The organism is Pseudomonas sp. MWU12-3088 (assembly GCF_023242405.1).
Classification (GTDB): Bacteria; Pseudomonadota; Gammaproteobacteria; order Pseudomonadales; family Pseudomonadaceae; genus Aquipseudomonas; species Aquipseudomonas kribbensis.
In genome coordinates this window covers 54305-111802 of sequence record NZ_JALJEA010000001.1, presented here as the reverse complement: position 1 = coordinate 111802, position 57498 = coordinate 54305, and the positions used below count along the sequence as shown (strand labels likewise).

Genomic DNA, 57498 nt, shown 5'->3' with positions numbered 1-57498 from the left:
ACAGAGGCACGCTCATCAGCGCCTTGGAAAGGGTGGTGGCAACGTAGAGTCCGATCACGGTGGTCGCAGCGCCAAACAGAATCACACCTATCTTTTCGTACTTGTCCTCAAGATTGCTCAGCATCACCCGAACACAGCGAACCGTTGAAAGCGTGCACTCCCGAATGATCGACAGGACAAGCGCTGGAAGCTTCACCAACATCGAAATCAAGATCTGAGGAATTGAACTCAATACCCCAGCGATACCACCTTCGATACCCGCCTCTTTGGCACGCTGCATGATCTGACGCTCCTCGAATCGAGCATTCAGCTTATTCGCCAATGCCATTCTTCGCTCGTCGAGCGAAGCCATGATTCCCTTCTTATCGGTGATCAGGCTGCTCTGGGTGATGTCTTTAATCTCATCAATGAAAATATCCACTGTTTCAGCAACAATCAGACCGACGACTTGCTGAGCGGCCATTCGCGCACCCGCGCTTGCCACGCTCAGCCCTATTTCCTTCATGGCCTCGCGGCGAAGCGCTGCGAGTTCCTCTTGCGCCTGTTCATACTTGGCCAAGGCTTCTTTCTCGCTAATCCAAACTTCTTTCTTATCAACCCCGACAATGAACATGATGCGATCCGGATCATCCGGGTCACGCGCACCTCGATTCTTGATGTACTGGACCAGATCCATATCACTTTTCGAGCGATTCAGCGATTGATCGGCGAATATCAGGTTCTCACTGAAATTCATCGCCTCAATAATTTCCCCGTCGTCAGTCGCCAGACGCAGGATCATGTCCTGATAAATTTCTTTCTTTGGAATGATGTGTTCGATGTCTGTCGAAAACGGATCCAGGGTTTTTCCCTGTGCAGGGTCATAGCCGTTTTCGAGTCTGTTGGCCTCCACTGCACCCGGCACCCCAGCAAATTTCTTGAGCCTCTCCTGGGCGTCGTAACGCTCATCCGCCAACTTCGAGAAATTCTTGTTTCCATGAAGCCAGTTGTTATCAGCAAACTCACCGTAACTCTGAGACAAGTTTGCGTACTTCAACTCATTTGACCTGTCCAGTCCCGCTACCACCGGTGCCAGGCAAAATGCGGAGACAGCTCTTCGCAGGGCTTCCTGTTTGATTTGCTCGAATATGTGATCAACATCCTTTGGCCTTACTGGCAGTTTGTCCTTGATCTCGGCTACGACTCGATCGGTATCCTTGTCGATTTCCATCGTCTTTGAAAAATAGGCGGAGACTTTTTCAGAGCTGAAACTGGCGTATGATTTCGCGCGATCGCTGGAACTGGAGTAAGCCGAGCTGACACTGACGCTTACTTTCTCATAAGCCACTTTCGTACCATCGCCGAGCGCAATTGCCTTTTCTTTGGCCACCGTCACTACGGTGCTGTTCGCGGTACTTTCGGCGACATCAGTGAGCGTGCTTCTGGTTGCTGCGTACATATCAACAGCACTGTCGGAGACCCTTTGCGAGTACTCGATACTTTTATCCTTTGCATCGCTCAGCACATCCTTGCTACTTGCCACCGCATCCGAAACCAAATTGCTCAACGAATCGAATTTTCCCTTAAAAAAGCTCACGTCCTGCTCCTGTGCCGCGTTCGAGTTGATACAGTATGCCATCAAATTAATATCATTCCAGCGACCCTGCTGGATCCCCCCACCTGAAACCGCTACCGTTCCCCCATCCAGAACAGGGAACCCACGCGCCATGTCCATTGCCGACAACCTCCTCGCTTTCACCTTTGCCGCGACGCTGCTGACGCTGACACCCGGCCTCGACACCGCGCTGGTCCTGCGAACGGCCACCGTCGAAGGCAAGCAACAGGCCTTGCGCGCCGCGTTGGGCATCAACGCCGGTTGCCTGTTGTGGGGCGCGGCGGTGGCGTTCGGGCTCGGGGCGTTGATTGCGCTGTCGGAGCTGGCCTACAACCTGCTGAAGTACTGCGGCGCGGCTTATCTGGCGTGGCTCGGGTTGAACATGCTGCTGCGCCCTCGCCGCTCGCTGGCGTCCGCTGAAGCCAACGGCAAGCCTGGAGGCAACTGGTTCTTGAAGGGCATGCTGGGCAACGTGCTCAATCCCAAGGTGGGGATTTTCTACGTGTCGTTCCTGCCGCAATTCATTCCGCAAGGGCAGCCATTGGTGCCGTGGACGTTCGGGCTGGTGAGCATTCATGTGGTACTGGGATTGATCTGGTCGCTGGTGCTGATCGGCGCGACGCAGCCGCTGTCCGGATTTCTGCGCCGGGAGAAGGTGATTCGCTGGATGGATCGCACCACCGGGGTGATTTTCGTGCTGTTTGCCGCGCGGCTGGCCTTCAGCAAGCGGTGAGCCGCACAACGCCTTCTATCGACGCGTGCAGTTTCATGGATTCAAGCGCTTGCCCTATACATATGGATATCCGTATATTCGAAACCCCATATGTATCCAGGGCACCTTCATGCTCACCCCCGCCACCGTTTTCAAATGCCTCGCCGACGAAACCCGCGCCCGGGCCACGCTGCTGATCACCCGAGAAGGCGAGTTGTGCGTCTGCGAGCTGGTCTGCGCACTCGACGACAGCCAGCCGAAGATCTCCCGTCATCTGGCACAACTGCGCACCTGCGGCCTGCTGCTGGATCGTCGTCAGGGCCAGTGGGTGTATTACCGACTGAATCCGCAGTTACCGGAATGGGTAAGCGAGATATTGCAGACCACCCTCGCCGCCAACACCGCATGGCTGAATGAAAACAGCGCGCGACTCGCCGCCATGGGTGACCGCCCGCTCAATTCATCCGCCTGTTGCTGAGGAATGATCATGCGCGTTCTATTCATGTGCACCGCCAACAGCTGCCGCAGCATCCTGTCCGAAGCGATGTTCAATCACCTGGCGCCGCAAGGTTTCGAGGCAGTCAGCGCCGGCAGTTTCCCCAAGGGCCGGGTGCTGCCGCGCAGCCTGACCACGTTGCAGGAGGCCGGCATTTCCATCGCAGGGTTGAGCAGCAAGGGCAACGATGCCTTCGAAGACAATCCGCCGGACATTGTCATCACCGTGTGCGACAAGGCCGCCGGCGAAGCTTGCCCGGTGTACTTCGGCCCGGCCCTGAAAGCCCATTGGGGACTGGAGGATCCGTCGGAAGTGCATGGCGATGAGACCGCTATCAACGCAGCCTTCCACGCCACCCTCGCCCGGATCGAAACCCGCTGCCGGGCCTTCCTCGCCCTGCCCTTCGCCGAACTCGAGCGCGCCGCCCTCAAGCGCGAACTCGACCGCATCAGCCTGCTGTGACCGGAGTCGTCATGACCGACCTGCCCAATCTCGATCCATCACTGATTCACAACACCGACCGCAACGATGGCGCGCACAAGCCCCGCATCCTGTTGCTCTACGGCTCGACCCGCCCACGCTCCTTCAGCCGCTTGCTGGTGGAAGAAGCCGCCCGGCTGCTGGAGCACTTCGGCGCCGAAACGCGGATCTTCAATCCATCGGGCCTGCCGCTGCCGGACGATGCGCCCGGCGATCATCCGAAAGTCCAGGAGTTGCTTGCGCTGATGCAATGGTCCGAAGGCCAGGTCTGGTGCTCGCCCGAACGTCACGGCGCGATGTCGGCGGTGTTCAAGGCGCAGATCGACTGGGTGCCACTGGCGCTTGGCGCAGTGCGTCCGACCCAGGGCAAGACACTGGCGGTGATGCAGGTCTGCGGCGGTTCGCAATCGTTCAACGTCGTCAATCAACTGCGGGTGCTGGGACGCTGGATGCGCATGTTCACCATCCCCAATCAATCGTCGGTGCCCAAGGCGTACCTGGAGTTTGACGAAGGCAACCGCATGAAACCTTCGGCGCTGTACGACCGGGTGGTCGACGTGATGGAAGAACTGGTGAAATTCACGTTGTTGCTGCGCGACCGCCCGGATCTGGTGGACCGCTACTCGGAGCGCAAGGAATCAGCGGAAGAACTGATGCAGCGAGTCAATCAGCGCTCGATCTGAAAACCCGAATAAAAGCCGGCGCGATGATTCGCGCCGGCTTTTTTACGTCACACGCTTACTTACTGATTGAAACCAGCGTCGCTTTGCTGCCCTCCATCCGGAACGAAAACTTCACCCGGTCGCCCACCGCCAACCCGGCCAGTTGTTCCTGAGTCGCGGCGAAGCCCATGGTCATCGGCGGCCACTGCAATGACGCTACAGCGCCATGTGCGATGGTCACGGTGTGCTTCACGGCATCAATGGCCTTGATCGTGCCCTCGGCATTCGCGGCAGGTTTCTGTTGCAAATCGGCCTGCATCTGCATGCCCTGCATGTCGTCCATCTTCATGCCGGGCATGTCTTCTGCCTGCACAGTAAAAGCGAACGCAACCAGCGTGCCGGCAACAGAGATCGGGATCAGTTTCATGAGGTTTTTCCTTCAGTTTGGAGGGTTTCAACGGACAAGTGACGACGGCGCATCAGTCGATACGCCGCCGGGATGACGAACAGGGATAACAAGGGCGCCGTGACCATGCCGCCGACCATGGGCGCGGCGATACGGCTCATGACTTCGCTGCCGGTGCCGCTGCCCAGCAGGATCGGCAACAGGCCGGCGATAATCACGGCCACGGTCATGGCTTTGGGGCGTACGCGCTGCACGGCGCCTTCACGAATCGCCGCGACCAGCCCGCGCTCGGTGCGGTCGCCGCCGTCTTCGCGCTCGGCCCAGGCGTTTTTCAGGTAGAGCAGCATGATCACGCCGAACTCGGCGGAAACCCCGGCCAGTGCAATGAACCCGACGCCGGTGGCCACCGACAGGTTGTAGCCCAGCAGGTAGAGAAACCACGCACCGCCACTCAGGGCGAACGGCAACGTGGCCATGATCAGCAGCGCTTCGTCGAAACGGGCGAAGGTCAGGTAGAGCAGCACGAAGATGATCAGCAGCGTGGCTGGCACCACGAGTTTCAGGCGAGCGTTGGCCCGTTCGAGAAACTCGAATTGCCCCGAGTAACTCAGGCTCATGCCCGGCTGCAATTTCACCTGTTCGCTGACCGCGCGGCGCAAATCAGCCACGACTGAAGCGATGTCCCGCCCGCGCACATCGATGTACACCCAGCCGGACGGTCGGGCATTTTCGCTCTTGAGCATCGGCGGGCCGTCCGTGACCCGGATTTTCGCCAGCATGCCGAGGGTGACCTGACTGCCCGAAGGCGTGTAGATCGGCAGTTGCTCCAGGGCACCGGGTGAATCGCGCCACTCTCGCGGGTAACGGATGTTGATCGGGAACCGTGCCAGCCCCTCGATGGTTTCTCCGACGGTTTCGCCGCCGATGGCCCCCGCGACGATGGACTGCACATCACTGATGTTCAGCCCGTAGCGGCCGGCGGCATTGCGATCGATATCGACGTCGATGTAGCGGCCACCGGTGAGTCGCTCGGCCAGCGCCGAACTGACTCCGGGCACGTCTTTGGCCACACGCTCGACGGCCTGGGTCACCGCATCGATCTGGGCCAGATCGTTGCCGGCGACCTTCACGCCGATGGGACTTTTGATCCCGGTGGCGAGCATGTCGATGCGGTTGCGGATCGGCGGAATCCAGATGTTGGTCAGGCCCGGCACCTTCACCACGCGATCCAGTTCTTCCACGAGTTTTTCCGGGGTCATGCCCGGGCGCCATTGTTCGTGGGGCTTGAACTGGATGGTGGTTTCGAACATCTCCAGCGGCGCCGGGTCAGTGGCGGTTTCGGCACGGCCGGCCTTGCCGAACACATGCTCGACCTCGGGCACGGTCTTGATCAGCCGATCCGTCTGCTGCAGCAATTGCGCGGCTTTTTGCGCTGACAAACCCGGCAAGGCCGACGGCATGTACAGCAGATCGCCCTCATCCAGCGGCGGCAGAAACTCACCACCGAGCCGCGAAACCGGCCACGCCGCACTGACGAACACCAGCAGCGCCACCAGCAGGGTGAACTTCGGTCGGCGCAACACCGCATCCAGCGCGGGCTGGTAGATCCGGATCAGCCAACGGTTGAGCGGATTGTGGCGTTCATCCGGGATACGCCCGCGAATCCAGTAACCCATCAGCACCGGCACCAGCGTCACCGACAACCCCGCTGCCGCCGCCATGGCGTAGGTCTTGGTAAACGCCAACGGGCCGAACAGTCGTCCTTCCTGAGCCTGCAAGGTAAACACCGGAATGAACGACAGCGTGATGATCAACAGGCAGAAAAACAGCGCCGGCCCGACCTCCGCCGCCGCGTCGGTCATCACCTGCCAGTGACGTTCGCCCTTGAGTTCCTGCCCCGGATTGGCGGCGTGCCACGCCTCGATTTTCTTGTGCGCGTTCTCGATCATCACCACGGCCGCATCGACCATCGCTCCGATGGCAATGGCAATCCCGCCCAGCGACATGATGTTGGCGTTCAGCCCCTGATGACGCATGACGATGAACGCAATCAGCACACCCACCGGCAACGAGATGATCGCCACCAGCGACGAGCGCAAGTGCCAGAGAAAGATCCCGCACACCAGCGCCACAACGATGAACTCCTCGAGCAGTTTGTGGCTGAGGTTGTCCACGGCGCGGTCGATGAGTTTGCTGCGATCGTAGGTGGTGACGATCTCCACGCCGGGCGGCAGGCTGCTTTTCATGTCCTCGAGTTTGGCCTTGACCGCCGCGATGGTCTCCCGGGCGTTCTTGCCACTGCGCAGGACCACCACGCCGCCGACGGTCTCGCCCTGGCCGTCCAGTTCGGTGATGCCCCGGCGCATGTCCGGTCCGGTCTGGATCGTTGCGACATCGCCGAGCGTTACCGGCACCCCGCCAGCACCGAGTTTGAGCGGGATCGCGCGGAAGTCATCGAGGGTTTTCAGGTAGCCGGACGCGCGCACAATGAACTCGGTTTCGGCCATTTCCAGCACCGCACCGCCGGTTTCCTGATTGGCCTTGCCGATGGCTTCACGCACTTGCGCCAGGGTGATGCCGAGACTGGCCAGTTTTACCGGATCGGGCTGCACCTGATACTGCTTGACCATACCGCCGAGGGTGGCGACTTCGGCGACGTTGGGCAGGGTCTTGAGCTCGAACTTGAGGAACCAGTCCTGCAACGCGCGCAACTGCGCCAGATCGTGCTGGCCGCTGCGATCCACCAGCGCGTACTGATAGATCCAGCCAACCCCGGTGGCATCCGGGCCCAATGCCGGTTTGGCACTGGCCGGCAGACGACTCTGGATCTGGCTCAGGTACTCCAGCACCCGCGAGCGCGCCCAATACTGATCGGTGCCGTCCTCGAACAGCACGTACACAAAGCTGTCACCGAAAAACGAATAGCCGCGCACGGTTTTCGCACCCGGCACCGAGAGCATGGTGGTGGTCAGCGGATAGGTCACCTGGTTCTCGACGATCTGCGGCGCCTGTCCGGGGTACGGCGTGCGGATGATCACCTGCACATCGGACAAGTCCGGCAGTGCATCGATCGGCGTGCTCTGCACCGACCACACACCCCAACCGGTGACGAACAGCGTCGCCAGCAACACCAGAAAGCGGTTGGCCACGGACCAGCGAATCAGCGCGGCGATCATGGCTGGCTCCCCGAGGCTTGGTCGTCCGTCTCAAGTGGCGCAGCGACGATGCCCTTCAGACTGGCCTCGGAATCGAGCAGGAACTGGCCGGAAGTCACGACCTTCTGCCCTTCTTCCAGGCCTTGGAGGATCACCGTTTTGCCGTCGCTCTCCTCGCCGAGCCGCACCTCCACCGGGCGATAGTGCCCCGCGTCCTCGGCCAGCATGACCAAGGCCCGCTTGCCGGTGCGGATCACCGCTTCGCTCGGCACCCACAGGCTGTCCTGCCCGGTCGAGCGGTTCAGCCGGACCTGAGCGGTCATCCCCGGACGCAAGCGACCCTCGGTGTTGGCCAGTTCGACCCGCACGCGCAGGGTGCGACTGTCCGGGTTGGTGTCCGGCAGGATTGCGCTGACCTTGCCGTTGAACACGGAGCCGGGAAACGCCGGCAGCCGTGCTTCGATGGATTGCCCTTCGGTGATGGAACCGGTCTGTGCCTCCGGCACCGCCACGGCGAGCCAGACACTGCCCAACCCGTTGACCCGCGCCAGCGTCTCGCCGCTCGCCACGGTCATACCGGTGCGCACGTTGAGTTCCTGTACCACGCCGCCCACCGGGCTGGTGACGGTGAGGTTCGGCTGAACCTTGCCGCTGCGTTCCACCTGGGCAATCAGGCTCGATGGCATGCCGGTCAGTTGCAAACGCTGGCGCGCCGCTGCGATCAGTTCGCGGTCACCGCTACGCTTGAGGGCCAGAAATTCGGTCTGCGCTGCCGCCCACTCGGGTACGAGAATGTCCGCCAACGGCGCCCCCGCCGCCAGTACGTCCCCCGGTGCCCGGGCGTAGACCCGTTCGACAAAACCGCTGGTGCGGGTCTGGATCACCGCCACATCGCGCTCGTTGAAGGCCAGCACACCGGTCACGTCGAGGCTGGAGGAAAACCGTCCGCGCGCAACCGTTGCCGTGCGCAAGCCCAGATTCTGGGTCAGGCCCGGGTCGATACTGACCGTCGCATTGCCTGCGCCTTCGCTGGCGTATCGCGGCACCAGTTGCATGTCCATGAAGGGCGACTTGCCCGGCTTGTCGAACTTCTGTTGCGGGTACATCGGGTCGTACCAGTACAGGGCCTTGGGTTCGGCACCCTGCTCCGCTGCCGCACCGGTTGCGCCAGGCATGCGCTGATAAGCCACGCCGTAGCCCGCAGCGACACCCACTGCAAGGGCGAGGCCGGCCAGCCAGAAGCTGTTGTGTTTTGGTAGGTTCACAGGCTGCTCTCCCCGTAAGCGAAATGCAGACGCGCAGCAGTCAGTGCGCGCTGTTCTTCCACGTCGATCTGTTTGAGGCGTGCCTCGATGAGTTCACGGCGGGCGCTGACCACCGCGTTCAGATCGCCCTTGCCGGCGCGGTAGCTGGCAAGGCTCAGCTCGACCTTCTCTTTGGCCAGCGGCACCAGGCTTTGCTGGTTGCGCAGCACCGCCCGGTCGAGGCGCGCGTAGTCGGCCAGCTCGTTTTCCAGTTGTTCGGTGTGCTCCCGGGACAGGGCTTCGCGTTCCGCTTCGATCTGGCTGAGTTCGGCCTGGCGGGCGGCGATCTTCGGGTTCTGCCGCGATTCGGGAAACAGCGGCAGATCCCAGGAAAACTGCACGCTGACCATGTCGCCGAATTCGCGGCCACGGTGCTGATAATCCACTTCCCAGCTCCAGTCGGACTTTTTCTCGGACACGGCTTCCTGCACCTTCGCCTGCGCTTCGCGGGCCATGGGCGCAAACGCGGCCAGTTCGGGATGGTGTTGCAGTTGATGATTGAAGGTGGCGGGCTCGACCGACCATTGCGGCAGGTTGCCTTCGGGCTTGTCGTTGGCGGCGGTGCCGATCCAGCGTTTGAGCGCCGCCCGGGCTTGGGTGCGTTCCAGCGTCAGGTTGTCTTCTTGCTCCGCCAGTCGGGCGGCTTCCTGTTTCGGCGTCACGGCGTCGGCAGGTTGCGCCCGGCCACCGGCAATCTGCGCCCGCACGGTATCGCTCAGCAGGCGGTTTTCCTTGTAGAAGTCTTGAAGCAGCGCCTGTTTGCGCTCCACCGAATAGCTGCCGATCCACGCCAGCGCGGTGGCCTGACGGACTTTCAGACGTTCGACGCGACGTTCCGCCGCCGCGCGCTCGACGCCAGCCTCGGCGACTTCGATGCGCGCCTTGCGCTTGTCGCCATTGGGCATCTCCTGGCGCCAGCCGACCATTTGCATGGTCATGAAGTCCTTGTCGAGGCTGTAGCGGTCCGGCCCGCCCACGGGATAGTTCTGCACGCCCAGCACCAGTTTCGGATCGGGCAACTCCCCCGCCGGGATGGCGGCGCTGCTGGCGGCCTGAATTTTTGCATCTTGAGCGTTCAGCGACGGTGCGTTGGTTTCCGCCAGCCGCAACGCTTCATCGAGTGTCAGCGCGGCGGCGAAACCCGGCCACGCGAGCACGCTTGCCGCGAGGCCGGCCGCGAAGGGCCAACCTGTGCACTTGAATGTCATGTTTACGATTCCTGTGATCGTCCGCTGTGCGCGGCGTAAAACGCGCGCACAGCCAATCCACTCCGCCGGGGCGGAATGAGTTTTCAAGGGAGACAGGAATCAGACGCGGGGCGGTCGCCAGACCCCGGACGGGGTCGCTACGGGCAGGGAATCACTGAAGAAAGAATGCGTCACGGGGCTGAACACGGTGACAGGCGGCTTGAGGATCGCCACTTGCAGCAGGCCGCCGGTCTTGCACTCCTGGCCCGGCTTGCAAGGCGCGCCGTGATCGCTGGGGCTTTTCATGTCCTTGCAGCAATCCATGCCCATGCCATCCATCATCGCCATGCCCATGGCTTGCATCGGGCAGGGTTCTGTCGGTGCCTGCACGCCCGCCATCCCGCTGAGGGGAAGCGCCAGGCTGATCAGGAAGACGAGACAAAACCGCAGGTAGCGTTTCATGGCCGGAAGTCTAGTTGCGAGAAACGGGATTCACAATCGGATGCCGGCGATATCAGCGGATAAGCATTAAGCCAGGATTAGCAACGGAAAATCATGCAGCGCTCGAACGATCACCTAACCTCATTGATTGTGTGTTCAACCGGAATCGCCAGTCCCATGCGCAACGCATTGAAGTCATTGATGTTCGTCGCCCTGATCCTGCTCGGTCCGGGGTTGGCCATAGTGTCGGCGGCCGATTTACCGGGAGCGGCCGAAACCGGTGCGCCCCTCCCCGGCGTCACCCAAAATGATCTGCAAGCCCTGCAACAACGCCTCGATGGCCTCAAGCAGCAGATCTCGTCCGCCAACAATTACAACCAGCTCGAAGGCCCGCAGGATCGGGTGCAGACGTTCATTCTCGACATTGATCGGCTGTCGGCTTCGCTGTTGCCGCAGCAGGCACAACTGACCGTACAACTGGGCGTACTGGGCGCGGCACCGACGGAAACGGTGGCCGCCGAACAGGCCGATATCGCCGCACAACGAGCGGCGCTGATCGAGCAGAAGAACAAGGTCGATACCGCGCTGAAGAATCTGGCCACGCTCAAGCAGAACGCCACCGATCTGATCACCCAGATCGCCGGCATTCGCCGCACGTTGCTGGAAAGCGAACTCACCCTGCGTACCGACAGCGTGCTCAGCCCTGATTTCTGGTCGCCGATGATCGATCCCGATCCTGCCGATCGCCAACGCCTGCAGATGTTCGTCGACCAGATCAAGGAAACCGGCACCGAGGCCTGGCAACCGGCGCAACGGTTCTACACCAGCGTGCTGGTGGTGTTGTCTTTCATGGTCTGGACCCTGGGCCGACGTCTCGCCGACCGTTGGCTGGCATGGGTGTGTATCCATCGCATGCCCGAAGGCCGCTTGCGCCGCAGCTCGCTGGCTTTCGCCTCGGCGCTGGCGACACTGGCGACCACCGCGATAGCCCTGGAACTGCTGTATTACGCCTGCACCCGGCATGTGCCGCTGCCGCCGATGCTGGCGACGTTCTCCGACGAATTCCAGAAAGTCGTGTACGCCTGCGTGATGATCACCAGCCTGAGCCGCGCCTTGCTGTCCACCGAGCACCCATCGTGGCGGTTGCCGGCGATTGCCGAACCGGTGGCCCTGACGCTCAAGCCTTTCGCCAGGATCCTTGCCGCGACGCTGCTGGTGCTGGTCACGGCAGTGCAGGTCGGCAATTCGTCCGGCATGAGCAGCCAGATCGTGATCACCGGCCGCGGCGTCATCGCGCTGGTGGTATTGGCCATCGTCACCGTGCTGCTGATGCGCGTCGGCAAGGTGCGCAAGGCGCTGGCGGCGGCCGGAGATGCGCAGGTGACGGGCAACACCCTGGCCGGGGTGATTTACACCGTGACCACGCTGGCGATGGTCATTTCCCTCGGTGCGTTGCTGACAGGCTACGTATCGCTGGCGCGGTTCATCACTTATGAACTGGTGTGGGCGTTTATCGTGCTGTCCGGTTTCTATCTGCTGATGCAGTTGCTCAAGGACAGCTGCGAATACGTCTTCTCGCCCCGCCATTCCAGCGGCAAGGCCTTGAAACAACTGCTGGGCGTCGGCGACCGGCGCCTCGAACAGGCCTCGACCCTGCTGGCCGGCGTGGGTCGGGCGGCGTTGCTGCTGCTGGCAGTGATCACGCTGTTCGTGGGCGGCATCGGCACCACGCTGGGTCAATTGGCCAACAGCATCGGCACCATTCTCGGCGGTGCCGGCCTGCGCAAACTGAACATCGTTCCCGGGCATTTGCTCAACGCCATACTCGCCCTGCTGATCGGTATTTACCTGATCCGTGCTCTGCGCCGCTGGCTCGACAACGAGTTCCTGCCCAAGACCGACATGGACCCCGGCATGTGCGCCTCCCTCAGCACGCTGTTTTCCAACATCGGCTACGCGGTAGTGATTCTGCTGACGCTGTCGTCGCTGGGCGTGCAGTGGACCAACCTGGCGTGGATCGTCAGTGCGCTGTCGGTGGGGATCGGTTTCGGCCTGCAGGAAATCGTGAAGAACTTCGTCTCGGGGCTGATCCTGCTCACCGAACGCCCGGTCAAAGTGGGCGACCTCATCAGCATCAGCGGCGTCGAGGGTGACATCCGCCGGATCAACGTGCGCGCCACCGAGATCCAGCTCAGCGACCGCTCCATCGTGATCGTGCCCAACTCGCAATTGATCTCGCAGAACCTGCGCAACGTCACCCTCGGCGGCAGCGCCCAAGGCGTGGCGACGCTGGAGCTGATGTTCCCGCTGGACATCGACCCCGAACAGGTCAAAGGCCTGCTGCTCGACACCTACAAAGAGCACGAAACCATCCTCGGCAAACCGGCGCCGTTCGTGCGATTCAGCAAACTGTCACCCGATGGCATCACGCTGACCGTGACCGGTTACGTCGACAGCCCGAGGATTGTCGGCAAGACCAAGAGTGATCTGTTGTTCGAGATACTCAAGCGGCTGGGGGCGGCGGGGATTGAGTTGGCGAAGCCACCGCAGCCGGGCAGTTGACGCCCGTCAGCCCAATGGCCCGATACCATCTATAGTCACTTCGTTCACCTCATGGGGATTCGTCAGAAGTTTGCTGTTGGCCGTGTTCGATCAGAACTCCAGTTCCCCTGACAACCCAAGTGAAAATGGAGAAAGTCATGGCCTTGGTCGATCCGCGGAACAACGAATACGACGTGAATAAACTTGGCACTGCCAGCATCGTCGGGCACGTGAACACTGACAGCGCCCGAATCTGGATTCGCGTCTATATGGCGGGAGAATGGACGCTGGTCTGGTCCGAAAAGGCGTTGGTCGGAGACCTGTTCACGCTAGATGGCAAAACCATTGAGCTGTTTCTAAAAGGTCAGGGATGCGACCCCAAAAACATACTGTCGTACAAGTTCAGTGAAGACTCGGACCTGACCAATACTTTCGACATTGCCAATCTGAAGCCGAACACCACCTACTACTATTACTTGATGAGTCAGAAGCCAACGTCCAAAAGTATGTGGCGCAGAACAGAAATCGGATATCAAAAGGTCTACTCCTTTACCACCATGGCGCAATCCATGCCCGACTTCAGCTTCGGATTCTATAGCTGCCATGACCCGTTCAACGCCAATAACAGCAATGGTGCTTGGCCCTTGTTTCTCAGCAGAGCCAACAACGCGAAAATCAGATTCGTCATTGGCGGTGGCGATCAGGTCTATGTGGACTGCCAGGAAAACAAATACTTTCCGGACATCTGGGAATGGCTGCAGAACAACAAGGACGATCTGATCGCGGCTTTTACAAAAGACGGAAAACTGCTCACTGCGGGCCTTGATGCTTACCTTCTGAGCCTCTACCGCTGGTATTACCGTGTGTACTGGAATTTCCCTCAGATGCAGGAGATCTTTTCGAAAACGCCTCAATACATGATTTGGGATGACCATGAAATCATGGATGGCTGGGGATCGCGAACCAACAAGGAGCGTCTGGAAATTCTTTCAAGGTACTTCAAGAAAGACGACCCCGACATTGACCAGCAACTTATAGACTCGATGTGGAATGCAGCAAGAACAGCCTATTTTGAATATGGCCACAGTCACAACCCTCCCACAAACATTGTAAGGTCGTTATTGAAAACACCCGAAAAATGCATCTGGGACTATAACTTCATAAAGGGGACAACCCCATTCTACGTGCTCGACCTGCGCGGGCATCATGATGTTGAAAGAGCCCAGAACAGACTGCTTGGAGATGATCAGGTTGCACGCTTTCTAGGCTGGCTGGATACGCCGCCCGTCAAAAAATCAAAAATCGTGTTTGTGGTGAGTTCCGTTCCAGTCGTTCACTGGCGATCCATCGTATTGACGGCGGGGTCCTTGATTAACAGCCTCAAGGACGACTTCATGGATGAATGGGATCATCCCTCCAACCATGTTGAAAGAAACCTTCTGCTGGAAAAAATATTTGCCGCCTTCGATGCTGAAGGCCGAACGTTGGTGTTCTTGAGCGGCGATGTTCATTGTGCTGCCGCCTTCAGGTTGCAACACAAAATCTATCGCCAGGCCAACGTTTACCAGATCACCTCGAGTGCCATTTCGCGAATGCCCGCCGGGCAGGCTGTCTCTGCCGGAATAGCCAAATCCGGTACGCTCAGTGGTAATGACAATGTCCAGTTCGAGCACCTGTTCAGCCATTCGGAAGACAAGAATTTCGCGATTTTCCATGTGAAGAACAGTGATTCGATCACCGTCGATCTTTGCTGGCCGGGCGGCACCGAAGGCGAAGCCGTCATCAAGACCCTCGAGTTGGAATAGCGCGCACAAAAGCACTAAAGGAAGCACTAACACACAAAAGGGGACAGATTTATTTTCTGAAAATAGATATGTCCCCTTTTGTGCTGAGGCTATAGGATATTTTCCAGGAGATGGCATTCCTCCTCAAACCGCCTTCGTGCTGATGATGCCTACGTGAACCCTGGACAGGGTGCGTAGGTGTGTCTGCTCCCCTGTCCCCCCACTCCAGGACAGGATCATGATTCCCGATATTCAATCCGCTGTATTTTGCTATTCCCCACCGCAACCTGTTTGGCCGCAACAGCCTGAAGAGGTGGGCCCGACATGCTGAAATCACTGCTGGTCATTGCCGTGGGTGCTTCACTGGGCGCCTGGTTGCGTTGGCTTCTGGGCATGAAGCTCAACGCGCTGTTTCCTGCGATTCCTCCGGGCACCGTGGTCGCCAATATGGTTGGCGGCTACATCATCGGCCTGGCCATCGCATTCCTTGCCGCCTCCCCTTCGCTGAGCCCCGAGTGGCGGCTGCTGATCATCACCGGCTTCTGCGGTGGCCTGACGACTTTTTCTACATTCTCGGCCGAAACCGTTGCCCTGATTCAGGAAGGCAGGTTGCTCTGGGCACTCGGCTCGATTTCGGTACACGTCGTCGGCTCGCTCGCAATGACTGCGGCGGGGCTGTTGTCCTATCAATTGATTGGCACGCGTTAAGGAGACCGAAATGAAAGGTTTTCTGGTGATTTTCTTCACTCAACAAAACCGCCGCCATCAAGGAAAGATACTCGGTGACTGGCTTGTTGATCTGGCAAAGGAAATGGGCCTGCGCGGCGCGACCCTTTCCACCGGCATCGAGGGTTTTGGCCATACGGGCCGGCTGCATTCCTCGCATTTTTTCGAGTTGGCGGATCAGCCGACCGAGATTCGCATGGCGATTACCGAGGAAGAGACCGAACGACTGTTCAAACGGCTGGAGGAGGAAGACATCTCGGTGTTTTACATAAAGACGCCGATTGAAATGGGCTTTGTCGGTAAAAAGGCCGGCAGCCCTCCGCCATAGTGACGGCTTGCAGACAAAACCAAAACGATGCGGGTTATGGAACCTGCATCACTCTTCAGTGGAAAGACTCGGCTCCTGGCTGGTTTCAACTGCCATCTTCAAGCGATCCGCCTTGCTGATGTACTTGGGCTTGTTGCTTTTCGGCGCCAGTTTGGCGTTGGCCTTTCTGGATTTTTCCTTGAAGAGTTGTTGCAGTTTCTTTTGGCGATTCATGGTGTCTTGCCCTGCTTGAAAGTTGTTGAATGATATCAGCCGTGAGTCAGGTTCAAGCGAGCACTTCGGTGATCCACTGCACCTGCCTCGCCAGATCCTGCACTTTCTCTTCACACACTGTATGCCGCACACGCCCGAACTGGTTCAGGGTCTGTTGTTTGAGCCGCAACCGGTGCTGCCACTTGCTGACAAACGCCGGGCTACGCGCCTGCAATTGCAGCGGCCCGAAGTACAGTTCTTCGGCGGTGTACGTCACCGGGCCGTCGCGTTCGGCGACGATGATTTCGTAGTCGAAGCGATTTTCCCGCAAGACTTCTTCGCAGAGGATCCGGTAGCCGTTGTCCATCAGCCATTGGCGCAGCGGTTGCTCGCCGCCGTTGGGTTGCAGGATCAGGCGTTCGCGGCCGCTCAGGCGCGACTTGCCGGCTTCGAGGATGTCGCGGATAGTCTCGCCGCCCATACCGCACATCGTAATCGCGTCGATCCCGTCGGCCGGTTCCACGGCCATCAAGCCATTGGCCAGACGCACGGTGATCTGCTGCTGCAGATCGTTCTCGCGCACAGCGCGCTCGGCCGAGCGAAACGGCGTCAACGCCATCTCCCCCGCCACCGCAGCCTCGATTGCACCACGGCGCATCAACGCCACCGGCAGGTAGCCGTGATCCGAGCCGATATCGGCCAGGCGCGCACCGGCGGGTACGTGCGCAGCGACACGCTCCAGGCGCATGGACAATGTCTGTTCGTTCAACCGCAACCCCTTTTACGTCGAGCGTCCGGCACCACTGGCCGGATCGGGGCGCGATTCTGGAGGGCAACGTCGTGTATTTCAAATTTAAATGACCAAGCGCGACGATCACACCAACACCGTCAACCACGCCGACAGTAACAACAAAAACGCCAGCCCGGCATTCATGCGCCTGAATGCCCTTGGCGATCCAAAGAACCGTGCACTACCCACGCCCAGCGCCGCCCACGCCGTCATGCACGGCAGGCAGACCAGCAGAAACACAAAGGCCAGCAACAGCATCCGCATCTGTTCATCGCCGTTTCCGCCAAACACGCTCACCACCGCCACCGCCATCATCCACACTTTGGGATTGATCAGTTGCAGGCCGGCGGCGCCATAAACGCCGATCCCTTCTTCACCCGCCGTTGCCGGGTCAAGGGACGGCGGCGTGCTGCGAAAGATCTGCCACGCCAGCCAGCTCAGCCACAGCACCCCGGCCCAGGCCATCGCCTGCTGCACCCGGGGATAGCGCAGCAGCGTTTCACCCACGCCGAGCCCGACCACCAGCACCACCAGTGCCGCCGACACGCAGGCGCCGAAGATGATCGGCAACGTAGCCACCATCCCGCGCCGTGAACTGTGACTCATCACCAGAATATTGGTCGGCCCCGGGGTGATCGAGGCGACGAAGGAAAACAGCAGAAAGGGCAACAACGATTCCATGGCATGGACTCCGGATCAGAACAGAGAGCCATGGTCGCGGTTGTGTGCAGTTCAGTCTGGAAGGTTTGAGCAGTCATTGCGGGAGTCTGCGGCGCGAAAAAGCCCCTAATCCAACAGCTCGCGCCTGAGCAGGAGAAACTCCTCCGCCAATCTCTCTGCGATCTCTTCCGCACGCCCGGTGCTGTCTACATATAACAAAACCGGATATTCGGGAAATTCCTCTTCCACCACTTCGCCGTCGAAAGGGTCAATATTGTTTTTCAGCGTGAGGTGCTCTGACTCTCTATTACCAAAGAAATAATACTCACCGCCGTGATAGGTGCTTTCGCGTCTATCAAGGGAAAGGTTGAGACTTTCCTCAACTTTCAACCTGGCTGCTGAAACACTCAGGTTTTTGACACCGTACAAATCGTAAGCAGCCATTAATACACCTTTGTAAACAGGATGATTCTCAGACGCTCTCACAACTAATATCGAATCCACTTTCCCGTAGATATCAATTTCGGATTATCAGGATCAACCAGATTAAGCCATTCCGGATCATGCCCCAATGTACCTACCAAAACACCTAACGCGTTCGGGTTCTCGGGCGTCGCCGTGTGGTGCACTATTCCAATATAGCTTCCTATGCCTTGAGTGCTTTCCAGTTGAAAACGTAAAGAGCCGTCAGCGTTGTAGATCGCCGCGTTATTGGGGCAGTTAAAGAACCAGGGAAATTCAGGTGTACTGAATTTTGAAGGCTTCTCATTAAAAACCACCAAGACCCCGGTTCTGTCTTCAAGAATATAGGCGGCCTCATGGACTGGAAGGCGTACTTCAACGCCATTTTCAAGAACCAGATATTGCTCAAAACCTACAACTACGTGCTCTAGCGCATAGAGCAAATTTCTTTTTGTATCTTCGAAGCTGGTAGAGGTCCCGTCCCAGCGGCGAAAACTCTCAAAGAGCAGGCCATCATCGAATTCACACATCGTTCTGATTTCACTGATCAACTGACTCACTGCAACAACCTCACTGCCCCCCTATGAACCTCATACGACTTTGAAAGGGTTCGGGGCGTTTTATCCATGGAACTCCCTGATGTCCGTCACCAGGCAAGCGAGCTTCGCTCATAGCTTCCCACAAATCGCCCACGGTTCCCTCACGAATTCCCACGTTGTGCAAGCCTCAGTCTGGGAGGTTTGAGCAGCGCTTGCGGTAGTCCGCCGGCGTGAGGTGATAGGCGCGGCGAAACCAGCGGCCGAGATGGCTTTGATCGGCAAACCCCAGTGCACTGGCGACGTCCGCGGGCGTTTCGCCTCGTGCCAGCAATTGCCGGGCCCGAGCCAGCCGCAACTGGATCAAGTAACCGTGGGGCGCCAGCCCGAAGGCCGACTTAAAGGCCCGGGTCAGACGAAAGCGATCCACCCCGCAGGCCCGGGCCAGATCATCCAGCCCGATGTCTTCGAAGGCATGGGCATGCAGATAATCCCGCGCCACCTGCGCCACGCGCGGCAAGCGTGGATCGAACGCCTGACGCTTGCGCCAGTCGAGGTGGGACGTCAAAGCCCCCAGCAAGTGGTCGACCGCGCTCTGCCGGACGATACGCAAGTCGCCGTGATGCAGGGCCTGAAAGGCTTGATTGATGGAAGTGGCCAGTCGCGGGTCCTGGCTCAGGGTGTCGGCGAATCCGAGCTGACTGTTGTCCGGCGCCTGCTCGAACAGCGCCAGCAACTCGCGCTCCAGCCAATGCGGATCGAGATAGAGCATAGAGTAGGTAAAGCCTTCCTCGGTGGGCGCGTGCCCGTCGTGGATTTCCCCCGGCTCCAGCATGAAGATCTTGCCCGGCGTACTGAAATGCCGCACGCGCCGGCAATCGAACTGCTGAACCCCTTGCTCGGTGACGCCCACCAGAAAACTGTCATGCCAGTGCGGATCGTAGGCATGGCCCTGGAAATGGGCGCGGATCGACTCGATGCCGGTGTCGGCATCCTGGGACAGGTCGATCCAGTTGCGTTTGTCCACGCAAAGGCTCCGGAGAAATGGGTACAACGGCTAAATTACCGCGCTTCATGCCAATACGTTTAGAACATTTGTGCAGCAACCGGCGCCTTTCAACGGGTTTGTATCTCAGTGTGTACGAACCGCTTGTGGATACACACTCCGGCATCTTGAGAGCAAAACCGAAACAGCACGGATACACCGGCAGGTTTAACTGGGCTCCAGTTCAGAAGGGTTCACCCAGAACCCCATCCCCGTCGATTGCAAAGGAGCCTGACCATGAAACCTGCACTGCACACCACCGCCACCGGCAACACCCGTCGTCGCCTGCTGGGCCTGTCGATCCTCGCCACCGCCCTGATGCAATTCGGCGCTTTCGCCAACGCACAATCGGCGGCGCCGGAGCCGGTCAAGACCGTAGCCGCCAGCGTGAAAGCCGACCTGCCCTTCGGCCCGCTGAAACATGTGAAGGCCGGCGTGCTGGACGTGGCCTACGCCGAAACCGGCCCGGCCGATGGCCCGGTGGTGATTCTGCTGCACGGCTGGCCCTACGACATTCACAGCTACGATGAAGTCGCGCCGCTGCTGGCAGCCAAGGGTTATCGCGTGCTGATGCCGTACGCCCGGGGTTATGGCGATACGCACTTCCTTTCCGACAAGACTGTGCGCAACGGTCAGCCTGCGGCGCTCGCCAGTGACGTGATCGATTTCATGGATGCACTGAAAATCAAACAAGCCGTACTCGGCGGCTACGACTGGGGCGCACGTTCGGCGGACATCGTCTCGGCGCTGTGGCCTGAGCGCGTCAAAGCCCTGGTGTCGGTCAGCGGTTACCTGATCGGCAATCAGGCCGCCGGCAAGAACCCGCTGCCGCCCAAGGCCGAGCTGCAATGGTGGTATCAGTTCTACTTCGCTACCGACCGTGGTGCGGCCGGCTACGCCAAGAACACCCACGACTTCGCCAAGCTGATCTGGCAGACCGCCTCACCGAAATGGGCCCTCGACGACGCCACGTTCGACCGCAGCGCCAAGGCCCTGGAGAACCCGGATCACGTCGCCATCACCGTGTTCAACTACCGCTGGCGTCTAGGCCTGGTGCAGGGCGAAAGCCAGTACGAAGCGCTGGAGCAGAAACTCGCCACCGCACCGTCGATCAGCGTGCCGACCATCACCCTGGAAGGCGATGCCAACGGCGCCCCGCACCCGGCGCCCGAGGATTACGCCAAACGCTTTACCGGCAAATATGAGTTCCGTCTGATCAACGGCGGCATCGGCCACAACCTGCCACAGGAAAGTCCGAAGACCTTCGCCAAGGCAATTATCGACGCCGATCACCTCTGAAGCAGTACGCCGAACGGCTCGTCATTTGACGAGCCGTTTTTCCTTGGACGGCCGATAACCGAAATAGGCGCTGTAGCACTTGCTGAAATGACTCGGCGAGACGAACCCGCAAGCCACCAGCACATCCACCTGAGACAGCTCGGTGTGTTGCAACAGACGCCGGGCCTCGGTGATACGCAGTTCCATGTAATAACGCTGCGGCGTGGTGCCCAGTTGTTCCTTGAACAGCCGCTCCAGCTGACGCCGGGAACGCCCGGCGTACACTGCCAGTTGCTCCAGTTCCAGCGGTTCTTCGAGGTTGGCGTCCATCAGCTTCACCACTTCGCGCAACGGCGCGCTGACGCTGATGTTTTCGGTGGGTTTGATCCGCCGGTAGCGCGATTCCTCGAACGCCAGAATGTCTTCGATGCCTTCCACCAGCGCCTTGTCGTGCAGGCCTTTGATCCAGTCCAGCGCCATGTGGAACGCGCCGGACGGACTGGACGCGGTCAAGCGGTCGCGGTCGATCACGTAGGGTTCGCTGCTGACCTGGGTCGCCTTGGAAATTTCCGCCAGCGCTGGCCGGTGCTCCGGGTGAATCGCACACCGATACCCTTCCAGCACCCCTGCCCGCCCCAGAAACCACGAACCATTCCACAACCCGGCGAGCAACACGCCGGCCTCGGCGGCCATTTTCAGCAGGCCGATAAACTCGTCGCTGGCCTTCAATTCCGTGCGGTAACCGCCGCAGATCACCAGCAGGTCCAGTTCCTGCAACACACTCGCCTCAAGCTGTGAATCCGGGCGGATCACCAGCCCCAGATCGCTGATCACTTCGCCGTCGCTCAAGCCGAAGGTGCGTGTAGAGAACAGACCGGGGCGCAGCAGATTGGCGGTGACAAGGGTGTCCAGCGCCTGGGTGAAGGCCGGCAGGGAAAAATGCTCCAGCAACACGAAACCGGTACGGGTCAGGCGCCCCGCCCCGGAGGAAGGCTCGTTCAGGTAGCGAAGGTTCTTGCCCTTCATGCCACCGCTGAATTGACGTCGTTCGATCAAGATGCGGTCCATCAGTTACTTGTTATGCCGCCATGCTAACCGCCGGGGCGGCAAAATACTCGGGAATGAATGCAATTCGCCCCAACCGGTACAAACGTGCCGATCGGGGCGAAAGTGACCTGCGAAAAACCGCGATGGATCAGGAGGCGTCGATCCAGATGGTTTTCAGCTCGGTGTACTGGTCATGGGCCCAGATCGACTTGTCACGCCCACCGAAACCCGACTCTTTGTAACCGCCGAAAGGCGTCGAAGCATCGCCCTCGCCAAAGCAGTTCACGGTGACGATACCGGCGCGAATGCCCCGCGAGAGTTTCAGCGCATGGCGCAGGCTGCCGGTGTAGGCCGAGGCGGCCAGACCATAAGCCGTGTCGTTGGCCAGGCTGATCGCCTCGTCGACCGAGCTGAACGTTGTCACGCTCAGCACCGGGCCGAAGATTTCTTCCTGGAACAGACGACTGTCACGGCTGACGCCATCGACGATGGTCGGCTCGACGAAGATGTTGTCGGCCGTGCTGCCCCCCGCCAGCACCGACAGGTTTTCCTCCCGGGCATGGTCGAGGTACGAACGGACCTTCTCGAAATGCGCCTTGCTGATCATCGAGCCCAGACGGTTTTCCGGGTCCAGTGGATCGCCCATTTTCCAGTCGGCCAGATGCACCTTAACGCGCTGGAGCAGTTGGTCCTTGATGTCGGTGTGCACGATCAGCCGCGACGAGGCCGAGCAGTTTTCACCCATGTTCCAGAACGCGCCGTTGACCACGTGCTGGGCGACCTGATCGACGTCTTCGACATCGTTCATCACCACCGCCGGGTTCTTGCCGCCGCATTCCAGCACGATGCGTTTCAGGTTGGATTCGCTGGAATACTTGAGGAACAAGCGCCCGGTGTCGGTGGACCCGGTGAAGCTGACCATGGCGACGTCCGGGTGACGGCCCAGCGGTTCGCCCGCTTCCTTGCCTCCGCCGGGCACCACGTTGAACACACCGGCGGGAATCCCCGCCTGATGCGCCAGCTCGGCCACACGCAGGGTGCTCAGAGTGGTTTCCTTGGCCGGTTTGACCACAATCGAGCAACCGGCGGCCAGCGACGGGCCGATCTTCCACGCGAGCATCAGCAGCGGGAAATTCCACGGCAACACCAGGCCGACCACGCCAATCGGTTCGCGCACCACCATGGTCACCGCGCCGTTACCGGTCGGTGCGGTCGAGTCGTAGATCTTGTCGATCAGTTCGGCGTGCCAGCGCAGGGTATGAATTGTCTCGGGCACGTCGATGTTCTGGCATTCACGGATCGGTTTGCCGCTGTCCAGGCTTTCCAACACCGCCAGTTCATGGGAGTGGTCGTCGAGCAATTGAGCGAACCGCAGCAACACCGATTTGCGCGCCGATGGCGCCAGCCCTTGCCAGCGCCCATCCTCGAACGCAGCCTTGGCGGCGGCGACGGCAACGTCCACGTCCTGGGCACCGCAGGCGGTAATCTCGGTCAACACCGCTTCGGTGGCCGGGTTGGTCGTGGTGAAGGTCTTGCCGGACAGCGCGCTGCAAAACTCGCCGTTGATGAACGCCTGATTGCGAAACTCAAGCTTCGACGCCAGCTCGCGGTATTGCGCTTGACTCAGAAGATCGGCCATTTCAAACCTCCGCGACGATGCGCGCCACATTCTGTTTGAGGGTTTTGATCACGCTTTCCAGCACTTCCTTCTCGGACGCTTCCAGCGCTTGCATCGGTTTGCGCACGCCGCCGGCACGCAGGCCGACCAGCTCGCTGCCGTGCTTGATCGACTGGACGAACTTGCCGCTTTCCAGCACATCCATCAGCGGCAACAGGGCCGACATGATCCGCCGTCCCTTGTCGAAGTTCCTCTCTAGAACGCAGGCTTCGTACAGCGCGATGTGCTCGGCGGGAATGAAGTTCGAACCGGCACAGACCCAGCTGCGCGCGCCCCAGGCGAAGAACTCCAGGGCCATGTCGTCCCAGCCGCAGGACAGCTGGATCGAAGGATGCGAATGCGCCAGACGATGCAACTGCGCGGTGTCGCCGGAGCTTTCCTTGATCGCGACGATGTTCTTGCAACCGGCAATCGCCTCGAAGAACTCAGGGCCCATCGCCACGCCCATTCGCGCCGGGTAGTTGTAGAGCATGATCGGCAGGCCGGCGGCCTTGTCCACGGCCAGCACGTGGACGGCGATCTCCTTTTGCGTCGGCAAGGCATACGGCGGCGAGCCCACCAGAATCGCGTCGGCTTTAATTGACTTGGCGTGCTCGGCGAAGGCCACCGCATCTTCGGTGCGAATCCCACCCGTGCCGATCACCAGCGGAATGCGGCCGTTGATCACTTCCCTGGCGCGCTCGGCCACTTTCAGCCGTTCGGCGGTGGTGTGGGCGTAGTACTCGCCGGTCGAACCACCGATGACGATGCCGTGAACCCGCGACTCGATCAGATACTCGAGCACTTCGGCGAAGGCCGAGTAATCGATCTGGCCATCGGCGGACAAAGGCGTAATGGCAGGGGTAAAGATGCCGTCAAAGTTCATAGGGTTTTCTCCAGTGGTTGCAGTGTTCGATTCATTGGCCCGACGCCGATAAGGCCCGGACAAGGTTCAATTCAGCGAGGCAGCCTGTTGCAGGTTGAGCGAGCGGGTTTCCGGCGCGAGCACCCACGACAGCACCAGGCCGACCAGAGTGACGGCCGCCGCGATGTACATGGTCTGGGCGATGCCCAGCGTGCTCAGGGAAACCGGCACCAGATAAGTCCCCGCCGCCGCGCCGATGCGCGACAGTGACGTGCCGACGCCAACCGCGAAGGCGCGGATTTCCGTGGGAAACAGTTCATTGGGGTACACCAGCGTCAGCACCTGAGCGCCGCCGATGAACAAGGCGTAAACGGCAAAGAACGCGAGCACCAGCGCATTGGGCCCGGCGTGTCCGATGGCCAGCCCGAGCAGCGCAAGGCCGGAACATAGAAAGCTGTAGATCAGCAGATTGCGTCGGCCGACGCGGTTGATGATTCGGGTCGAAATCACGCAGCCGATAACAAAGAACAAAGTAATCGCCACCGACCCCAGGGAGGACCAGTCGCCCTGCAGGTTCAGCGCGGCCAGCACCTTCGGCGCAAAGGCATACACGGCAAACAGCGGCACCACCGAGCAGGTCCAGAACACCACGACAAACAGCATGCGTTTGCCGTAGCCGGAGTGCAGCAGGTTGAAGATCGTCAGCTTCTCGCCCACCCGGTGCTCGGGAAGATTGGCCAGGGAGAAGTCGTTGCCGTAGACCTGTTTGATGATCGCCTCGGCTTCGGCGGCGCGGCCCTTGCTCAACAGCCAGCGCGGCGATTCGGGTGTGCCGATGCGCACCAGAAACAGCATCGCGCCGATGATCGCCGCGCTGGCCAGGACCAGCCGCCAGGCATCGGAGCCCCACAGCTTGAACATCATCTCGCCCACCACATACGCCATCGCGGCCCCGGCGAACCACATGATGGTCAGCGTCGCCAGACGCGGGCCGCGATACTTGCGTGGCATGAACTCGACCAGCAGCGAGGTCGCCACCGGGTACTCGATGCCGACCGCCACCCCCAGCAGCAACCGCAGAACAAACAGCGCCAACGCCGAATCGACCCACAGCTGCGCCAGCGACGCCACGATGAACAGGGTCGGCCCGACAAACAGCAGACGCTTGCGCCCCAATACATCGGTCAGCCAGCCGCCGAGAAAGCCGCCGAAGAAAATGCCGATCAGTGCCGAGGCGGCAATCATGCCTTCCCAGAAATCGTCCAGCGCCAGAGACCTGGACATGTGCACCAGCGCCACGCCGATGATGCTCAGAACATACCCGTCGACAAAGGAACCACCGGCCGAACGGATCGTCAGCAGACGATGAAAACCATTGAGCGGTACGTCCTCGATTGATACAGCAACGTTGTTCATTTCTTGTCCTTGTATTCAGTGCATCGTTACTTCAGCTCACCGCGCAGGGCGGGCCATGAGCGTTCAACTTTCGCGGCCGGCGCGGTATTGCCCCCACTTCAGGTTCATGTTCACGCCCAGCGACAGAAACGGTTCGGGCGGGTTGCCCGTCGGCCCCGGCGCCTGCAACAGGAAATCGATCAAGCCGTCACGCTGCCCGGCCAGCCAGTCGGCGAGCAATTTGCCGGTGACCGTGCCACGGGTGACGCCCAGGCCATTGCAGCCCAGCGCGCCGTACACGTTCGGCGCCAGTTCGCCGAAGAAGCCGTTGTGGTTCCTCGACATGGCCAGCGCCCCGCCCCAGGTGTATTCGAACTGCACTCCCGGCAGCATCGGGAAGCGCTGATCGAATGAAGCGCGGTGACGGTGCACGAAGCGCTCGTTGTATTTGCTGTTGCTGCGGCCATCGGGGTTGAAGCTGAAGCTGTTGCGGATCAACAAGCGATTGTCGGGAGTACGCCGCACCGTGGTGCCGAACGGATCGGCGGGAATTGCGCCCCAGAACGGTTTGCCGCCCAGACGCGCCTGCTCTTCATCGGTCAGCGGGCGGGTGATGCTGGCGTAGGTGTAGATCGGCAACATGCGGCCCTGCAGAAAACCGAAGCGCATGCCGAACGAGTTGTTGGCCAGGATCAGTTTGTCGGCGGTGATGCTGCCGTGAGCGTGCTTGAGCAAGGTTTTGGCGCCGTATTCCACTTCCAGAATCGGCGTGCGTTCGTACAGGGTGACGTTGGCCGGCAGACTGTCCGCCAGGCCCTTGACCAGCGCCGACGGCTGAACCAGCACCGCACCGGGGGTGAACAGTGCCTTGCGGTAGAAACGGGTGCCCAGATGTTCGGGCAGTTCATCCGCATCGATCATCTGATACGGCTGACCGAGCTTGTCGAGCCCGCGGCGATAGGCTTCCAGCACCGCGATCCCGCGTTCTTCCACGGCGGCCTGATATTTGCCGCAGGCTTTCATCTGGCAATCGATACCGAACTGATCGACCAGATTGCGCAGGATCGACTGGCCTTCCAGGTTCAGCTTCAGACTGATCCTGGCCAGGTCGATATCACCGATATAGTCCTCGGCCCCGATGTCGTGGGGCAGATCGATTGCGAAACCGGCATTGCGACCGGACGGCCCCAACCCCACTTCCTGCGCTTCGATCAGCACCACTTCATCGTCGGGGAAGTTCAGCGCGAGCTGGCGTGCCGCCGCCAGCCCGGTGAAGCCGGCACCGACGACCACCCAACGCGCCGAACGGTGGCCGCGATGGCCGGGCTCGGGGCTGCGTGGCCGGCTCAGGTAGAACCAGCCACAGCTGTCATCATCGGCGGGCAGCGAACTGACTTTCATAGTGTTGAACCGTTTATTGTTGAAATGACAAATCGAAGCCGACACGAAGCGAACGCGCGGAATCGCGTTGAATGAAAACAGCCTTCAAAGTTGCGTAAATGAATGCGTTTGAATGACGGCTTTACGCCACGGGATAACCGCCACTCGAACTAACGAACAACCGCTTACTTGGCCGCCGCCCGCGCATCACTCAGCCAGCCGTCATAACTTTGCTGGTGGGCCTTGATCCATTCGGCAGCGTGGCGCTTGATGTCGGCCAGGGACTTCTCGCCGTTCTGCATCTTCAGGTTCTGCGCACTTTCGTCGGCGGTGCTGATGCTGACCTCGGAGAGAAACTTGCGGGCCACCGGGTTCTTCTCGGCGAACTCCTTGTTCATGACGGCATTGATCGTGTCCACCGGGAAGCCGAGGTTCTTGCCTTCGTAGAAAGTGTCCTTGCTTTCCTTGCCGTCAGGCAGGTCGGTGTACGGCACCGGCAGCCAGACCACGTCGCGCCCTTCGACCAGCACGCTGGAAATCCACTGCGGTACCCAGGTGAAGAACAGCACCGGTTTGCCTTGCTGGTAGCGGGCGATGGTGTCGGCCATCAGCGCGAAGTACGAGCCGCGGTTGTCGACAACGGTCGGTTCCAGGCCGTAGGCCTTCATGTGGTGTTCGACCATGACTTCGCAGCCCCAGCCCGGGTTGCAGCCGGTCAGGTCGGCCTTGCCATCACCGTTGCTGTCGAACAGTTTGGCGATCTCCGGTTTCTTCAGGTCCGACAGATCCTTGATGTGATAGGCATCTGCGGTTTTCTTGTCGATCAGGTAACCCTGCAGCACGCCCTTCATGATCTGCCCGACCTTGACCATCACGTCATCGCCGCCAGCCTTCTCGTAAAAGGCTTCGTGCAGGTGCTCCCACTCATGCACGGTGAAATCCGCATCGCCGTAGGACAGCGCCAGGAACATCGCCGGGTAATCGGTTTCCTTCGGCTGTTTGACGTCGTAGCCCAGCTCCTTGAGCCCGGCGATCACCACTTCACCGCGAAAGCGCTCTTCGGCGATGGTCGGGAAAATCGGCGTGATCGACACACCGGCGCCGGGCTTGTTGGCATCGGCCGCATAGGCTGCCGAACACAGGACCGTGCCCAATACGCAAGCAACCACACCCGCCACGACGCTTTTCTTGAGATTTGCCAGTTTCATGTTTCACCACGCTTTGGAGTTTTAATCGGTGAGCAGAAAGGTTCAGTTAATGACCGCACGAGCAACGTTCTTCTTTTTCTTCAACTTCATGACCAGGCCGACCGGCCCGCTCTCATACCAGCGCTGCCCGGTGGCCAGATCGCTGCTGCGTTCACCCATGGCCTGAGTCAGGCGATCGAGGAACACCGCCAGCAACACCAGCCCTGCTCCGCCGACACTGGCCAGGCCCATGTCGAGGCGCCCGATGCCGCTGAGCACCATCAACCCCAGCCCGCCGACCGAGATCATCGAAGCGACCACCACCATCGACAGCGACAGCATCAGCGTCTGGTTCAAACCGGCCATCATGGTCGGCGCGGCCAGCGGCAGTTGAACCTTCATCAGCATCTGCATCGGTGTGCAGCCAAAGGCCCGCGCCGCCTCGACTTTGTCCGCCGGCACCTGACGAATGCCGAGGTTGGTCAGGCGTACCAGCGGTGCGACAGAGAAGATGATCGTGACGATCACGCCGGGCACGTTGCCGATGCCGAACAGCATCACCACCGGCACCAGGTACACGAATGCCGGCAGGGTCTGCATGGCGTCCAGCACCGGGCGGATGATCATTTCCGTGCGGTCGCTGCGGGCACAGAAGATGCCCAGCGGAATGCCGATCACCGCGCAGAACAACAGCGAGGTCAGCACCAGCGCCAGGGTGACCATCGCGTCGTTCCACACGCCGATCAGCCCGAGCCCGGTCAGGGTCGCCACGCTGAAGATCGCGATGCGTTTGCCGCCGATCTGCCAGCTGATCAGCCCGGCGATGATGATGAACACCGTTGGGGGCAGCGAAAGCAGCCCCCACTGGACGCCGTCGAGTACCTGATCGACCGGCCAGCGAATCGAGCGAAAGACATCCCGGAAGTTATGCACCAGATATTTAAGGGCGGTTTCAACCCACGATCCCAGCGGAATATTCAAACTCTGGAAGGGATCCAGAAAGTTAAAGTCGGACATGACACTACCTCGCACTTGCGGACTGCGTGACCATTCTTTTTTTAAATCAGGATCTCAGCTATTGCCCAGGCAACTTAATAGATGCCCTTGCGAGATCGAACCTTTATAAAGTCCAACTTCATCAACTACCGGCATTGGCGTAGATGAAGCGGCAACCAGATGAAAGATCTCGCGCAAGGAAGCGTCAGCCTTTATCGGAGTTTGACGACCCGGTTCATAAACAATGCCCGAATCGGCTTGTGCGATATCGCCGGCGCGCAAGATCCGGCTGGTATCGAAACCGTTGAAGAAGTCCCGGACATATTGGTTCACCGGGTTGCACAGCAGCTCACGGGGCGTGCCGATCTGCACCACGCGCCCGCCCTCCATGATCGCGATGCGATGGCCGATGCGTACGGCTTCTTCAATGTCGTGGGAGATGAAAATGATGGTGCGATCCTGCTCGGCCTGAAGCTTGATCAGCTCGCCCTGCATCTCGCTGCGGATCATCGGATCGAGGGCGGAGAACGCCTCGTCCATGAGCAGGATGGCCGGGTCGTTGGCCAGCGCCCGGGCCAGGCCGACCCGCTGTTGCATGCCGCCGGAGAGCTGATGGGGGAAGCACATTTCCTGCCCGGAAAGCCCGACTTGCTCAAGGGCGCCCATGGCCCGGCAGTAGCGTTCCTTTTCGCCGACTCCGCTGATTTCCAGGCCGAAGCTGACGTTGTCGATGACGCTCATGTGCGGCATCAGGGCAAACGACTGGAAGACCATGCCCATGTCTTTGCGGCGCACCTGCAACAGGTCCTTGTCGCCCAGGCCGGTGATTTCCCGGCCATTGAGAAAGATGCTGCCGGAGGTCGGCTCGATCAGGCGATTGAACAGTCGGACCATGGTCGATTTGCCCGAGCCGGACAAACCCATGATGACAAAGATCTCGCCGCGCTTGACCGAGAAGTTGGCATCGAACACGCCGATGGCCTGGCCGGTCTTTTTGAAGACTTCGGCTTTCGAGGCGCCCTCTTCGATCAACTTCATGGCCAGTGCTGGCTGAGTGCCGAAGACTTTATAAACATTCTTGACGCAGATTATTTCGTCGGAGCTATTCATACCTTGCCTCCATCGCGTTGTGCATATTCGAATTCAAACAATATGCAATCGAGCGAAACGGTTTTAGAGCGGCAGCGGTAATAGTTATAAGTCGTCACGACGGGTTTCCTTTTATTATTTTTGGGACCCCAGGAACGAGGGACGTTTCAAATTTATTAGCATCCCCCTGCTTAATCCAACGACATTTACAGGGGCATGTTGATAACGTCGGGTTATCGATCACGCCGGCATCCACCGCTGGCAGCCGGCATCGCCTGCCAGCGACCGCGACTATCCTTGCAGCGACGCCGGCGTATCGCTGCGCGCAGGCTTGGGCTACCCTCGTCGCGCTTCGCCCGGGAGCCGTATCGTGAGGAGGCCGTACAGATGACCAAGCATGTCGACCCAGACACCATCTTGCTGAAGATGCCGTCCTTGCGGGCCGTAAAGGCATTTGTCGCCGCCGCCAAGTACCAGAGCTTTACCCGTGCCGCCGAAGCATTGTGCGTTTCCCAGGCCGCGATCAGCCGGCAGATCCGCGAGCTGGAAAGCTACCTCGGGGCGCAGTTGTTCACTCGCGTCGGGCGTGCCGTTGAACTCACTTCGGCAGGTGCGCTGTTTTTCGACGCCGCCCAGCTGTCGTTCGTGAACATCGCCCAGGCCGCCGAGCGTATCCGCAGCAGTCAGTCGGTCAAAAAGGTGCTGACCATCTGTTGCTCCCCGGCATTCTCGGCGCTGTGGCTGTCGAATCACCTGCCGGAGTTCTTCGCCCAGAGCGAAGGCATCGAGCTGAACCTGATCACCACACAGAACTTCCTGACCATGGAACCGGGCGTGCAGCCCGACGTGTTCATCACCAAGATCTCGCGCATCCGCGAGGGCTATCGCAGCTACCCGCTGTGCCATGACCTGATCTACCCGGTGTGCACGCCGCAGTATCTGGAGCAGCACCCGGAAATTTCGACGATCGAAGGCGTGCGTGATTCGGCCCTGCTCAACCTCAGCCCCTATGGTCGCTCGCAAGTCGCCGAGCACGTCGACTGGGGCGTGTGGCTGGCGTTTCAGTCCATCGACATCGACGACCGCCCGGCGACCAGTCCGCAAATTTTCAACGCCAACGACTACAACCTGCTGATCAGCATGGTGTTGACCCATCAGGGCATCGCGCTGGGCTGGAATCATCTGGTTGCGCCGCTGTTGCAGCGCGGCTTGCTGGTGCGCCCGATCGAACAGGAAGTGCAACTGCGCAACAGCTGGCACTACCTGAGCTGCCGCGAGAACGCCGACAACGAAGACGCGCTACGGCGGTTTCGCGAGTGGATCCTGTCGAAGTTTCCCCGTCGTTAACCCTCGATTTGGTTATCAATAGCCCAACGAAAATGTCGTTGGAGCCGCACAACCTTCCTGACTCATTGTGGAACGGCGCCGGCCGGGATCTGGCCGGTTACTCTCACAGGAAGGAATTGTTGAATGTCACTCTACGAATTCTGCCGCGACTTTGATTTCCTCCAAGCCCCGGCCAAGACCCGGGAGATCCTGCAGAACAGCCTGCTGGATATCGTCGGCGTCATGGCCGGTGCCGCGTCCAATGACACCAGTGTGGCGCTGCGCCGTTTCGCCGTTGCCCACTACCCCGCCGGCGAGTTCGGCAGCCGTCTGCTGTTCGACGGTCAGCGCGTGAACCTGCTGGGCGCGGGTTGGGCCGGCGGCTTTTCCGCCGACAGCCTCGATGCCCATGAAGGCCATTTCCGATCCAAGGGGCACGCCGGCGCGACCGTGGTGCCGGCCCTGCTCGCCCTCGCCGATGCCCTGCATCATCAGGGCAAAAACGTCAGCGGGCATGAGCTGTTGAGCGCGCTGTGCCTCGGTTATGAAACCGGGCTGCGCGCCGGAACGGCCCTGATGTCGACCTCCCCGACTTATCACGCGTCCGGTGGCTTTTCGGCGATTGGCGTGGTTTGCGCCGGCGCCCGTTTGCTCGGTTTTGACGAGCAGACCTTCCGCCATGCCCTGGGCATCGCCGAGTACTTCAGCGCCCGTTGCCCGATGATGCGCCTGATCGCGTTTCCGACCATGTTGCGCGACGCCCACGGCAGCGGCGCCTTCGTCGGGTTGAATGCGCTGCTGCTGGCCAAGGAAGGCGTGACCGGTGCGCCGGCAGAAACCGTCGAGGATGCTTCGGTGGCCGAACACTGGCTCGATCTTGGTGAGCGCTGGGAAATCGACAGCCAGTATTTCAAACCCTGGCCGGTGTGCCGCTGGGCGCAACCGGCGCTGACCGCGATGCTGCAGCTGCAACAGGATCATCCTGCGCTCAACGCCGAGGTGATCGAGACCATCCGCGTCGAGACCTTCTACGAGTCGATGTGCCTGCAAGGCCACACCCCGGCGGATGCCGATCAGGCGCAATACGCCCTGGCCTTTCCGCTGGCAGCGCTGATCGTCAGGGGCAAACTCGGGCCGGACGAAGTCACCGGCGAATCCATCCACGCCGCCGACATTCGCGCCTTGAGCGCACGCATCGAGATCGTCGAGGCGGCCGATATTTCCGCGCGGTTCCCCAATGAAATCCTCTCGCGGGTTTCCGTCACCCTGAAAAACGGCAACGTGCTCGTCAGCCCGATCACCGCCGCGCGCGGCGATCCCGAAACGGCCCTGAGCCGGGAAGAACTGGAGCAGAAGTTCGACCTGTTCGCCTCAAGCCTCGGCCACGAACGCAGCCTCGCGGTGAAACAGGCGATTCGCAATCTGGGCCAGTCTGCGTCGGCCATCGCCACGCTTGAGCCGATCTTCGAACGGATTCACCCATAACCTCAACGCATCGATTGCCCGCAGGAAATGTCGTTTGTGACGGCTTTCCCGGCACAGATAGGCTGGAACCCGTTCCGGCCCTACGCGCATGACGAGGATAACAATGAACAATAAAGACACCGTGGTTGACCTGATCGCCCAGCGCAAACCCTGGCACTCGTTGCCGGGCGCCCTCTACCAGGATGAAAACGTCTATCGCCAGGACCTTGAACAGATCTGGCACAAGGACTGGATCTTCGCCGGGCACACCTTCGAAATTGCAAAGCCCGGCCAGTACTTCACCCTGCAGATCGGCGATTACCCGGTCGCCGTGGTGCGTGGCAAGGACGGTGAAGTCCGGGCGTTTCACAATGCCTGCCGTCATCGCGGCGCCAAGATCTGCGAACACGAGCACGGCAAGGTCGCGAAGATGGTCTGTCCCTATCACAAGTGGACCTACGAGCTGGACGGCAACCTGCTGTTCGCCGGCAACATGGGCCAGGATTTCGACAAGACCCAATACAACCTCAAGTCCGTGCATTGCGAGATCGTGCACAGCTACATCTATGTCTGCGTCGCCACCAGGGCGCCGGACTTCGAAGGCTTTCGCAAGGCCGTCAGCCCGTTCATCGCCCCGCATTTTCTGGACCACTGCAAAGTGGCGTTCGAGTCGACCATCATCGAGCAAGGCAACTGGAAACTGGTGTTCGAAAACAACCGCGAGTGCTACCACTGCGACGGTTCCCACCCCGAACTGCTGAAATCCTACGTCGACAACCCGTCCGTGGGCGGCGCCGGCGGCGAGGATGATCCGCACCTCACGGCCTACTGGAACACCTGCGAGAAGGCCGGATTGCCGAGCCGTCTGGTGATGGACATCAACGGCCAGTACCGCATGACCCGCATTCCGCTATCGTCCGGGGCCGTCAGCTACACCATGGACGGCAAGCCTGCGGTGAACGGGCGTCTGGACAAGACCGCCGAGCCCGACATCGGCGCCCTGCTCTACTTCCACTACCCGTCCACCTGGAATCACTTCCTCGGCGACCACGCGCTGAGCTTCCGGGTGCTGCCGATCAGCGCCACGCAAACCATGGTCACCACCAAATGGCTGGTGCCGGACTCGGCGGTGGAAGGCGTGGACTACGACCTCGAACGCCTGACCAAAGTCTGGATCGCCACCAACGATCAGGACCGCACGCTGGTCGAAGGCACCCAGCGCGGCGTGACGTCCCCGTCCTATGAGCCGGGGCCGTACTCGGAAACGGCGGAAACCGGCGTCTGCCAGTTTGATGACTGGTACTGCGCGACGATGACGGACCGGCTCAAGGGGCCGATTCCGTTGAAGTCCGTGGGCTGACCGGCATGCGCGGCAACGCCGGTTTTTTTCAGGAGATCTGACGTTGCCGCGTCGCCTGCCAGCAGATCAGCGAACCCACGGTCACCAGCACCGCGCCCTGCCAGAACTGCATCTGCAAACTGACCCCCAGCCACAGCGCGGCGAACGCCGACGACAGTACCGGTGCGCCGTAGGACGCGGTGGCCAGCAAGGTCAGGTTGCCGCGCAGGATGCCGATGTTCCACAACGCATAACCGCCGGCCATGGCGATGCCGGTGGCGATCAGCTCCAGGGAGTTGCTAAGAGTGAAGGCGGAAATCCGTTCACTGCTGAAGCTCCACTTCACCCACAGCACAATCGCCGTCAGCACGAAAAACAGCACCACCAGACTCTGCCCGTTGGCGTAGCGGCGCGTAACGTTGCAATACAGCGCAAACGTGATCGCACAAGCCAGCGCCAGGCTGTAACTCAGCGGGTTGGAACTGACGTTGGCGATGATCCCCGGCAGCGACAGGCCCTGGCCGCTGACCACCCAGAGGATGCCAAACAGCGCGAGTGCACTGCCGGGAACGATGAACCAGCGGGTCTTCTGCCCGTTCATGAAGATCGCCAGCACCACGGTCAGGCACGGCCACAGGTAATTGACCACGCCCAGTTCGATGGACTGTTGCCGGTCACTGGCAAACCCCAGCGCCAAAGACAGGCACACCTCATACGCAACGAACAATGCACTGCCGAGCAGGAGATACAGTGTTGACGTGGAACGAAGACGCGGTCGCCCGAGAAACATCACCAGCAGGATTGCCCCCAGGGTGTAAATCATCGCGGCCCCGCCCAGAGGGCCGAAATGCTCACTGACGCCCCTGATCAACCCGGCGGCAGTGCTCCACAACACAATCGCCAACAACCCGCACGCCGTGGCGGCACGCTCGCCTCTTATTTGCATCATTGCCTCTGGATCAATATCGCGATTCGACCGCACAGGCTAACGAGGGAAACCGGATCGATACAGCAACTTTTCATCCGGGCAAAGAATGCGCCGGGGTTATCGATTCTGCCTGCGTCCCAACGTCGCAGGCCCGGCACCTTGGCAAACGCCGCACAAGGCTTAAAATCGCGCCTCCTCTTGCAGTCGCCCGACCGGCGCCTGCCCGCAGCCATGACAACCCTCAGGTTTGAACAGCCGGCGACTTTCACGAAGTCAGCCTGGCTCAATCGTCCTGCCCGTTCGGCGGTCGTTTGTCTTCAACACACTTCGGCTTGGCACTCGCATGCGCAGAGGCGCACGTTCCGCTGTTCGATCACTTGAGGTTTTTATGACACCGCGTTTGCTGGCCATGGCGCTGGCGCCCCTGCTCGGGCTATTCATTGTTGCCCTGGGCAACGGCTTTCTGTCTTCTTTGACCACCCTGCGCCTGGGCGCTGCCGGCGAATCGGCGACGATGATCGGCATCGTGTCCTCGGCCTATTTCATCGGCCTGACATTGGGCGCGATTTTCAACGACCGGCTGATCCTGCGCATCGGCCACATCCGCGCCTACAGCAGCTTCGCCTCGCTGATCGCCGCGACCATCCTGCTGCAAGGGCTGTTTTATGACACCTGGGGCTGGGTCGTGCTGCGCCTGATCAACGGCTGGGCCACGGTCGGCGTGTTTCTGGTGATCGAGAGCTGGCTGCTGCTGGCCGGTGACGCGAAGATTCGCGGGCGTCTGCTGGCGTTGTACATGATCGTCCTCTACGGTGCGGGCGTGCTGGGTCAGGCGTTTCTGGGGAAAATCACCGGGCTCGGCGATACGGCGCCGTTCATGGTCGCCGGCATGCTCGCGACCCTATCGGTGCTGCCGATCGTGATCCTGCCGCGGGTGTCGCCGTTGCTGGAACAGGTCGAACCGCTCAAGCCACGGGCCTTGCTGGGCGTGTCGCCCACCGGACTGGTCGGCTGCTTCGGCTCCGGCGTGACCATCGCGGCGATCTACACCCTGCTGCCGCTGTACCTGCAACGCATCGGCCTGAATGTCGGCGAAGTCGGCAGCATGATGGCCTGGACGGTCCTCGGCGCGATGCTGCTGCAATACCCGGTCGGGCGCTGGTCCGACCGTAAGGATCGCCTGCAAGTGCTTACCGTGCTCTGCGCCGCGTGCACCGTGCTGTCGCTGGTGATCGTGCTGGTGCCGCTGTCCTCGGCCATGCTCGCGGCGATGTTGTTCCTGTTGGGTGGCGGCGTGTTCGCGCTGTACCCGGTGGCCGTCAGCCATGCTGCCGATCGTGCGCCGGTCGAAACGTTGGTGCCGATGATTCAGGGCATGCTGCTGATCAACTCGCTGGGCTCGGCGATGAGCCCGCTGCTGATCTCCCCAGCGATGAACGCCCACGGTGAAACCGGCTTGTTCTGGGCCTTCGCGCTGGTCAACCTGGCCATGGTGACGTTCTTCTTCTGGCGCCGGGGCAAGCGTCCGGTGCCGGCCAACCCGGCGCCGTTTGCGGCGGCAGCGACCTTCTCGCCGACCGGCGCCGAGCTGCGGGTGACCGAGGATCTGCGTCAGGCAGCGCAGGAGCATCCGCCGATGGTCGATGCGTTGAGTGGCGAAGCGGCGCCGCCAACGGGATCGCGCTACGAAGCCAGTTGAGTTTCTGGCAGGCATAAAAAAACCGGTGACGTTCGTCACCGGTTTTTTTTGCCTGTTACATCAGTGCGGCGCGCGCGGGATCGTTTTCATCAGATCCTCAGGGCTGATATGCCCCACCACGCTGCCCGGCTGCGGCAGATTCAGGATGTGGCCCTTCATCTTGCCGATCACGTGCATTTCGCACGGTTTGCAGTCGAACTTCAGGGTCAGCACTTCATCGCCGTGAATCAGCTGCATCGGCGCGACTTTGGTTTTCACGCCGGTCACGCCTTTGGCCTGTTTCGGGCACAGGTTGAAGGAGAACCGCAGGCAGTGCTTGGTGATCATCACCGGCACTTCGCCCGCCTCTTCGTGGGCCTCGTACGCCGCGTCGATCAGCTTCACGCCGTGACGGTGGTAGAAGTCGCGGGCCTTCTGGTTGTAGACGTTGGCCAGGAACGACAGATGCGCCTCCGGGTACACCGGCGGTGGCGTGGTCTCGGCCTTGCGCGAACCGCGCGGGTGAGCGGCAACGCGGGCAGCGGTCAGCGCTTCGATCACTTCGCGGCGCAACGACTTGAGCTGCGAGTTCGGGATGAAGAACGCTTGCGGCGCATCCAGTTTGATCGAGGTCGCGTGGTACTCGGTGGTGCCGAGTTGGCCGAGCAGATCGTGCAAGGTCTCCAGCGCCTGTTCCGGTTTGTTGGCGACGCCGAACGGGCCGTCCAGCGCAACGCTGGCGCTGATGCCCTCTTCGCTGGTCACGGTCAGTTCCAGACGCTCTTCACGCAGTTTCGCCAGCCAGCTCACGCCGATACGACGCTCGGCAGAAGTCTTGAGCAAGGCCTGCTGCCAGTTGTGGTCGAGGTTGCGGTTCAGCGGGTGGTTCGGGCGCAGCTTGTACAGGCCTTCCGGCATTTCGTTCGGCTCGACGCGGTAGCGGTAGCGCTTCTCGCCTTCTTCCTCGAACTCGCCCTTGGCTTCGGCGATGTTGGCGCGGAAACCCACCACTTCGCGCTTGACCAGCACGTTGAGGCCGTCGCCGTTGGACAGCGGCTCGTGGGTGATCACTTGCATGTCACGCTTGCCGACTTTTTCGACCGTGCCCACCGCCAGACCGGTGAAGGTCGGCGAATCGAAGGCGCCGATGTCGATCTTGCGCTCGCTGACGAAGTAGTCGGTGCTGCCACGGTGGAAGGTCTTTTCCGGGTCCGGCATGAAGAAATGCGCGGTGCGGCCGCTGGAGGCGCGGGCCAGGTCCGGACGGTCGTTGAGCACGTCGTCGAGGCGCTGGCGGTAATAGGCGGTGATGTTCTTCACATAGCCCATGTCCTTGTAGCGACCTTCGATCTTGAACGAACGCACACCGGCCTCGACCAGCGCGCGGATGTTGGCGCTCTGGTTGTTGTCCTTCATCGACAGCAGGTGTTTTTCGTAGGCGATCACGCCACCCTTTTCGTCTTTCAGGGTGTACGGCAGACGGCAGGCCTGGGAGCAGTCGCCCCGGTTGGCGCTGCGCCCGGTCTGTGCGTGGGAAATGTTGCACTGACCGGAAAACGCCACGCACAACGCGCCGTGGATGAAGAACTCGATGGCGGCATCGGTTTCATCGGCGATCGCGCGGATTTCCTTGAGGTTCAGTTCACGGGCCAGCACCAGTTGCGAGAAACCGGCCTGATCGAGGAACTTGGCCCGCTCAAGGGTGCGGATGTCGGTCTGGGTGCTGGCGTGCAGCTCGATGGGTGGAATGTCCAGCTCCATCACGCCCAGGTCCTGGACGATCAGCGCGTCGACGCCGGCGTCGTACAACTGATGGATCAGCTTGCGCGCCGGCTCCAGTTCGTTGTCGTGCAGGATGGTGTTGATGGTGGTGAAGATGCGCGCGTGATAGCGACGGGCAAATTCCACCAGTTCGGCGATTTCGCTCACCTCGTTGCACGCATTGTGGCGCGCACCGAAGCTCGGGCCGCCGATGTACACCGCGTCGGCGCCATGCAGGATGGCCTCGCGGGCGATGGCCACGTCACGGGCGGGGCTGAGCAGTTCCAGGTGATGTTTGGGCAAGGACATATATAGTTTTTAGTCAGGCTGTCACGGTCGAGGCGCGCATTGTAGCCGCGAAACGCGTGGGCGGCACGCCTGTGCTGCCGGGTGGCAGCCCTGCTCAGGGCAGAACTGCCATACCGAACGGCAAACTCAGGCCTTCGCGGCCATCGCAGTCACTTCCACCTTCATTCCTTCAACCGCCAGCGCCGCCACGCCCACCGCCGCACGCACCGGCCATGGCTTGGCGAAGAAGCGCTTGTACACCTCGTTGAAGGCTGCGCGATCGGCCATATCGGTCAGGTAAATGGTCAGGTGCAGCACGCGGTCCATCGAGCTGCCGGCCTTTTCCAGCGCCACTTTCAGCGCCTGCAACGTGCATTCACTTTGCGCGGTGACGTCGCCCAGTTCCAGGCTGCCGTCGGCGCGGGTCGGAATCTGGGTCGACATCAGGATGCCGTTGAATTCGGTCACGTCCGAAGAGATCGAGTCTGCATCCGGATCCGGGGTGTAGGTGATGTCTTGGTTGGCCATGGGAAAGTCCTTCGCTGGCAGTGAGGACGGCGCCATCGCGCGCCGTTTCGGGCGGCCAGTTTACAGACACGGCGGCGGGTTTGAAGCCATGGCGGTTTTCGGGGTGGATTCTGACGGATGTTTCAGAGTGTTTTGCGGGCCGCCAAACACGTTTCGAAGCGTGTGTTTAACGACACTTGGAGTTACGCGCAATTGCCCACAAATCCTTGCGCCAGAGCCTACGGCTACGCCAGAATCCGCCGGCTTGTGCGCCTTGGGGTCGGCCGGTAACTTGGATCGGGTCACTGATTTCCAGTGATCGGGTTTAGCAGCCCGGAGCATTTCACCCAAAGTTGCACGTGCTTTATCCAGTCAGGTCTTGACCTGTATTTGATGGTGGCTGTGCGCATGGCGTCCTCGGACGCGCCGGTTTTTTGGGTGGCTTTGGCCGGTCTGCTAACTTGCGCACAGCTGCCTCCCCCTTCGTTTAGCAGCGAGACGGTTGCAGCCTCAAATTAGAGGTTACCCAACATGTTCAAAGCAACGCCAAATCCCCCGGTCACCGAACCGGCCAGCATCACCGACCCGACGTCCCCCTACGAATGCCCTGATTCGAAGAAATTCAACGAAGCCGCCAACCGCGCCCTCGACTACCACCTCGGCCCGATGACCGCCCACATGATGGCCGCGCCCTACTCCCCCAACCGCCTCTACCAGACCAACCCGGCCAGCAACAACGAATCCCTGCTTGCCGACGCCGTCGAAACCCTCGGCTCGGCCAACGTCATGCTGCACAACTTCGCCGACCTGCTCCAGGGTCCTCACCGCAAGACCGCGCAGGGGATTGCGCAGGTGGTGATGCTGGCGGAGCTGGCGGTGAATCGGGTGTTGGATAAAGTTGTGCCGACGGAATAATCCGTAGCTACAGGACTCATTTCACTGCTATTTAGGGGGACGGTTTAAAAACAGTTCCCCCTATTATTCCTTTGACTCCAGCGAACTCACCGCGACAAAACTGTTGTAGCGTCCAAGTATGCAAAAGTCGTAGCGGGAGGGGGGTCAGTTAAATCATCTGCGGGAACATAGATAGCCTGTACTGACGTAATGCTACCCTTGCGACTAATAGATCCCATCTCTAACACCTGCACTTTATATTTGCGTTGAATTACAGCCTTGACACTGTCAGGCGTCGCCCCCTCAGGCAAGTCCGTGACCAAAAGCGTTTTAATAGCCATTGCCGCGCCTCCTTGAATTCCATTAATAGATCCGTGCCCTTTGCACTCTGTTCTTAGCTCTTAAGAACTTGAGCCAAAATCATACTTGCGCTTCCACCTCTGCAAATCCACTGTCAGAAATGCCAGTTTTTTATATTCATTGGAAATTGCAGCCATCACTGTTTCTTCTTTTCGCTGGCAGCCCGCCCCCCTCCCCCAACTGGATATCCCCCCAATCCCAATTATGCTCAAAGAAACCCCGCCCTCCCGCGAGGTCGAGAGTCTGTGCACGCTCCACGAACCACCTGCTCCAGCACCAGCCAAAGGCCTCGGGTACGCGACGTTGATGAAGTGCTCCGGCCTATAACAACAAGCACGACGGAGAACACCCATGGCCGTACTCGACAGCATGTCCACCGGCAGTGCGCCGCATCCGCACCACAGTGTCAGCAAGGAGGAGCGCAAGGTCATCTTCGCCTCGTCCCTCGGCACGGTCTTCGAGTGGTACGACTTCTACCTCTACGGTTCGCTCGCCGCGATCATCGCCAAGCACTTCTTTGCCGGGGTCAATGAGACCACCTCCTTCATCTTCGCCCTGCTCGCCTTCGCCGCCGGTTTTGCGGTGCGGCCGTTCGGGGCGGTGGTGTTCGGGCGGTTGGGGGACATGATCGGGCGCAAGCACACGTTTCTGATCACGATTGTGATCATGGGTGTGTCGACGGCGATTGTGGGTTTCCTGCCGGGTTACGCGACCATCGGGGTCGCGGCGCCGATCATTCTGATTACCCTGCGGTTGCTGCAAGGGCTCGCGCTGGGCGGTGAATACGGCGGTGCGGCGACTTATGTGGCAGAGCATGCGCCGAAGGGCAAACGCGGGTATTTCACCTCGTGGATTCAGACCACGGCGACGCTGGGGCTGTTTCTGTCGCTGCTGGTGATTCTGGCCTGCCGCACCGCGCTGGGCACCGAAGCGTTCGAGGCCTGGGGCTGGCGGATTCCGTTCCTGCTGTCGATCCTGCTGCTGGCGGTGTCGGTGTACATCCGTCTGCAACTGAACGAATCGCCGGTGTTCATGAAGATGAAGGCCGAAGGCAAATCCTCGAAAGCACCGCTGACCGAATCCTTCGCCCGTTGGGACAACCTGAAAATCGTGATCATGGCGCTGCTCGGCGGCACCGCCGGGCAAGCGGTGGTCTGGTACACCGGGCAGTTCTACGCGCTGTTTTTCCTGCTGCAAACCCTGAAGATCGACCCGCAGACCGCCAACCTGTTGATCGCCGGTTCGTTGCTGATCGGTACGCCGTTCTTCGTGATCTTCGGCAGCCTGTCCGATCGCATCGGACGCAAGGGCATCATCATGGCCGGGTGCATTCTGGCGGCGGTGACCTACTTCCCGATCTTCCACGCGCTGACCCAGTACGGTAACCCCGACGTGTTCATCGCTCAGGAGAAGAACCCGGTCAAAGTGGTCGCCAGCCCTGACCAGTGCTCGTTCCAGTTCGACCCGGTGGGCAAGGCCAAATTCACCAGTTCCTGCGACCTGGCGAAAACCATCCTCGCCAAACGGGCGATCCCGTACGAAAACGTAGTGGCGGAACCGGGCACCGTGGCCCAGGTGCGTATTGGCGACAAGGTCATCGAAAGTTTCGAAGGCACTGCCATGCCGGCCGCCGACTTCAAGACCCGCAACGACGCCTTCACCGCCAGCCTCGGCACCGCGCTGAAAGAAGCCGGTTACCCGGAAAAAGCCGACCCGGCCAAGACCAATTACCCGATGGTGCTGCTCCTGCTGACCGTGTTGGTGATCTACGTGACCATGGTTTACGGCCCGATTGCAGCGTGGCTGGTCGAGTTGTTCCCGGCGCGCATCCGCTACACCTCGATGTCGCTGCCATACCACATCGGCAACGGCTGGTTCGGCGGTTTCCTGCCGACCGTGGCATTCGCGATGGTCGCGGCTACCGGGGACATCTATTACGGCCTGTGGTACCCGATTGTCATCGCGGTGATGACGGCGATTCTCGGCATTTTCTTCATGCCGGAAACCAAGGATCGGGACATCCATCACACCTGAAACCGGGGCGGCCCTCTTTCCTCGAGGGAGGGCCGTCAACGCACGTTGCGATACAGCATCAGCCGTGCGCTTTCGTGCAGCCCCCGGGTCAGTTCGACCAGTCGTTGAAATTCCTCAGGATGCGCATCGGCCACATTCTCCAGCGGTGTCGCCGATTTAAGGTCATGCAACGTCGGCGCACTGCCGTCGTGTTGCATTTGCAGCAAGTGATCCTTGGTCACCCCGCCGATCAGCGGAAATGTCCCCTCGCGCAACACCAGCGGCACCACCCGCTCGCCTTCGGGCGCAGGTTGCTGCAGGTCGCGGCCCATGGCGCGGTTGTCGAAAGCCACGCCGGCCATGCCCGCCACGGTTGGCAACAGATCGGCGAGCCCCACCGCCTCTTCAATCACCTTCGGTTTGAGCAGCCCCGGTGCATGAATCAGCATCGGCACATGGTTGCTTTCCAGCCCCAGTTGTTCGAACGCCGGCGGCATGTGCGGGATGCGGCTGATGCGCGTGTTGTGGTCGCCGAAGAACACAAAAATCGTGTTGTCGTAGTAGCCGCCGGCCTTGGCCAGTTCCATCAGGCGACCGATGTTGAAGTCCAGCAGGCGCACCGCGTTGTATTGCTCGACGCTGCGTGAGCCGGCGTTTTGCACCTGCTCCAGCGACAGGTTGCTGACCTCGAAGCCGTCGTTGTCCCTGGGAATGGTGAACGGCCGGTGATTGCCCGAGGTTTGCACGTAGGCGAAGAACGGTTTGTCCTTGGGCAGTGCGCGCAAAATCTCATCGCCTTCCTTGAACAGATCCAGATCGGAAATCCCCCACACATCCACCCGTGGCGAACGCCAGTCGCGTTCCTCGTACAGGCGCACACCGTCGATGCTTTGCTGGATCAACGCATTGATGTTGGCCCAACCGGCGTTGCCGCCGATCATGTAGAGCTTCTGGTAATCAGTGAAGGCATTGATCAGCGTGCGCTGATTGGTGATCAGCGGATGCCGGGTAGCGGTCTCCTGCCGGGTGACGTCGGGGACGCCGGTGATGCTTGCCCACACGGTTTTCGCGGTGCCGGTGACCGGGACATAGAAGTGTTTGAAGAACCAGCTCTCATTTGCCAAGCGATCAAGATTCGGCGTCGGGTTCAACGGGTTGCCATAGGCGCCCACCGCACTGGTGCCGAGGGATTCGAGCATGACAAACATCACGTTCGGCGCCCGCTCGGCCGCGACGTTGTATGGCTGCACGGATTGCCGGCGTTCGAATGTCAGGCTTTGCGCGTCTGGTCGATCAACACCCAGATAACGGGAAATCACCGGGTAATGCGCCCGCACTTGCGCCTCGTCGAACTGAGCCTGCCCGGCCTTGAGGGTGTCGTAGAGGAACAGCACCGGGTTCAGGCCCACGGCGGCAATCTGTCCGTTGCCGGAAAAGAACGCATCGCTCCAGCGCAGCGGCACCGGGTTTTCCAGGTTGAGCTTGTCGACCCGGCCCAACAGCGCCAGCAGCACGACCACCACCCCGAGTCCCGCGCCTATGGCGACTGAACGGCGGCGAATTACCCGAGGTTCGCGAGCCAGCGTCAGCCGTTCCAGGCGCACAAAACCGTAGAACCACAGCGCCAGAACCGCGAGCCAACCCAACGCGATCCACAGCACCGGATAGGTTTCCCAAACCATCTGCTGCGAAATCTGCGCATCGTCCAGATATCGCAGCACCGTGGCGTTGATCCGCACACCGAGGTAGGCGTAATGGCCGAAGTCGATGATGTACACCAGACCGATCAGGCCCAACGCCAGCAGCAGATAAATCCGGGTCGCGCCGCGCAACAGCGGCACCGTGGTCAGATTCCAACGCGGCAGCCACGCCAGCACTGCCAATGGCAGCACCAGCAACAGCGCCAGCCTCAGGTCGAAACGAAAGCCGATGCCCAGGGTTTGCAGCCATTGCGGGTCGGCAAAGAACTGCGCGGCATCCACCCCGGAGAATCCGAGCAAAAACACCAGCCGCAGCAAGGCAAACAGCAGAAACGCCAGACCTGTCGCGCCCACGCCATAGCGCAGGCGACGCGATTGCAACCACCCCATCGTTTACCTCTGTGTTGTTCGTTGAGATGGCAGGAATTGCCACGCTGCCTTAATGCAAAGCCCAAATCCGGCAATGAGGCAATAACCCGCCAGCAGCGGATCTATCAGGTAATCCCAATAGTTTTCCGAAGGCTTGAGGCGCAGTGCGAACGCCAACGTGGCCAGCGCCAGCATCGCCACGCCCAGCGTATTGCGCAGCCACAGCAGCGCCAATGTCGCCAGCCCGACAACCACGATCATCGGCCGTGGATTGAAGCCCCAGCGATAAGGATCGACATAGGTCAGGCCCATCGTCGCCGGGTACAACAGCGCCGTCAGCACCACGAACAGTCCCAGAATCTGGCCCCGTGTCAGCGGTTTCAGTTGAGGAACCACACCTAAACGCAACAACGCGGCCCAGCCAAGAAACACCAGCGTGGTAATCGCCAGGTCATCGGTAAAGCTGCGCACATACGCCGCCAGCGGCAGGCCGCCCAGCGGAATGAAGCTGACCAGCGCCAGCGCCGGCAACAGCCACGGACGCCAGCGTTGGGTGAATTGAAAGGAACCCAGCAAAACAAAACCGAGCAGGATGAAACTCAAATGGGCTTGCCAGAGAAACAGCATCACAGGCGCTCCGCCAGCCAGGCATCGTTGAAGCTGACATGTTTGATGAAGGTGTTGTTCCAAGAATAAACCAGGTGATACAGGCCATCGCTGCCACGGCTGAAATACGGGTATTCGTACTCGAATTCACAGCCTTCGGGCTTGCACACGCGGTAGTCGAGGTTGCTCAGGAAGCGTTGCTCCAGCGGCAAACGCTGCGCGCCGCTGGAGGCGCGAAAACCTTCGCCGATGATCGCCTTGTAGGCCTCGGGCGAAAACGGCTGGCCGAGGGGATCGGGGGACTGGTCGAGTTCGATCACGTTGCGCCAGTCGTTGAGATTCGCATCGGTGCCGTAAAGGCTGAGCTTGAAGCGACCGTCACGCAGATCGTTGAGCGCCACCAGCAAACCGTCATCGGCCGTGCCCACCGCCGCCAGCGACGAATTGGGGTTGGCCGGTTCCAGCGGATACGGTTCGCTCCAGGTCTGCCCGGCGTCTTCGGTGCGGCTGGCCAGCACCTTGTGATGGGTTTCACCGGCATAACGCAGCATCGCCACGGCGCGGCGCTCGTCCTGCGGCACGATGGTCGGTTGCAACGAATGCTTGCCCCGACTGATGCGGAATTTGTCGATCACGGCGCCGTCCGCGCTCAGATACAGGTACTCGGCGAATTTGCCCATGAACTCGTGATACACCGGCAGCCCGATCGAGCCATCGGCATGGAATACCGGAGCGGCACGCACCAGGGTGCTGATGTTGAAGAACGGCGAGGTGATCAGCTGTCGCGGCGCCGTCCAGTTGCGCCCCAGGTCATCGGAAACCATCACGTTGATCGCACTGGTGGCCCAACCGCCGACGGACACCGACACGTAGAACATCCACAAACGCTGATCCGGCGCGAGGGCAATCACCGGATTGCCGAGCTTGCGGATGTAGCGCTGAGTGCCGGCGACGGTGGATTCGCGGGTGGCGAGTACCTGTTCGGCGCCCCACTCTGCCGTTTTGGCGTTGTAGCGCGCGGTGCGGATCTGCACGTCGGCGGCGCCTTCGCGGGAGCCGGCGAACCACACGGCCATCAGGTCGCCGCCGGGCAGCGCGGTGAGCGAAGACGAGTGCACGAAATCATCCAGTTCCGAGGACACGAAACGGCTGCTGTACATCGGCTCGGCCGCATTGGCCGAAGCCAGGACCGCAGGCGTTTCAACCGCGAACGGCGCCAGCACATGCTCCGGGTGACTGCGCCAGGCCGCGATAAAAATCAGGCTCACCGCAAGCGCGGCGACTACGAATCTCAAACGAAAGGACAAGGCACGCATAGGCAGCTCATGGCAGTTACGAGATGGCAAACCATCGAAAGGACATCCCTGTCACGGGCCCGGATCGTCCGGCAAACGGCGCCGGCGCCCGGTGAGCATCGACAACGGCAGGTTGTCGCGCACTTGAACACTCTCAAACAGCGCCGCCGCGATGTGCACGATGACCAGCGCCAGCAAGGCATCGGCGGCAGTTTCGTGGACTTGCAACGGCCAGTCGGCGCCCCACAGGGCATCGATTTCTTCCATGGCCCAACCGCTGAGGCCGACGGTCAGCATTGCCAGCAGCATCAAGATCATCACCAGTGCGCCGATCGGCGAATGCCCGAGACGATGCTCGGGCCGCCCGGCGATCAGCGACCGGGCATGGGCCGCCAGCCGTGACGGCGTCGGCCAGAAGTCCGACCAGCGCGCACTGCGCGGCCCGACGAATCCCCACACCAGACGCACCAGCATCCAGCCCATGGCGTAATAACCGAGCCAGACATGCCAGTCGTCACCGGCTTCATTGAAGAAGTAGTTGGCGGCGAAGACCCCGGCGATGGACAGGTGAAACACCCGCACCACCGGGTCCCAGAGGCGCAGGGAATCCCGTGGCATCAGCCCTTGATCTCGGTTTTCACCGCTTTGCCGCTGACCGGATCGTGGTAGATCTCGACCTTGCGCTTGTCCTTGTCGAAGCCGTAGATCTCGTAGCAGTTGCCGTCGGTGACCTTGAACTTGCTGATTTCATAACCCTGGGATTTCAGCTGTTCCTGAAACGCCTTCTGGTCCTGCCACTGCGAACGTTCGGCCGTGGTGCATTGCGGGCCGGCGACGGCCAGGGGGCTGGCGACAATCAGGGACAACAGCACAAGTTTGCGCATGGAAGCACTCTCGCTGGATGGGAAAGGCCTCACTGTGCAAAACCAAGCTTAACGAAAGCTTAGTTGGCAACGAGTCGTAACATCTTCGCCGGCGCAGGGGCTGCCACGGCAACAAGGCGAGCGGCATGATGCCGCCGGACACGCGCCCGATTTCCCACAGAGAAAATGCCATGCGCCTACTTCTGGTCGAAGATGACCGCGCCCTCGGCCAGGGCATCCGCGTCGCCCTGAGCAACGAGGGCTACACCCTCGACTGGTTGCAAGATGGCGTCAGTGCGCTACATGCGTTGCGCAGCGAAAGCTTCGATCTGTTGCTGCTCGACCTCGGACTGCCAAGGCTCGATGGCCTGGCGCTGCTGCAACAATTGCGCGCCAGCCAGCATGATTTGCCGGTGTTGATCCTCACCGCCCGCGACGGCACCGCCGAACGCATCGCCGGACTGGACGCCGGCGCTGACGATTACCTGGTCAAACCCTTCGATGTCGACGAACTCAAGGCACGCATCCGCGCCCTGTTGCGGCGCAGTCAGGGCCGTGCGCAACCGGTGCTGGAACACGCCGGCGTCTGCCTCGACCCGATCAGCCAGCAAGTCACATGGCGCGGCAGCACGGTGGTGGTCACGCCGATGGAATACCAACTGTTGCATCAACTGATGGCCCGCCCCGGCAAAGTCGTCACCCGTGAGCGCTTGTCGCGCACGCTGTACGGCTGGCAGGAGCGGGTCGAAAGCAACACCCTGGAAGTGCTGATCCATAACCTGCGCAAGAAGCTTTCCGCCGAGCTGATCCGCACCGTGCGCGGTGTGGGTTACGTCGTGGAGCTCAAGCCATGAACTCGATACGCGCGCGGATTCTGTTACCGGTGCTGTTTCTGGTGTTGCTCGGCGATGTGCTGATCAGTTGGGCGGTGTTGCGCTACAGCCACCATGAGATCGAAGAAATCTACGACGCCCAACTGGCGCAAAGTGCGCGCCTGCTGCAAGGCGTGCTGGCCCAGCGTGCACCCGGCGACAACGATTGGGAGCGTCTGCATCAGGCCTTCGACGAGGCGATGAGCCGGGACGGTGACGGCGATGGCGAGGCGGCGCATCCCTACGAGACGCGGCTGACCTTTCAGGTCTGGCGCAATGACGGCCAGTTGCTGATGCGCTCTGCCGAAGCGCCGATTCTGGATGCACCGCCCGCCACCCTCGGCGCCCATGACCTGATGGAAAACGGCCGCGATTGGTGCGCCTTCCTGCTCCAGGATCCGCGGCAAGGTCTGTTGATCTGGGTCGGCGAACGCGACGACATCCGCCAGGACCTGATCACCCGCATCGTCGGCCATACCCTGTGGCCGAGCCTGATCGGCGTGCCGTTGCTGACCATATTGATCTGGCTGACCATCGGCTGGGGCTTGCAGCCTTTGCGCGCCATGGCTCAATCAATTCGCGGCCGCGACACCGACACCCTGAAACCCCTGCACCTGAGCCCCCTGCCCCAGGATCTGGAGCCGATGCAGACCGCGCTCAACCGCCTGCTGCAACATATCGACAACCTGCTGGCCCGGGAGCGACGCTTTATCGCCGACGCCGCCCATGAGTTGCGCACGCCGCTGGCGATCCTGCGGATTCACGCGCAGAACGCGCAGTTGGCCAACACCCCGCAACAGCGCGAGGAAGCGCTGGAGTTTCTGGTCAGCGCCGTGGACCGCGCCACGCGCATCGCCAGCCAATTGCTGACCATGGCGCGCATCGAACCGCGTCTGGCATCGCCGGAAAATACCCGCGTCGAACTGACTGCCCTCGTTCGCGAAGAACTGGCCGAGCTGACGCCGCTGGCCCTGGAAAAAGACGTTGAGCTGATCCTCGACAGCGACCATCACTGCCCGGTGGATACCGATCCGGTGGCGTTGGCCATCGCTCTGCAAAATCTGGTAACCAATGCGCTGAACTTCGCCCCGCCCGGCAGCGAGGTGCGGGTTCAGGTGCAGCCACAGGCCTGCGGCGCGGTGTCGATCAGCGTCGAAGATGCCGGCCCCGGCATCGATGAGCAGCAATATGCGCGTTTGTTCGAACGCTTCTACAGCGAGGGTCACGCCAATGGCGCGGGTCTCGGGCTGGCGATTGTGCGGATGATCGTGAGCAAGATCGGCAGCACCTTGCAGCTGTACAACCGGCCTGAAGGCGGGTTGTGCGCCGAGCTGCTGATCCCTGCGGGGTCAGCAGAACCTGCGCCGGGCATTTAACGAAATTTTCATGTTTGCCTGCCTATGATCCGGGCCTTCGTTGGGGAGTAACCTGCTTCCGAGCCCCTCGGTAGCGTTCGTATCAACATATTCGGCAACATGCCGTGGTGCGAACACCTTCTGGTTGGTGAGACCGACGACACATCCATGCCGAAAGTCGGGCGTGTGGTTGTGTCGTTGACTCATGGCCCGACTGGAAGTATTGCCCGTGAATCCTGTTTCCCTGATCTTCCTCGCACTCGCCATGTCCACGGATGCCTTCGCGGCCGCCATCGGCAAGGGCTCCAGCCTGCACAAACCTCGCATCACCGAAGCCCTGCGCACCGGTCTGATCTTCGGTGTCATCGAAGCAATCACCCCGGTCATCGGCTGGTTCATCGGCCAGGCCGCCACCCGTTGGGTGGAAAGCTGGGACCACTGGATCGCCTTCACCCTGCTGGTCGCGCTCGGCCTGCACATGATCTACAACGGCCTCAAGCATGAGGAAGCCGAAGAAGAAAAACCGGGGCAGCACTCGTTCCTCATCCTCGCGGTCACCGCCGTGGCCACCAGCATCGACGCCCTGGCCGTCGGCGTCGGCCTGGCGTTCGTCGATGTGAACATCTGGGTGGCCGCTGCCGCCATTGGCCTGGCGACCATGACCATGGTCACCATTGGCGTGATGCTCGGTCGGGTGCTGGGCACCGTGGTCGGCAAGCGTGCGGAAATCGTCGGTGGCGTGGTGCTGATGATCGTCGGTGCGACGATTCTCTACGAACACCTTTCGGCGTGACCCTGAATGCCGGTGTCAGGGTGTTTGCAGACGCCCCGGCACCGGTGCAGAACTCGACGCGCCGCCCGAGGGCGCGTCGATTTCCTCCAGGCTCAAGTGCGCGGTCTCCCTGAGGAAGAACGAGCAGACCGCCACGATCCCCAGCGCCACCGCTCCGTAAACTGCAACGCCAAACGCGTCGTGATTGTTGGCGATCAGAATGGCCGTGGCCGCACTCGACGCAGTCCCGCCTCCCAATGCGGCACCGATCTGGTACGCCGCCGACATCCCTGAATAACGCATGTCCCGTGGAAACTGCTCGGCGAGAAACGCCGGGATCGGCCCCTGCGTCGCACCCATGAACGCACCGATCACGATGTAGGCGAACGTCGACACCAACAGGCTTTTCAGCCCCACCAGCGGGAAGAACACGAAGAACCCGGCCGCCATGATGAACGCCCCGAGGATCATCACCCTGCGCCGGCCGATGCGGTCAGAGAGCAAGGCAAACAGCGGCGCGGTGATGACGATGGCAACCGATAACGCGATGTCGAAAATCAGTGCATCGGTGCTGCCGTAGCCCAGTTGCGTGGCGTAGGACAGAAAGAACGTGCTGCCGATGTAGGCGATGGTCACGTAACCAAACGCGATGCCGGTGCACAGCAACATGGCCCGAGGTCGCGCACGCAACGCTTCAATCAGCGGCATGCGCCCGTGTCCCTTTGACTCGCCCGGCGACTGCGCCGGTTTCTGCAACCGCGCATACAGCCCGACCAGCACCAGCACACCGCCCAGCCAGAACGGAATGCGCCAGGCAAACCCGGCAAGGTCATCGTGCGCCGCCACGCTGACCACGGCGAACACGGCTGAGCCGAGAATCCCGCCAATGCCAATGCCCATGCTGGTGAAACTGCCCCACAACCCTCGACGCCCCACGGGCGCCGATTCGATGCCGAACAGCGCGGCCCCGCCCCACTCGCCCCCGGCGGCAAAACCCTGCACCAACCGCAGCAGCACCAGCAACGCTGGCGCACCCGCGCCGATTGTTGCGTAACCCGGCAGACAGCCGATCAGGAAGGTGCTGAGGCCCATCAACAATAGCGTGATAACGAGCATTTTCTGCCTACCGAGCTTGTCGCCGTAATGCCCGAACACCACGCCGCCCAACGGCCGGGCAAAGAATCCCGCGCCGAACGCACCGAAGGCAACGAGCGTCGCGGTGAGCGGGTCCATCTGCGGGAAAAACACCTTGGGGAATACCAGCGCGGCGGCGGTCCCGTAGATCACGAAGTCATAGAACTCCAGGGCGGTGCCCATGCCGGAGACGAAGAAGGTTCTCAGTGCCGACGGTGAACCCGCCGTGCGTGCAGGGTGACTGGCCATGTGGGGTGCTCCTCTTGTTGTTGTTTTTCGGGACGTTGCTGCAAGGGCTTCAGAAGCGCTGGTAACCGTTACGGGCCAGCTGTTTCGGGTTGCCGGCGGCGAATTCGAGCACGCATTGTTCAGTGTCGATGCCGATGGTCAGCAAGGTTTCCCAGCGCTCGGTGGCCGGCATGCTCAGGTCGGGATGGAAGCAGATCGGCGCCTCTTCGCCGGCCGCGCCGCACATGGCATCGGCCCGGCGCACGAGGTCGCCCTCGGTCATGCCGTTCAGCAAGGCGTTGACGTGATCGATGCGCGCGTAGGTCGTCGAGGCGTCCGGCGTGCGTTCGCCAGCGCTCAGGTTTGGGTCAAGGAAATGGTTGGTGTGGGTGATCCAGCCTTCGGCGTTCGGCAGCACCACGGCGGTGGCGGCAGGTGACATCTCGATGCTGCAGGCGCGGATTTTCGAGTCTTCGCGAGTGAACACCGTCAGCACCGTGGACGCGCTGACCCGTGCCGAACGCGCCAGCTCGATGGCCTCATCGACGCTGCGCGCCTGTTCCAGAATCCGCCGCGCAATCGCATGCACCGGCACCCCGCCGCTGCCGTTGTCGCTGGCATGGTGAAGGATATTGAAGTGCAGCCCGAGCCCGGCGCTGTTCACGCCGATCTTGCCGAGCATGCCGAATTCGGTGAACAGCTTGACGGTCATCCCGGCGTCGGTGGTCAGTTGCAGGATCAGGCCGTTGGGCACCAGCGTGTCGTGCCAGTCCCAGGTCTGGATAGTTTTCGGCGCCTGCGGGCCATGGGGCGCGAACACGGCGGTCGAGCATTCGCCTTCATTCGAGGGCATCACCGCCAGGATTTCAGTGCGGGCGTTCAGGGCCGCGAGTTGCCACAGCGGCAGATCCGCGCCTTCGGCCATGGCGACGATTTCCTCGGCCAGTGCCGGGCTCCAGTTTTCCAGGGCTTTCAGGCTGGCTTCGCCGATGGCGCGCACTTGCTGTGGCGGAATGTCGAGCTGGTTGAAAAAGTCGAGGTACAGCGCGACGGTCTGGCGAATCTGCGCGCTGAAGGCGTCACCGATCTGGTGCCCACGGGTTTGCGGGTTGCGAGTGTCGGTGACGAAGCAATGAAGGTTCACGAAAGGTTTTCCTTATTTTGGTGTTGTAATCGGAATGCGGCTTACGGCTGGCGGCGATAGATTTCGCGGCCGGCGAAAAAGGTGTTGAGCACCTGGGTGTCGCGCAGGGCTTCGGGGGCGACCGTGAACACATCGCGGTCGAGCACGATCAGGTCGGCCTGTTTGCCGGGTTTGAGTGAGCCGATGCTGTCTTCCAGGCGCAGGACCTTGGCGGCATTGAGGGTGTAGGCCTGGAACATGACCTGGCGATCGATGTCTTCGGCGGCGTTGAGCACGCCTTTCGGGCCCTTGCGGCTGACGGCCTGGTAAATGGCTTTCCACGGCTCGGGCGTTGTGATCGGCCAGTCGCTGGCGCCGGCGATGGTGGCGCCCTGCTTGAGCAGCGAGCGCGCCGGATAGGTGTACATGAAGGCCATGGCGCTGACGTAGGGCTTGACCAGATCCATGCTCGACTCATCGGCGCTGGCCCAGTACATCTGCATCGAGGCGATGACGTTCAGCGCCTTGAACCGGGCGAATTCTTTCGGGTTGACCATCTGCAGATGGGTGATGGAATGGGCGATGCCGCTCTGGCGATCCTTGCGCGCCTGCTCGATGCCATTGAGGGATTCGCGCACCGCGCGGTCACCGATGGCGTGGATGTGCACCAGCCAGCCACGGGCGTCGGCGGCGCTGACCAGTTCGCCAAAGTGCGTCGGATCGATCAGCAACTCGCCGGACTTTTTTGAGTTCTTGTAAGGCTCCAGCATGGCTGCGCTTTGCGCGGGCGATTCGGCCACGCCATCGGCGAACACCTTGATGCCCGGCAGGGTCAGGTTGTGCACGCCGAGGAACTGCTGGCGGACCTTGTCCAGTTCATCGAGATCAGCTGGTGTGGCCTTCGAATCCGCCATCAGCAACGCGGCGACGTGGGCGGTGAGTTCGCCGTTTTCCGAAAGCTTCTTGTACGTCGGCAGCACACCCAGCGAGTCGTTTTTCACGTCGGCACCGGGCAGTTCATTGGCCAGCGGGTCCATCCACCCGGTGATCCCGAGGCTTTTGTAGTAATCCAGCGCGGCGCGACCGCCCGCCAGCAGCGCTTCATCGGTCGGCGGCGGCAACAGGGCCTGAACGGGATAGAGCCCGGCGTCCACCATAAAACCGTTCGGCTGCCCGTCCGGGTGATGACCGAGGGTGTCTTTCTCTTCAGGCTTGAGCGCCTGGATGCGCGCTGCATCGATACCGGCGCGTTTGAGCATCGCCTGATTGGCCCAACCGGTGTGCAGGTCCCAGCCCAGCAGCAACAACGGCTGATCGGCCCACTCGCCCTGATTGAAACGCTGTTCCAGCGCGTCGGTCTGGTTCCAGTAAGTCGAGGGCAATCCGCCGACACTTAAGAACTCGCCGCGCCGGGCCTTGCCGTCCTCACGCCATTGGCGCAAGCGCGATTCCAGTTCATCGAGCGGCAGCATCTGCCCGTCGAGATTGGCCTGCAGCATCTGCAGGCCGCCCTTGATCGTGTGGGAATGGGAGTCGATGAAACCGGGCATCACCACTTTGCCGCCCAGATCGATCAGCCGGGTGTCGGTAGTCTTGAGGCGCAGCACCTGCGCATCCGAGCCAACCGCGATGACCTTGTCACCCTCGATGGCGATGGCCTGCTGCAACGGTTGGCCGGGTTCGGCGGTGTAGATTTTCGCGTTATGCAGGATCAGGTCGGTGGCCGCCAGACTTTCCAGCGAGGCACAGGCCAGTGCGGACGACACCATCAGAGTCAGGAGCTGCTTCATGAGCGTTCTCGTTATTTTTGTTAGGCTGAGGCCAGATTAGCCAAGCCCGCCGGATAACTGAATGCCGTCTCACGCACAACTTCTGTGCCCATCAGGAATAGATCAATGGACAAAATGAGCGCCCTGACCATGTTTGTCGCCACCGCCGAACACGGCAATTTCAGCCGTGCCGCCGAGGTGCTCGGCAACACGCCGTCGGCCCTGACCAAGGCTGTGGCGCAACTGGAAGAGGAACTCGGCAGCCGCCTGTTCGACCGCACCACTCGACGCATGGCGCTGACCGAGGCCGGGCGGATCTATCTGGAAGGCGCGCGTCAGGCGCTGTTGCAACTGCAACTGGCCAGCGAAGGCGTCGAACAGCTCAAGCATGAATTGCGCGGCGAATTGCGCATCATCGCCCCGCCCTCCTTCGCCCCGGCCTTTCTCAATCAGGTGTGCTGCCGATTTCTGAACGAGCACCCGCAGGTGAATCTGGAAGTGGATCTGAGCGACAACTACGACGACCCGGTGGATGGCAGCTACGACCTGGCGCTGCGTGACGGACCGATCGACCTGCCGGGAGTCATAGCCCAACCGCTGGTAGAAAACCGCGTGCAGCTCTGCGCCAGCCCGGCCTATCTGGCGCGCAAGGGCAGCGACGTGTCACTGGACAACTATCACCAGCACGACTGGCTGATCTTCCGTCACCCGCTGCTCAACCGGCATTTCTGGTGGGTCAAACAGGGCGAACGACGCTTGCGCATGACCCAGCCGACCCCACGCATTGCCAGTGACAATTACGATTTCCTGCTGGCCTGCCTGCTCGACGGCCAGGGCCTGCAATTTCTCCCGCAGTGGAGCGCCGCGCCGTATCTCGCCCGGGGCGAGCTGGTGGAATTGATGCCCGAATACTGGCGTGAACCCAGCGCTTTCGGCCCGTGGATCTACGTGCTGTATCAGGCCCATCGACGCAATACACGCAAGGTGAAGGTGTTCATCGATTTCCTGAAGGCGCACTGGCAAGCGGGGTAATCCGTTTGTGTCATGTCGCTGTCATTCTCGGTTGCTAACGTCCTCGCGCCTCTTTGCCCCGACTGCCAAGGTGACCTTCCCGGTGTACTCAAGCCCGACGCGCCAGACCATCATCCTCAGATCCGCCGACATGTCCTGCGACGACTTCGGCGCTTTGTTTTCCCGCATGTTCGGCAATCGTTATGGCGACACACCGCCGCCGCCGAAGGACATCATCATCGGCGGCGTGTACGGGCGGCACGACGGGGTCAGTTTCCGGCGCATGCATTACCGGGGCGATTTCACCGTGGCGTTCCCCGACCCCTACGATGAAATCACCTTTGTGATTCCCACCGCCGGCCGGATCATCTTCAACGACTCCGCCGAAGCCCTGGGCCTGCCGCACATCGGGCTGGCCATCGACAAGGCGGACCTGCGCTCGATGCGTTTCGTCGACAATCACGCCCAGCACGGCATGTCGATCAGCCGCGCGGCGCTCACCGAACGCCTGTCGTCGCTGCTGGGCCGACCGATCGTGCACAAGCTGCATTTCGAGTCGAGAGTGGATCTGAACAGCCCGGCGTTTCAGGGCATTCGCGCACTGATCGACCTGGCCACCGGCACTGAATTCGACCTGTTGTTGAACGCCGGCTCGCTGATGCCGTCGCGCCTGCGGGAAATGCTGGTGGACGCGGTGCTGGAAGCCTGGCCGCACAATTTCAGCGAGGCCTTGCGCCGCCCCGAAGCATCGATTGCACCTCGGCATGTGAAGCAAGCCATCGAATACATTCAGGCGCATCCCGAGCAACTGGTCAGCGGGACGGATCTGGCGGGTCTGGTGAACGTCAGCCTGCGGGCCTTGCAGGAAGGTTTTCGGCGATTCGTCGGGACTTCGATTGTGGCGTACCAGCGCCAGGTCAGGCTGGAGCGTGCCTGCGCAGCGTTGAAGCACGGCCCATCGTCATCGGTGACCGATGTGGCCCTGCAATACGGATTCAGCAACGTCGGCCGGTTCTGCCAATATTTTCAGGACGCCTACGGCGTAAGCCCCGCAGAAATGCGAAAAGGACTGCGCTAAGGCAGTCCTTTTTCTTCACCTTCAAATTGATCAGAACTGATAGCTGGCCTTGAGCCCGCCGCTGAAACCGTGGCTGTCGCCGCCACCGCTGGCACCGACTTCGGCGCCCAGACTTAACGCACCAAGGTTGGCCATCAGGTTGACGCCGCCGCTGAACTGATCGCGGTTGTCGAACGCCGCCCGCTGTTCGATATCCAGCCCCAGCAGATGGCCTTCGCTGTCGACCTGATGATCGCCGAGCACACGCTCGTAACCGACCCGCACGCCCGGCACCAGTTGCCACGCGCCCATGGGCAACGGGGTGAACGAAACGTCGAGATTGGCCACGGCGCTGCGACGGGTATGCTGGATGTCGTCGACGTCGAGGGCC

Annotated in this window: 52 protein-coding genes, 1 pseudogene and 1 riboswitch (2 of these 54 only partly in view); of the genes and pseudogenes, 20 read left to right on the top strand and 33 right to left on the bottom strand. The window is 61.0% G+C overall.

What is annotated here, in order from left to right; all coding sequences use genetic code 11:
- Window positions 1-1714: the 5' portion of a hypothetical protein gene (locus M5B98_RS00570; RefSeq protein ID WP_248741404.1), read on the bottom strand. It extends 152 nt beyond the left edge of the window; the window shows 1714 of its 1866 coding nt (coding positions 1-1714); it begins with the start codon at window positions 1712-1714; its stop codon lies off the left edge, out of view.
- On the opposite strand from M5B98_RS00570, the gene M5B98_RS00565 reads away from it, so the two are divergent.
- The 4 genes from M5B98_RS00565 (at window position 1707) to arsH (ending at window position 3965) form a co-directional block, all read left to right on the top strand.
- Entirely contained in the window at window positions 1707-2327 is a 621-nt protein-coding gene (locus M5B98_RS00565; protein ID WP_248741403.1) for a LysE family translocator, read from the top strand. The two genes, M5B98_RS00570 and M5B98_RS00565, sit on opposite strands and share 8 nt — an antisense overlap.
- Window positions 2328-2436: 109 nt before the next feature.
- A complete protein-coding gene (locus M5B98_RS00560) occupies window positions 2437-2784 on the top strand; it encodes a metalloregulator ArsR/SmtB family transcription factor (protein ID WP_248741402.1) in 348 nt (115 codons plus the stop codon).
- Window positions 2785-2793: 9 nt separating this feature from the next.
- Window positions 2794-3264 (top strand): arsenate reductase ArsC, encoded by a 471-nt coding sequence (locus M5B98_RS00555; RefSeq protein WP_248741401.1) that lies wholly within the window; start codon window positions 2794-2796, stop codon window positions 3262-3264.
- Between the two features lie 11 nt (window positions 3265-3275).
- Window positions 3276-3965 carry an arsenical resistance protein ArsH gene (arsH, locus tag M5B98_RS00550; protein ID WP_248741400.1) on the top strand — a complete coding sequence of 230 codons (690 nt, stop codon included), beginning with the start codon at window positions 3276-3278 and terminating at the stop codon, window positions 3963-3965.
- Window positions 3966-4020: 55 nt separating this feature from the next.
- Here the strand turns inward: arsH and M5B98_RS00545 are convergent, their stop codons facing one another.
- From M5B98_RS00545 to M5B98_RS00525, 5 genes are all read right to left on the bottom strand, one after another.
- The gene (locus tag M5B98_RS00545; RefSeq protein WP_248741399.1) at window positions 4021-4371 is read right to left on the bottom strand and encodes a copper-binding protein; all 351 of its coding nucleotides are present in this window, start codon (window positions 4369-4371) and stop codon (window positions 4021-4023) included.
- Window positions 4368-7526, bottom strand: a complete 3159-nt coding sequence (locus tag M5B98_RS00540; RefSeq protein ID WP_248741398.1) for an efflux RND transporter permease subunit — start codon at window positions 7524-7526, stop codon at window positions 4368-4370. Before M5B98_RS00540 ends, M5B98_RS00545 begins: the two co-directional genes overlap by 4 nt.
- Entirely contained in the window at window positions 7523-8770 is a 1248-nt protein-coding gene (locus M5B98_RS00535) for an efflux RND transporter periplasmic adaptor subunit (RefSeq protein ID WP_248741397.1), read from the bottom strand. The genes M5B98_RS00540 and M5B98_RS00535 overlap by 4 nt, the downstream gene beginning before the upstream one ends.
- Complete coding sequence (locus tag M5B98_RS00530; protein WP_248741396.1) at window positions 8767-10017, bottom strand: TolC family protein; 1251 nt, start codon at window positions 10015-10017, stop codon at window positions 8767-8769. Before M5B98_RS00530 ends, M5B98_RS00535 begins: the two co-directional genes overlap by 4 nt.
- Before the next feature lie 99 nt (window positions 10018-10116).
- Window positions 10117-10458, bottom strand: coding sequence for a hypothetical protein (locus tag M5B98_RS00525; RefSeq protein ID WP_248741395.1), 342 nt, complete (start codon window positions 10456-10458; stop codon window positions 10117-10119).
- Window positions 10459-10614: 156 nt separating this feature from the next.
- On the opposite strand from M5B98_RS00525, the gene M5B98_RS00520 reads away from it, so the two are divergent.
- The 4 genes from M5B98_RS00520 to M5B98_RS00505 all read left to right on the top strand — a co-directional run bounded on the left by M5B98_RS00520 (window position 10615) and on the right by M5B98_RS00505 (window position 15816).
- Entirely contained in the window at window positions 10615-12999 is a 2385-nt protein-coding gene (locus M5B98_RS00520; RefSeq protein ID WP_248741394.1) for a DUF3772 domain-containing protein, read from the top strand.
- A gap of 137 nt (window positions 13000-13136) precedes the next feature.
- Window positions 13137-14783, top strand: coding sequence for an alkaline phosphatase D family protein (locus M5B98_RS00515; RefSeq protein WP_248741393.1), 1647 nt, complete (start codon window positions 13137-13139; stop codon window positions 14781-14783).
- A gap of 97 nt (window positions 14784-14880) precedes the next feature.
- A riboswitch (Fluoride riboswitch) is annotated at window positions 14881-14942 on the top strand.
- 144 nt (window positions 14943-15086) lie between these two features.
- Window positions 15087-15470 (top strand): fluoride efflux transporter CrcB, encoded by a 384-nt coding sequence (gene crcB / locus M5B98_RS00510; protein WP_248741392.1) that lies wholly within the window; start codon window positions 15087-15089, stop codon window positions 15468-15470.
- Between the two features lie 10 nt (window positions 15471-15480).
- Window positions 15481-15816: a DUF190 domain-containing protein gene (locus tag M5B98_RS00505; RefSeq protein WP_248741391.1), complete on the top strand. Its 336-nt coding sequence runs from the start codon at window positions 15481-15483 to the stop codon at window positions 15814-15816.
- A gap of 48 nt (window positions 15817-15864) precedes the next feature.
- On the opposite strand, the gene M5B98_RS00500 is transcribed toward M5B98_RS00505, so the two are convergent.
- The 6 genes from M5B98_RS00500 to M5B98_RS00475 form a co-directional block, all read right to left on the bottom strand.
- Window positions 15865-16029 (bottom strand): DUF2986 domain-containing protein, encoded by a 165-nt coding sequence (locus tag M5B98_RS00500; protein WP_248741390.1) that lies wholly within the window; start codon window positions 16027-16029, stop codon window positions 15865-15867.
- A gap of 52 nt (window positions 16030-16081) precedes the next feature.
- Window positions 16082-16777: a tRNA (adenine(22)-N(1))-methyltransferase gene (locus M5B98_RS00495; protein ID WP_248741389.1), complete on the bottom strand. Its 696-nt coding sequence runs from the start codon at window positions 16775-16777 to the stop codon at window positions 16082-16084.
- A gap of 105 nt (window positions 16778-16882) precedes the next feature.
- Window positions 16883-17479 carry a LysE family translocator gene (locus tag M5B98_RS00490; protein WP_248741388.1) on the bottom strand — a complete coding sequence of 199 codons (597 nt, stop codon included), beginning with the start codon at window positions 17477-17479 and terminating at the stop codon, window positions 16883-16885.
- A 105-nt stretch (window positions 17480-17584) separates the two neighbouring features.
- Window positions 17585-17902 (bottom strand): hypothetical protein, encoded by a 318-nt coding sequence (locus tag M5B98_RS00485; RefSeq protein WP_248741387.1) that lies wholly within the window; start codon window positions 17900-17902, stop codon window positions 17585-17587.
- 44 nt (window positions 17903-17946) lie between these two features.
- Window positions 17947-18480: a hypothetical protein gene (locus M5B98_RS00480; RefSeq protein WP_248741386.1), complete on the bottom strand. Its 534-nt coding sequence runs from the start codon at window positions 18478-18480 to the stop codon at window positions 17947-17949.
- A 166-nt stretch (window positions 18481-18646) separates the two neighbouring features.
- On the bottom strand, window positions 18647-19483 hold the full coding sequence (locus M5B98_RS00475) for an AraC family transcriptional regulator (RefSeq protein WP_248741385.1): 837 nt from the start codon (window positions 19481-19483) through the stop codon (window positions 18647-18649).
- A gap of 255 nt (window positions 19484-19738) precedes the next feature.
- Here M5B98_RS00475 and M5B98_RS00470 point away from each other — a divergent pair, with 255 nt between their 5' ends.
- Window positions 19739-20800 carry an alpha/beta fold hydrolase gene (locus tag M5B98_RS00470; protein ID WP_248741384.1) on the top strand — a complete coding sequence of 354 codons (1062 nt, stop codon included), beginning with the start codon at window positions 19739-19741 and terminating at the stop codon, window positions 20798-20800.
- A 21-nt stretch (window positions 20801-20821) separates the two neighbouring features.
- Here M5B98_RS00470 and M5B98_RS00465 read toward each other — a convergent pair whose 3' ends face one another.
- The 8 genes from M5B98_RS00465 to M5B98_RS00430 form a co-directional block, all read right to left on the bottom strand.
- A complete protein-coding gene (locus M5B98_RS00465) occupies window positions 20822-21847 on the bottom strand; it encodes a GlxA family transcriptional regulator (protein ID WP_248741383.1) in 1026 nt (341 codons plus the stop codon).
- Between the two features lie 127 nt (window positions 21848-21974).
- Complete coding sequence (locus M5B98_RS00460; RefSeq protein ID WP_248741382.1) at window positions 21975-23465, bottom strand: aldehyde dehydrogenase; 1491 nt, start codon at window positions 23463-23465, stop codon at window positions 21975-21977.
- Between the two features lies 1 nt (window position 23466).
- Window positions 23467-24369, bottom strand: coding sequence for a dihydrodipicolinate synthase family protein (locus M5B98_RS00455; protein ID WP_248741381.1), 903 nt, complete (start codon window positions 24367-24369; stop codon window positions 23467-23469).
- Between the two features lie 66 nt (window positions 24370-24435).
- Window positions 24436-25764: an MFS transporter gene (locus tag M5B98_RS00450; RefSeq protein ID WP_248741380.1), complete on the bottom strand. Its 1329-nt coding sequence runs from the start codon at window positions 25762-25764 to the stop codon at window positions 24436-24438.
- A gap of 63 nt (window positions 25765-25827) precedes the next feature.
- Window positions 25828-27144, bottom strand: coding sequence for an NAD(P)/FAD-dependent oxidoreductase (locus tag M5B98_RS00445; protein WP_248741379.1), 1317 nt, complete (start codon window positions 27142-27144; stop codon window positions 25828-25830).
- Window positions 27145-27308: 164 nt separating this feature from the next.
- Window positions 27309-28331, bottom strand: coding sequence for a glycine betaine/L-proline ABC transporter substrate-binding protein ProX (gene proX, locus M5B98_RS00440; RefSeq protein ID WP_192553416.1), 1023 nt, complete (start codon window positions 28329-28331; stop codon window positions 27309-27311).
- Between the two features lie 42 nt (window positions 28332-28373).
- Complete coding sequence (gene proW, locus M5B98_RS00435; RefSeq protein WP_248741378.1) at window positions 28374-29327, bottom strand: glycine betaine/L-proline ABC transporter permease ProW; 954 nt, start codon at window positions 29325-29327, stop codon at window positions 28374-28376.
- Between the two features lie 54 nt (window positions 29328-29381).
- A complete protein-coding gene (locus M5B98_RS00430; RefSeq protein ID WP_248741377.1) occupies window positions 29382-30416 on the bottom strand; it encodes a quaternary amine ABC transporter ATP-binding protein in 1035 nt (344 codons plus the stop codon).
- 366 nt (window positions 30417-30782) lie between these two features.
- Between M5B98_RS00430 and M5B98_RS00425 the strand changes: the two genes are divergently transcribed.
- The 3 genes from M5B98_RS00425 to M5B98_RS00415 all read left to right on the top strand — a co-directional run bounded on the left by M5B98_RS00425 (window position 30783) and on the right by M5B98_RS00415 (window position 34545).
- Window positions 30783-31742 carry a LysR family transcriptional regulator gene (locus M5B98_RS00425; protein ID WP_248741376.1) on the top strand — a complete coding sequence of 320 codons (960 nt, stop codon included), beginning with the start codon at window positions 30783-30785 and terminating at the stop codon, window positions 31740-31742.
- Window positions 31743-31865: 123 nt separating this feature from the next.
- Window positions 31866-33206, top strand: coding sequence for an MmgE/PrpD family protein (locus tag M5B98_RS00420; protein ID WP_248741375.1), 1341 nt, complete (start codon window positions 31866-31868; stop codon window positions 33204-33206).
- Window positions 33207-33309: 103 nt separating this feature from the next.
- Window positions 33310-34545, top strand: a complete 1236-nt coding sequence (locus M5B98_RS00415) for an aromatic ring-hydroxylating oxygenase subunit alpha (protein ID WP_248741374.1) — start codon at window positions 33310-33312, stop codon at window positions 34543-34545.
- A 28-nt stretch (window positions 34546-34573) separates the two neighbouring features.
- On the opposite strand, the gene yddG is transcribed toward M5B98_RS00415, so the two are convergent.
- Window positions 34574-35470, bottom strand: coding sequence for an aromatic amino acid DMT transporter YddG (gene yddG / locus M5B98_RS00410; protein WP_248741373.1), 897 nt, complete (start codon window positions 35468-35470; stop codon window positions 34574-34576).
- A gap of 370 nt (window positions 35471-35840) precedes the next feature.
- Here yddG and M5B98_RS00405 point away from each other — a divergent pair, with 370 nt between their 5' ends.
- On the top strand, window positions 35841-37151 hold the full coding sequence (locus M5B98_RS00405; RefSeq protein ID WP_134826601.1) for an MFS transporter: 1311 nt from the start codon (window positions 35841-35843) through the stop codon (window positions 37149-37151).
- A 60-nt stretch (window positions 37152-37211) separates the two neighbouring features.
- Here the strand turns inward: M5B98_RS00405 and M5B98_RS00400 are convergent, their stop codons facing one another.
- Both M5B98_RS00400 and M5B98_RS00395 read right to left on the bottom strand, forming a co-directional pair.
- A complete protein-coding gene (locus M5B98_RS00400; protein ID WP_114882511.1) occupies window positions 37212-39200 on the bottom strand; it encodes a peptidase U32 family protein in 1989 nt (662 codons plus the stop codon).
- Window positions 39201-39326: 126 nt separating this feature from the next.
- Window positions 39327-39707, bottom strand: a complete 381-nt coding sequence (locus M5B98_RS00395; RefSeq protein WP_065261325.1) for a RidA family protein — start codon at window positions 39705-39707, stop codon at window positions 39327-39329.
- A 510-nt stretch (window positions 39708-40217) separates the two neighbouring features.
- Here M5B98_RS00395 and M5B98_RS00390 point away from each other — a divergent pair.
- The gene (locus tag M5B98_RS00390; protein WP_248741372.1) at window positions 40218-40601 is read left to right on the top strand and encodes a DUF6124 family protein; all 384 of its coding nucleotides are present in this window, start codon (window positions 40218-40220) and stop codon (window positions 40599-40601) included.
- An 89-nt stretch (window positions 40602-40690) separates the two neighbouring features.
- Here the strand turns inward: M5B98_RS00390 and M5B98_RS00385 are convergent.
- Window positions 40691-40807, bottom strand: a pseudogene (locus tag M5B98_RS00385) (hypothetical protein); the annotation flags it as partial.
- A gap of 484 nt (window positions 40808-41291) precedes the next feature.
- Between M5B98_RS00385 and M5B98_RS00380 the strand changes: the two are divergent.
- Complete coding sequence (locus M5B98_RS00380) at window positions 41292-42974, top strand: MFS transporter (protein ID WP_248741371.1); 1683 nt, start codon at window positions 41292-41294, stop codon at window positions 42972-42974.
- A 35-nt stretch (window positions 42975-43009) separates the two neighbouring features.
- On the opposite strand, the gene M5B98_RS00375 is transcribed toward M5B98_RS00380, so the two are convergent.
- The 5 genes from M5B98_RS00375 to M5B98_RS00355 are packed head-to-tail and all read right to left on the bottom strand — an operon-like array spanning window position 43010 to window position 47807.
- Window positions 43010-45043 carry an LTA synthase family protein gene (locus M5B98_RS00375; RefSeq protein ID WP_248741370.1) on the bottom strand — a complete coding sequence of 678 codons (2034 nt, stop codon included), beginning with the start codon at window positions 45041-45043 and terminating at the stop codon, window positions 43010-43012.
- A 3-nt stretch (window positions 45044-45046) separates the two neighbouring features.
- Window positions 45047-45649 (bottom strand): hypothetical protein, encoded by a 603-nt coding sequence (locus M5B98_RS00370; RefSeq protein WP_248741369.1) that lies wholly within the window; start codon window positions 45647-45649, stop codon window positions 45047-45049.
- The gene (locus M5B98_RS00365; RefSeq protein ID WP_248741368.1) at window positions 45649-46944 is read right to left on the bottom strand and encodes a sialidase family protein; all 1296 of its coding nucleotides are present in this window, start codon (window positions 46942-46944) and stop codon (window positions 45649-45651) included. The genes M5B98_RS00370 and M5B98_RS00365 overlap by 1 nt, the downstream gene beginning before the upstream one ends.
- Before the next feature lie 51 nt (window positions 46945-46995).
- A complete protein-coding gene (locus tag M5B98_RS00360) occupies window positions 46996-47541 on the bottom strand; it encodes a cytochrome b/b6 domain-containing protein (protein WP_248741367.1) in 546 nt (181 codons plus the stop codon).
- The gene (locus M5B98_RS00355) at window positions 47541-47807 is read right to left on the bottom strand and encodes a PepSY domain-containing protein (protein ID WP_114882494.1); all 267 of its coding nucleotides are present in this window, start codon (window positions 47805-47807) and stop codon (window positions 47541-47543) included. The genes M5B98_RS00360 and M5B98_RS00355 overlap by 1 nt, the downstream gene beginning before the upstream one ends.
- A 170-nt stretch (window positions 47808-47977) precedes the next feature.
- On the opposite strand from M5B98_RS00355, the gene M5B98_RS00350 reads away from it, so the two are divergent.
- The 3 genes from M5B98_RS00350 (at window position 47978) to mntP (ending at window position 50806) form a co-directional block, all read left to right on the top strand.
- Entirely contained in the window at window positions 47978-48640 is a 663-nt protein-coding gene (locus M5B98_RS00350; RefSeq protein ID WP_119429240.1) for a response regulator, read from the top strand.
- The gene (locus tag M5B98_RS00345; RefSeq protein WP_248741366.1) at window positions 48637-50034 is read left to right on the top strand and encodes an ATP-binding protein; all 1398 of its coding nucleotides are present in this window, start codon (window positions 48637-48639) and stop codon (window positions 50032-50034) included. Before M5B98_RS00350 ends, M5B98_RS00345 begins: the two co-directional genes overlap by 4 nt.
- 208 nt (window positions 50035-50242) lie before the next feature.
- Window positions 50243-50806: a manganese efflux pump MntP gene (mntP, locus tag M5B98_RS00340; RefSeq protein ID WP_248741365.1), complete on the top strand. Its 564-nt coding sequence runs from the start codon at window positions 50243-50245 to the stop codon at window positions 50804-50806.
- Window positions 50807-50821: 15 nt separating this feature from the next.
- Here mntP and M5B98_RS00335 read toward each other — a convergent pair whose 3' ends face one another.
- Genes M5B98_RS00335 through M5B98_RS00325 form a run of 3 tightly spaced genes read right to left on the bottom strand, consistent with a single transcriptional unit; the run spans window position 50822 to window position 55060 of the window.
- Window positions 50822-52168 carry an MFS transporter gene (locus M5B98_RS00335; protein WP_248741364.1) on the bottom strand — a complete coding sequence of 449 codons (1347 nt, stop codon included), beginning with the start codon at window positions 52166-52168 and terminating at the stop codon, window positions 50822-50824.
- 49 nt (window positions 52169-52217) lie between these two features.
- A complete protein-coding gene (locus M5B98_RS00330; protein ID WP_248741363.1) occupies window positions 52218-53291 on the bottom strand; it encodes a C45 family autoproteolytic acyltransferase/hydolase in 1074 nt (357 codons plus the stop codon).
- Window positions 53292-53332: 41 nt separating this feature from the next.
- Window positions 53333-55060, bottom strand: a complete 1728-nt coding sequence (locus tag M5B98_RS00325; RefSeq protein ID WP_248741362.1) for an amidohydrolase — start codon at window positions 55058-55060, stop codon at window positions 53333-53335.
- 105 nt (window positions 55061-55165) lie between these two features.
- Between M5B98_RS00325 and M5B98_RS00320 the strand changes: the two genes are divergently transcribed.
- Both M5B98_RS00320 and M5B98_RS00315 read left to right on the top strand, forming a co-directional pair.
- Window positions 55166-56071, top strand: coding sequence for a LysR family transcriptional regulator (locus tag M5B98_RS00320; protein WP_248741361.1), 906 nt, complete (start codon window positions 55166-55168; stop codon window positions 56069-56071).
- Window positions 56072-56153: 82 nt separating this feature from the next.
- Window positions 56154-57128, top strand: coding sequence for a helix-turn-helix transcriptional regulator (locus M5B98_RS00315; RefSeq protein WP_248741360.1), 975 nt, complete (start codon window positions 56154-56156; stop codon window positions 57126-57128).
- Window positions 57129-57158: 30 nt separating this feature from the next.
- On the opposite strand, the gene M5B98_RS00310 is transcribed toward M5B98_RS00315, so the two are convergent.
- On the bottom strand, window positions 57159-57498 hold the 3' end of the coding sequence (locus tag M5B98_RS00310; protein ID WP_248741359.1) for a tyrosine-protein phosphatase. Its footprint extends 1571 nt past the window's final position; the window shows 340 of its 1911 coding nt (coding positions 1572-1911); its start codon lies beyond the right edge, outside the window; the stop codon is at window positions 57159-57161.

Coding starts and splice junctions, on each gene's coding strand:
- M5B98_RS00565 (WP_248741403.1), top strand. CDS start 1,707: ATGTCCATTGCCGACAACCTCCTCGCTTTCACCTTTGCCGCGACGCTG.
- M5B98_RS00560 (WP_248741402.1), top strand. CDS start 2,437: ATGCTCACCCCCGCCACCGTTTTCAAATGCCTCGCCGACGAAACCCGC.
- M5B98_RS00555 (WP_248741401.1), top strand. CDS start 2,794: ATGCGCGTTCTATTCATGTGCACCGCCAACAGCTGCCGCAGCATCCTG.
- arsH (WP_248741400.1), top strand. CDS start 3,276: ATGACCGACCTGCCCAATCTCGATCCATCACTGATTCACAACACCGAC.
- M5B98_RS00545 (WP_248741399.1), bottom strand. CDS start 4,371: ATGAAACTGATCCCGATCTCTGTTGCCGGCACGCTGGTTGCGTTCGCT.
- M5B98_RS00540 (WP_248741398.1), bottom strand. CDS start 7,526: ATGATCGCCGCGCTGATTCGCTGGTCCGTGGCCAACCGCTTTCTGGTG.
- M5B98_RS00530 (WP_248741396.1), bottom strand. CDS start 10,017: ATGACATTCAAGTGCACAGGTTGGCCCTTCGCGGCCGGCCTCGCGGCA.
- M5B98_RS00525 (WP_248741395.1), bottom strand. CDS start 10,458: ATGAAACGCTACCTGCGGTTTTGTCTCGTCTTCCTGATCAGCCTGGCG.
- M5B98_RS00520 (WP_248741394.1), top strand. CDS start 10,615: ATGCGCAACGCATTGAAGTCATTGATGTTCGTCGCCCTGATCCTGCTC.
- M5B98_RS00515 (WP_248741393.1), top strand. CDS start 13,137: ATGGCCTTGGTCGATCCGCGGAACAACGAATACGACGTGAATAAACTT.
- crcB (WP_248741392.1), top strand. CDS start 15,087: ATGCTGAAATCACTGCTGGTCATTGCCGTGGGTGCTTCACTGGGCGCC.
- M5B98_RS00505 (WP_248741391.1), top strand. CDS start 15,481: ATGAAAGGTTTTCTGGTGATTTTCTTCACTCAACAAAACCGCCGCCAT.
- M5B98_RS00500 (WP_248741390.1), bottom strand. CDS start 16,029: ATGAATCGCCAAAAGAAACTGCAACAACTCTTCAAGGAAAAATCCAGA.
- M5B98_RS00490 (WP_248741388.1), bottom strand. CDS start 17,479: ATGGAATCGTTGTTGCCCTTTCTGCTGTTTTCCTTCGTCGCCTCGATC.
- M5B98_RS00485 (WP_248741387.1), bottom strand. CDS start 17,902: ATGGCTGCTTACGATTTGTACGGTGTCAAAAACCTGAGTGTTTCAGCA.
- M5B98_RS00470 (WP_248741384.1), top strand. CDS start 19,739: ATGAAACCTGCACTGCACACCACCGCCACCGGCAACACCCGTCGTCGC.
- M5B98_RS00465 (WP_248741383.1), bottom strand. CDS start 21,847: ATGGACCGCATCTTGATCGAACGACGTCAATTCAGCGGTGGCATGAAG.
- M5B98_RS00460 (WP_248741382.1), bottom strand. CDS start 23,465: ATGGCCGATCTTCTGAGTCAAGCGCAATACCGCGAGCTGGCGTCGAAG.
- M5B98_RS00455 (WP_248741381.1), bottom strand. CDS start 24,369: ATGAACTTTGACGGCATCTTTACCCCTGCCATTACGCCTTTGTCCGCC.
- M5B98_RS00450 (WP_248741380.1), bottom strand. CDS start 25,764: ATGAACAACGTTGCTGTATCAATCGAGGACGTACCGCTCAATGGTTTT.
- M5B98_RS00445 (WP_248741379.1), bottom strand. CDS start 27,144: ATGAAAGTCAGTTCGCTGCCCGCCGATGATGACAGCTGTGGCTGGTTC.
- proX (WP_192553416.1), bottom strand. CDS start 28,331: ATGAAACTGGCAAATCTCAAGAAAAGCGTCGTGGCGGGTGTGGTTGCT.
- proW (WP_248741378.1), bottom strand. CDS start 29,327: ATGTCCGACTTTAACTTTCTGGATCCCTTCCAGAGTTTGAATATTCCG.
- M5B98_RS00430 (WP_248741377.1), bottom strand. CDS start 30,416: ATGAATAGCTCCGACGAAATAATCTGCGTCAAGAATGTTTATAAAGTC.
- M5B98_RS00425 (WP_248741376.1), top strand. CDS start 30,783: ATGACCAAGCATGTCGACCCAGACACCATCTTGCTGAAGATGCCGTCC.
- M5B98_RS00420 (WP_248741375.1), top strand. CDS start 31,866: ATGTCACTCTACGAATTCTGCCGCGACTTTGATTTCCTCCAAGCCCCG.
- M5B98_RS00415 (WP_248741374.1), top strand. CDS start 33,310: ATGAACAATAAAGACACCGTGGTTGACCTGATCGCCCAGCGCAAACCC.
- yddG (WP_248741373.1), bottom strand. CDS start 35,470: ATGCAAATAAGAGGCGAGCGTGCCGCCACGGCGTGCGGGTTGTTGGCG.
- M5B98_RS00405 (WP_134826601.1), top strand. CDS start 35,841: ATGACACCGCGTTTGCTGGCCATGGCGCTGGCGCCCCTGCTCGGGCTA.
- M5B98_RS00400 (WP_114882511.1), bottom strand. CDS start 39,200: ATGTCCTTGCCCAAACATCACCTGGAACTGCTCAGCCCCGCCCGTGAC.
- M5B98_RS00395 (WP_065261325.1), bottom strand. CDS start 39,707: ATGGCCAACCAAGACATCACCTACACCCCGGATCCGGATGCAGACTCG.
- M5B98_RS00390 (WP_248741372.1), top strand. CDS start 40,218: ATGTTCAAAGCAACGCCAAATCCCCCGGTCACCGAACCGGCCAGCATC.
- M5B98_RS00380 (WP_248741371.1), top strand. CDS start 41,292: ATGGCCGTACTCGACAGCATGTCCACCGGCAGTGCGCCGCATCCGCAC.
- M5B98_RS00375 (WP_248741370.1), bottom strand. CDS start 45,043: ATGGGGTGGTTGCAATCGCGTCGCCTGCGCTATGGCGTGGGCGCGACA.
- M5B98_RS00370 (WP_248741369.1), bottom strand. CDS start 45,649: ATGCTGTTTCTCTGGCAAGCCCATTTGAGTTTCATCCTGCTCGGTTTT.
- M5B98_RS00365 (WP_248741368.1), bottom strand. CDS start 46,944: ATGCGTGCCTTGTCCTTTCGTTTGAGATTCGTAGTCGCCGCGCTTGCG.
- M5B98_RS00360 (WP_248741367.1), bottom strand. CDS start 47,541: ATGCCACGGGATTCCCTGCGCCTCTGGGACCCGGTGGTGCGGGTGTTT.
- M5B98_RS00355 (WP_114882494.1), bottom strand. CDS start 47,807: ATGCGCAAACTTGTGCTGTTGTCCCTGATTGTCGCCAGCCCCCTGGCC.
- M5B98_RS00350 (WP_119429240.1), top strand. CDS start 47,978: ATGCGCCTACTTCTGGTCGAAGATGACCGCGCCCTCGGCCAGGGCATC.
- M5B98_RS00345 (WP_248741366.1), top strand. CDS start 48,637: ATGAACTCGATACGCGCGCGGATTCTGTTACCGGTGCTGTTTCTGGTG.
- M5B98_RS00335 (WP_248741364.1), bottom strand. CDS start 52,168: ATGGCCAGTCACCCTGCACGCACGGCGGGTTCACCGTCGGCACTGAGA.
- M5B98_RS00325 (WP_248741362.1), bottom strand. CDS start 55,060: ATGAAGCAGCTCCTGACTCTGATGGTGTCGTCCGCACTGGCCTGTGCC.
- M5B98_RS00320 (WP_248741361.1), top strand. CDS start 55,166: ATGGACAAAATGAGCGCCCTGACCATGTTTGTCGCCACCGCCGAACAC.